Source organism: Amycolatopsis sp. M39 (genome assembly GCF_001651785.1).
GTDB lineage: Bacteria > Actinomycetota > Actinomycetes > Mycobacteriales > Pseudonocardiaceae > Amycolatopsis > Amycolatopsis rubida.
Window position 1 is genome coordinate 83002 of sequence record NZ_LWSF01000020.1, and the last position, 57671, is coordinate 140672.

Annotated in this window: 41 protein-coding genes and 5 pseudogenes (1 of these 46 running past the window's edge); 38 read left to right on the forward strand and 8 right to left on the reverse strand. The window is 71.2% G+C overall.

Features of this window, described 5'->3' with window-relative positions; all coding sequences use genetic code 11:
- Positions 1 to 369, forward strand: a pseudogene (locus A4R44_RS51045) (phosphoesterase); the annotation flags it as partial.
- 94 nt (positions 370 to 463) lie between these two features.
- The gene (locus A4R44_RS32270; RefSeq protein WP_095213772.1) at positions 464 to 1279 is read left to right on the forward strand and encodes a hypothetical protein; all 816 of its coding nucleotides are present in this window, start codon (positions 464 to 466) and stop codon (positions 1277 to 1279) included.
- 89 nt (positions 1280 to 1368) lie between these two features.
- On the opposite strand, the gene A4R44_RS32275 is transcribed toward A4R44_RS32270, so the two are convergent.
- The 3 genes from A4R44_RS32275 to A4R44_RS32285 form a co-directional block, all read right to left on the reverse strand.
- Positions 1369 to 2133, reverse strand: a complete 765-nt coding sequence (locus A4R44_RS32275) for a class I SAM-dependent methyltransferase (RefSeq protein ID WP_157905060.1) — start codon at positions 2131 to 2133, stop codon at positions 1369 to 1371.
- A 192-nt stretch (positions 2134 to 2325) separates the two neighbouring features.
- Complete coding sequence (locus A4R44_RS32280; RefSeq protein ID WP_067589056.1) at positions 2326 to 3147, reverse strand: serine protease; 822 nt, start codon at positions 3145 to 3147, stop codon at positions 2326 to 2328.
- Between the two features lie 1119 nt (positions 3148 to 4266).
- Entirely contained in the window at positions 4267 to 4728 is a 462-nt protein-coding gene (locus A4R44_RS32285; RefSeq protein ID WP_067589058.1) for a hypothetical protein, read from the reverse strand.
- Positions 4729 to 4908: 180 nt separating this feature from the next.
- Here A4R44_RS32285 and A4R44_RS32290 point away from each other — a divergent pair, with 180 nt between their 5' ends.
- The 3 genes from A4R44_RS32290 to A4R44_RS32300 all read left to right on the forward strand — a co-directional run bounded on the left by A4R44_RS32290 (position 4909) and on the right by A4R44_RS32300 (position 8161).
- Complete coding sequence (locus tag A4R44_RS32290) at positions 4909 to 5580, forward strand: GntR family transcriptional regulator (protein ID WP_067589060.1); 672 nt, start codon at positions 4909 to 4911, stop codon at positions 5578 to 5580.
- A gap of 62 nt (positions 5581 to 5642) precedes the next feature.
- The gene (locus A4R44_RS32295) at positions 5643 to 7055 is read left to right on the forward strand and encodes an aldehyde dehydrogenase family protein (protein WP_067589062.1); all 1413 of its coding nucleotides are present in this window, start codon (positions 5643 to 5645) and stop codon (positions 7053 to 7055) included.
- A gap of 23 nt (positions 7056 to 7078) precedes the next feature.
- The gene (locus A4R44_RS32300) at positions 7079 to 8161 is read left to right on the forward strand and encodes a Zn-dependent alcohol dehydrogenase (RefSeq protein ID WP_067589064.1); all 1083 of its coding nucleotides are present in this window, start codon (positions 7079 to 7081) and stop codon (positions 8159 to 8161) included.
- 24 nt (positions 8162 to 8185) lie between these two features.
- Here the strand turns inward: A4R44_RS32300 and A4R44_RS32305 are convergent, their stop codons facing one another.
- Positions 8186 to 10501, reverse strand: coding sequence for a pyruvate dehydrogenase (locus tag A4R44_RS32305; RefSeq protein WP_067589066.1), 2316 nt, complete (start codon positions 10499 to 10501; stop codon positions 8186 to 8188).
- Between the two features lie 133 nt (positions 10502 to 10634).
- On the opposite strand from A4R44_RS32305, the gene A4R44_RS32310 reads away from it, so the two are divergent.
- Positions 10635 to 11114, forward strand: coding sequence for an Lrp/AsnC family transcriptional regulator (locus A4R44_RS32310; protein ID WP_067589068.1), 480 nt, complete (start codon positions 10635 to 10637; stop codon positions 11112 to 11114).
- Between the two features lie 3 nt (positions 11115 to 11117).
- On the opposite strand, the gene A4R44_RS48445 is transcribed toward A4R44_RS32310, so the two are convergent.
- Positions 11118 to 11411 carry a DUF3040 domain-containing protein gene (locus A4R44_RS48445; RefSeq protein ID WP_067589070.1) on the reverse strand — a complete coding sequence of 98 codons (294 nt, stop codon included), beginning with the start codon at positions 11409 to 11411 and terminating at the stop codon, positions 11118 to 11120.
- A gap of 151 nt (positions 11412 to 11562) precedes the next feature.
- Between A4R44_RS48445 and A4R44_RS32320 the strand changes: the two genes are divergently transcribed.
- The 12 genes and pseudogenes from A4R44_RS32320 to A4R44_RS32375 all read left to right on the forward strand — a co-directional run bounded on the left by A4R44_RS32320 (position 11563) and on the right by A4R44_RS32375 (position 33816).
- Positions 11563 to 12417 carry an LLM class F420-dependent oxidoreductase gene (locus A4R44_RS32320; RefSeq protein WP_067589072.1) on the forward strand — a complete coding sequence of 285 codons (855 nt, stop codon included), beginning with the start codon at positions 11563 to 11565 and terminating at the stop codon, positions 12415 to 12417.
- A 264-nt stretch (positions 12418 to 12681) separates the two neighbouring features.
- Positions 12682 to 14622: a 4-alpha-glucanotransferase gene (gene malQ / locus A4R44_RS32325; RefSeq protein WP_067589075.1), complete on the forward strand. Its 1941-nt coding sequence runs from the start codon at positions 12682 to 12684 to the stop codon at positions 14620 to 14622.
- A 53-nt stretch (positions 14623 to 14675) separates the two neighbouring features.
- Complete coding sequence (gene glgX, locus A4R44_RS32330) at positions 14676 to 16802, forward strand: glycogen debranching protein GlgX (RefSeq protein ID WP_067589078.1); 2127 nt, start codon at positions 14676 to 14678, stop codon at positions 16800 to 16802.
- Positions 16799 to 19069: a malto-oligosyltrehalose synthase gene (treY, locus tag A4R44_RS32335; protein WP_067589080.1), complete on the forward strand. Its 2271-nt coding sequence runs from the start codon at positions 16799 to 16801 to the stop codon at positions 19067 to 19069. The genes glgX (A4R44_RS32330) and treY overlap by 4 nt, the downstream gene beginning before the upstream one ends.
- Positions 19066 to 20835: a malto-oligosyltrehalose trehalohydrolase gene (gene treZ, locus A4R44_RS32340; protein WP_067589083.1), complete on the forward strand. Its 1770-nt coding sequence runs from the start codon at positions 19066 to 19068 to the stop codon at positions 20833 to 20835. Before treY ends, treZ begins: the two co-directional genes overlap by 4 nt.
- Before the next feature lie 303 nt (positions 20836 to 21138).
- The gene (gene glgX, locus A4R44_RS32345; RefSeq protein WP_067589087.1) at positions 21139 to 23283 is read left to right on the forward strand and encodes a glycogen debranching protein GlgX; all 2145 of its coding nucleotides are present in this window, start codon (positions 21139 to 21141) and stop codon (positions 23281 to 23283) included.
- 302 nt (positions 23284 to 23585) lie between these two features.
- Positions 23586 to 25565, forward strand: a complete 1980-nt coding sequence (locus A4R44_RS32350; RefSeq protein ID WP_067589092.1) for an alpha-1,4-glucan--maltose-1-phosphate maltosyltransferase — start codon at positions 23586 to 23588, stop codon at positions 25563 to 25565.
- 90 nt (positions 25566 to 25655) lie between these two features.
- Complete coding sequence (treS, locus tag A4R44_RS32355) at positions 25656 to 27449, forward strand: maltose alpha-D-glucosyltransferase (protein WP_067589094.1); 1794 nt, start codon at positions 25656 to 25658, stop codon at positions 27447 to 27449.
- Position 27450: 1 nt separating this feature from the next.
- A complete protein-coding gene (locus A4R44_RS32360) occupies positions 27451 to 28845 on the forward strand; it encodes an aminoglycoside phosphotransferase (protein WP_369805970.1) in 1395 nt (464 codons plus the stop codon).
- Between the two features lie 5 nt (positions 28846 to 28850).
- A pseudogene (gene glgB / locus A4R44_RS32365) lies at positions 28851 to 31081 on the forward strand (1,4-alpha-glucan branching protein GlgB).
- Positions 31082 to 31341: 260 nt separating this feature from the next.
- Positions 31342 to 32166 (forward strand): annotated as a pseudogene (locus tag A4R44_RS32370) (family 16 glycosylhydrolase); the annotation flags it as partial.
- A gap of 207 nt (positions 32167 to 32373) precedes the next feature.
- On the forward strand, positions 32374 to 33816 hold the full coding sequence (locus A4R44_RS32375; protein WP_067589155.1) for a S1C family serine protease: 1443 nt from the start codon (positions 32374 to 32376) through the stop codon (positions 33814 to 33816).
- A 29-nt stretch (positions 33817 to 33845) separates the two neighbouring features.
- On the opposite strand, the gene A4R44_RS32380 is transcribed toward A4R44_RS32375, so the two are convergent.
- Entirely contained in the window at positions 33846 to 34667 is an 822-nt protein-coding gene (locus A4R44_RS32380) for an oxidoreductase (protein ID WP_067589097.1), read from the reverse strand.
- Between the two features lie 80 nt (positions 34668 to 34747).
- On the opposite strand from A4R44_RS32380, the gene A4R44_RS32385 reads away from it, so the two are divergent.
- From A4R44_RS32385 to A4R44_RS32400, 4 genes are all read left to right on the forward strand, one after another.
- A complete protein-coding gene (locus A4R44_RS32385) occupies positions 34748 to 35272 on the forward strand; it encodes a MarR family winged helix-turn-helix transcriptional regulator (protein ID WP_093576995.1) in 525 nt (174 codons plus the stop codon).
- Positions 35273 to 35330: 58 nt separating this feature from the next.
- Positions 35331 to 35891: an isochorismatase family protein gene (locus tag A4R44_RS32390; RefSeq protein ID WP_067589099.1), complete on the forward strand. Its 561-nt coding sequence runs from the start codon at positions 35331 to 35333 to the stop codon at positions 35889 to 35891.
- 1088 nt (positions 35892 to 36979) lie between these two features.
- A complete protein-coding gene (locus tag A4R44_RS32395; RefSeq protein WP_232791881.1) occupies positions 36980 to 38116 on the forward strand; it encodes an acyltransferase in 1137 nt (378 codons plus the stop codon).
- Positions 38117 to 38677: 561 nt separating this feature from the next.
- On the forward strand, positions 38678 to 38953 hold the full coding sequence (locus A4R44_RS32400; RefSeq protein ID WP_067589101.1) for a hypothetical protein: 276 nt from the start codon (positions 38678 to 38680) through the stop codon (positions 38951 to 38953).
- Positions 38954 to 39471: 518 nt separating this feature from the next.
- Here the strand turns inward: A4R44_RS32400 and A4R44_RS32405 are convergent.
- Positions 39472 to 39747, reverse strand: coding sequence for a YggT family protein (locus A4R44_RS32405; protein ID WP_067589103.1), 276 nt, complete (start codon positions 39745 to 39747; stop codon positions 39472 to 39474).
- Positions 39748 to 39884: 137 nt separating this feature from the next.
- On the opposite strand from A4R44_RS32405, the pseudogene A4R44_RS32410 reads away from it, so the two are divergent.
- The 16 genes and pseudogenes from A4R44_RS32410 to A4R44_RS32490 all read left to right on the forward strand — a co-directional run.
- Positions 39885 to 41591, forward strand: a pseudogene (locus tag A4R44_RS32410) (IlvD/Edd family dehydratase); the annotation flags it as partial.
- 622 nt (positions 41592 to 42213) lie between these two features.
- Positions 42214 to 43518: an alginate lyase family protein gene (locus A4R44_RS32420; protein WP_067589105.1), complete on the forward strand. Its 1305-nt coding sequence runs from the start codon at positions 42214 to 42216 to the stop codon at positions 43516 to 43518.
- A 104-nt stretch (positions 43519 to 43622) separates the two neighbouring features.
- On the forward strand, positions 43623 to 43907 hold the full coding sequence (locus tag A4R44_RS32425) for an isoamylase early set domain-containing protein (protein ID WP_067589163.1): 285 nt from the start codon (positions 43623 to 43625) through the stop codon (positions 43905 to 43907).
- Positions 43908 to 44108: 201 nt separating this feature from the next.
- A pseudogene (locus A4R44_RS32430) lies at positions 44109 to 44755 on the forward strand (TetR family transcriptional regulator).
- 1 nt (position 44756) lies between these two features.
- Complete coding sequence (locus A4R44_RS32435) at positions 44757 to 45419, forward strand: enoyl-CoA hydratase/isomerase family protein (protein ID WP_067589107.1); 663 nt, start codon at positions 44757 to 44759, stop codon at positions 45417 to 45419.
- Positions 45420 to 45661: 242 nt separating this feature from the next.
- A complete protein-coding gene (locus A4R44_RS32440; RefSeq protein ID WP_067589108.1) occupies positions 45662 to 46009 on the forward strand; it encodes a CrcB family protein in 348 nt (115 codons plus the stop codon).
- A complete protein-coding gene (gene crcB, locus A4R44_RS32445; RefSeq protein WP_067589110.1) occupies positions 46009 to 46377 on the forward strand; it encodes a fluoride efflux transporter CrcB in 369 nt (122 codons plus the stop codon). The genes A4R44_RS32440 and crcB overlap by 1 nt, the downstream gene beginning before the upstream one ends.
- Positions 46378 to 46489: 112 nt before the next feature.
- Positions 46490 to 47815: a cytosine permease gene (locus A4R44_RS32450; RefSeq protein ID WP_067589112.1), complete on the forward strand. Its 1326-nt coding sequence runs from the start codon at positions 46490 to 46492 to the stop codon at positions 47813 to 47815.
- Between the two features lie 23 nt (positions 47816 to 47838).
- Complete coding sequence (locus tag A4R44_RS32455) at positions 47839 to 49389, forward strand: hydantoinase/oxoprolinase N-terminal domain-containing protein (RefSeq protein WP_067589114.1); 1551 nt, start codon at positions 47839 to 47841, stop codon at positions 49387 to 49389.
- A 3-nt stretch (positions 49390 to 49392) separates the two neighbouring features.
- Positions 49393 to 50472, forward strand: a complete 1080-nt coding sequence (locus A4R44_RS32460; protein ID WP_067589116.1) for a DUF917 domain-containing protein — start codon at positions 49393 to 49395, stop codon at positions 50470 to 50472.
- 85 nt (positions 50473 to 50557) lie between these two features.
- Positions 50558 to 51652, forward strand: coding sequence for a DUF917 domain-containing protein (locus A4R44_RS32465; protein ID WP_067589118.1), 1095 nt, complete (start codon positions 50558 to 50560; stop codon positions 51650 to 51652).
- Positions 51649 to 52368, forward strand: a complete 720-nt coding sequence (locus A4R44_RS32470) for an SDR family oxidoreductase (protein ID WP_067589121.1) — start codon at positions 51649 to 51651, stop codon at positions 52366 to 52368. The genes A4R44_RS32465 and A4R44_RS32470 overlap by 4 nt, the downstream gene beginning before the upstream one ends.
- A gap of 14 nt (positions 52369 to 52382) precedes the next feature.
- Positions 52383 to 53453 (forward strand): DUF917 domain-containing protein, encoded by a 1071-nt coding sequence (locus A4R44_RS32475; RefSeq protein WP_067589123.1) that lies wholly within the window; start codon positions 52383 to 52385, stop codon positions 53451 to 53453.
- Complete coding sequence (locus A4R44_RS32480) at positions 53450 to 54946, forward strand: helix-turn-helix domain-containing protein (RefSeq protein ID WP_067589125.1); 1497 nt, start codon at positions 53450 to 53452, stop codon at positions 54944 to 54946. The genes A4R44_RS32475 and A4R44_RS32480 overlap by 4 nt, the downstream gene beginning before the upstream one ends.
- A gap of 58 nt (positions 54947 to 55004) precedes the next feature.
- Positions 55005 to 55862, forward strand: a complete 858-nt coding sequence (locus A4R44_RS32485) for a helix-turn-helix transcriptional regulator (RefSeq protein ID WP_067589127.1) — start codon at positions 55005 to 55007, stop codon at positions 55860 to 55862.
- Positions 55863 to 55939: 77 nt separating this feature from the next.
- Positions 55940 to 56791 carry an oxidoreductase gene (locus tag A4R44_RS32490; protein WP_067589129.1) on the forward strand — a complete coding sequence of 284 codons (852 nt, stop codon included), beginning with the start codon at positions 55940 to 55942 and terminating at the stop codon, positions 56789 to 56791.
- Between the two features lie 43 nt (positions 56792 to 56834).
- On the opposite strand, the gene A4R44_RS32495 is transcribed toward A4R44_RS32490, so the two are convergent.
- Positions 56835 to 57671, reverse strand: the 3' portion of a protein-coding gene (locus A4R44_RS32495; protein WP_067589131.1) for an alpha/beta fold hydrolase. It continues 393 nt past the right edge of the window; 837 of the gene's 1230 nt are visible here — the last part of the coding sequence; its start codon lies off the right edge, out of view — the gene reads right to left on this strand; the stop codon is at positions 56835 to 56837.

Consider the following 57671-nt stretch of genomic DNA (forward strand, 5'->3'; position numbering starts at 1 on the left):
AAGGCAGGCCGCTCGTGGCTCGCCGAGTCGAAGGACGTGCAGCTCGACTTCTCCGTCTCCGGCGCGGGCCGCACGGCAGGCATCGGCGGACGGCTCGTCGCGGGCATCGGCACGCCGATCGAGGTGCGCGCGGTCGTTCACGGAGTTCCAGGCACGACCGTGACGTTTCTCGACCAGCTCGGCCCGGAGCACAGCGAAACCGTCCCGGAATCCGGCACCGCGACCGTCACGTGGACGACGTACCCGCGCTACAGCCGCTGGGTCCGCGTCGAGGTGCGGCGTCCGTCGGGTGGCCCGAAGACGACGACGCCGAACGCGATGGTCGCCATGTCGAACCCGATCTTCCTGGGCGCCGCCGACGCCGGCTGACCCGACCCGAGCGTCCCGCGGCCGCGACGTCCGGGCAGACTGTTCACTCGAAGCGGGCAGTGGGGAAGGGCGGGCACGGGTGCGCGGGTGTGGCGTGCGAGCGGCGATCCTGGCGGTCGTCGTGGCGCTCGCGGCGGTGGTCGTCGTGGTGGTCATGTTTTCGAGCAGTGACGAGGTGAAGACCCCCGGCTGCACTGTCGCGCTGCCGAAGGGGCCGAACGACGCCTCCGCGCCGCAGTACACGCTCCAACCGGAACCCATGAACAACGCCGCGATCATCGCGGCCGTCGGGATCAAGCAGGGGCTGCCCTCGCACGCGGTCACGGTCGCCCTCGCGACCGCCTTGCAGGAATCGAAACTCCGCAACCTCAGCGGCGGCGACCGGGATTCGATCGGCCTGTTCCAGCAGCGTCCGAGCCAAGGCTGGGGCACTCCCGACCAGCTCCAGGACCCGGTCTACTCGGCGACGGAGTTCTACAAGAAACTCGCGAAACTCGACAACTGGCAGACGATTCCGATCACCGAAGCGGCACAGGCGGTGCAGCGTTCCGGCGCCCCCGACGCGTACGCGCAGTGGGAAGAAGAAGCCACCGCTCTGACCGGAGCGCTGACGGGCCAGCACCCCGCGGCGTTGACCTGCCGGAACCTGACCCTGAACCCGCCCGCGAACCTGGTGACAGTCGCGAACGCCGAACTCGGCACGGCGCGGCTGAGCGGAGCCCACCCGGCCGCGGAGGGCTGGCGGATCGCTAGCTGGCTGGTGGCGCGAGCGGCGAAGCTGGGGGTGGACCGGGTGAGTTTCGCCGGGCAAACGTGGACTGCGGAGGCCGGTGCGTGGGCTGCGGACGAGAAAGCGGGGCAGAATCTCTCGCTGCATCAGGCTCCGGCCGCGCCGCCTGGCTCCAGCTGACCGGCGGGCTGGGCATCCCGGCGCGGCGGCGGGGAAATTGTTGCTTGGCCAGCACGGGCTCCGTTCGGCGGGACCGCAGCCTGTGCGCGTCAGCCGGCCGCGGCTGCCGTGGCGAGGACTCTGCGCATCCCCTCGAAGGCAGGCAGCACCCGGAGAGCCTCGTCGTGCAGGGACTGGAGAGCGGGATCCTCGCCCGGGTCGAGCGCCGCAGCCTCCTCCCACATCGCACGCTCGGCAGCCCGCCACTGCGGACGTTCCCGGACGACCACGTTCGTGAAGCCCGCGCCGGCGAGCCCGCCTTCGGTGTCGACCGCCCGGATCCGTGCCGGGACGCGCTCGTCCGCGGGATCAGCGGCCTCCCACGTCGTGAGTGCGACGCGTCCGCCCGGACGGAGCACCCGGCGGATCTCCCCGAACGACGCGGCGGTCGGCTGGAACTGGATCGCGTCGACGCAGGCGACCGCGTCAACCGACCCGGACGCCAGGGTCGTGCCGGCCAGGTCGCCCAGGATGAACTCGGCGTCCACCGAATCGAAGTGCCGCGCCAGGGCCTGGGCCTGGCCGAGCGCCGCGCGGGCGAAGTCGACTCCGATCAGCTGTGCACCGGTCCGGGAAGCGATCTCAAGGCCGTACCCGCCGCGCCCGCAGGCCAGATCCAGCAGCCGGTTTCCCGGCTCGATCCGCAACGCCTCGACGACTTCCGCGATGCCGTCCCAGGTGAGCAGGCTGCTCGACAGCAGCCGCGGCGGCAGCCCCAGATGCCGCTGGTGGATGGCGTCTTGGGCGACGCTGTCCTGCATGTCCGAGTACCAGTTGTCGAAGTCCTCCGCCGACATCCCCGATCCGGAACTCACCACTGTCCTCCCCGCACCAGCCGACAGTTCCCGTCGTCGAGAGCCTACGCAGGAACTGCGGGCCGTCGAGGCGAGCGTGCGCTGTGGAGCCGGCCCGTTCGGCGGATCTCTGCGCGGCAGCAGCCCGTCCGGGCCGAGTTTGACCGGGCATGGGGAGAAAGGACCGTCGCCGCATCCGTGCACGGCTGGGGTTCAGCTGATGGCAGAGCTGTAAAGGCGGGCGATGTCGTCGTCGAAATAGGCGCTGTAGGAGACGTCCGGGGTGGCGCCGCCGGTCTGGTATCCGCCGATGGCGCCGATGACGGTGCCGGTTCCGGTGTTCGGGTCCTGGTTGACGACCCAGGGGCCGCCGCTGGTGCCGTCGGGGAAGCCGGGGCAGGCGACGCGTTGCTGGTAGGTGCCGGACTGGGTGGTGGTGCCCGTGCAGACGACGGGTTGTTCGGTGCCGTCGGGGTAGCCGGTGAGGGTGATCGTGTGCGAGAAGCCTTGGTTCGTGCCGAGCTGGTTGGCTCCGGTGCGGCTTTCGAGGCTCGCGGAACCGGGCTGGGCGACCTTCAGGAACGCGAAGTCGAGGTCCTGGTCGGACGAGGACTTCCACCCGTCGGCGGTGATCGCGGCGGTGACCTGCCAGGTGCCGTACGGGGCGATGCCGTCGTGGTAGCCGGGCTTGAAAGTGACGCCGGAGACGTCGCCGCCGATGCAGTGCGCGGCGGTCAGGAGCAGGTCGCCGGCCGGGCTGTGCACCACGCTGGCCGAGCAGAAGTGGTTGCCGCCGGAGAACAACGCGCCGACCGCCGGGCTGGCTGTCGCGGCCGCCGGGGTGCTGGACGAGGTGTTCGTTCCGGCGCTGCGGGAATCGCCGCCGGTCGAGACGGCCGGAGTGCCGGTGCCGCTCGGCTGGACGGCCGGAGCGGTGACGTCAGCGGTGCCGACGACGGCGTTGGCACCGCCGGTCGCGACGATCGCGGCCGCCGCGCAGACGATCAGCGCTGTCCGGGAAACGTTGACTCGCACACTTCAAGATGACCACGCCGACGCCCGGCAGGCATCCCGTGCGGGCGGATGCACAGCAACCTCACAGCGCTCGCACATCCGCTCACAGCAGGGGGATTCGGGTCGGGGCGGCCGAGATTTTCCGCTCTCGCGGGGAGGGTCTCGCGGGGAGGGTCCGCGGGTGGTCGGCGGGCGCGGCGGGGAGTGGCGTCCGGGCCATGAGTCATGGCGGCTGCGTCTGGGGTGGCCGGGGTGACGTGTGCTTCGCGATTTGTGGTGGCGGTGTCTGGGGTGGCCGGGGTGACGTGTGCTTTGCGACTTGTGGCGGCGGTGTCTGGGTGGTGGGGGTGACGTGTGCTTTGGGTCTGGTGGCGGCGGTGTCTGGGTGGTGGGGGTGGTGCGTGCTTTGGGTCTGGTGGCGGCGGTGTCCGGGTGGCCGGGGTGATGTGCGCTTCGCGATTTGTGGCGGCGGTGTCCGGGTGGCCGGGGTGATGTGCGCTTCGCGACTTACGGCAGCGGCGTCCGGGTCGCGGGAGGGGATGTGCGCGTCCTGCCATCCGGCAGTGGCATCGGGTGTCCGCTCCCGGCTCACGGCTGCCGCATCGGCGGCGGAGGCGTGACCGGCCAGCCTGGGGGACTGGCCGGTCACCCGCCTGCCGCGCAGGCAGCCTGCGCGACGGCCGCCTAGCCGAGCCCGCGACCGTCCGCGTCTGTGGTGCGACCGCGGTCAGCTCCGGAAAGCTTGCTCGGGCTGGTGCGCCGCCAGCCCGAGCAAGCTTTCCGGGCCAAGTCCCGGTCGTCCGCGTTGGTGGGCGGATTGCCGGGCCGACGAGGTCGCTTTCGGACGGAGGCGGGCACCTGATCGGCTCGGCCGGTGACGTCGCCGGGGCGAGTCGCCCATGGGCAGTGCTGAGCCGTGGCCGACTCGGTGGTGCCGTCTCCGGGCAGCGGTGATCTGCGTCGAGTCGGCGGCTGTCGCCGGTCCGGGCGTTGGCCACCGACCGAACCGGCAACAGCGCGCGCGCCGCTCCGCTCCGGCGAAGTCGAGCGCCTGCCTAGGCGACGCCACCTCCGAACCGAAGCCGGTCACCCCCACCTCCGGACCGAAGCCGGTCACCCGAGTGCCGCGGATCGTCATGGTCACTCACCCGCTGGCGGGGTGTGGGTCACCAGCAGGGTCACGCCTGCTTCTCCGCCGCAGTCGACCAGCACCGGGCCTACTCCGTCGCCGATCTTCGTGGTCAGTTTCGCGGTGGCCTTGAAGGCCTCCGGGTTCGCGTCGACGATCTTGAGGTCCTTGAGGATCTCGTGACCGGGGTAGCCGCCGATCACCTTCTTCAGGCCCGTTCCTCCGCCGCAGTCGCCGGTGATCGTGACTTCTCCGCCGGGGGCGGCGGGGTTCGGGTCGACCTTCACCGTCGCGCGGGCGCCCTCGGGGGGCTGTTCGGCGGCGGGCGGCTGGGCGGCGACGGCGGGTGCCGCCGGATGATCGCCGGTCGACGCGGCCGCGACGCCGATCGTGCCGCCTGCGATGACGGCCGCGGCTAGTGCCGTGCCTGCGGCAAGGCGGCCGTGGCGCAGGATCGAAGACTTCACTGACATTCGGTTTCCCTCCCTCGATGTGTCCATTGAGGACACTTGCGGTTCACCCGGGCACCGGGTTCGTCCAGGTAGTCGCCGCGACCCCCGCCGCGGGTTCTCCCCAGCGCGAAAAGTGACGGGAGTCACACTGGCTGAGAAAGGCTACGATAGCGGGAAACCCAACGCTGGCGGGGAGTTTTCGTGACAGTGGCCGGAGAAGCGCGCGAACGGCTGAGTCCGCGGGTCGCCAAACAGGTGCGCGACCTGATCCTGACCGGCGCGGTCCGCGGCGGCGAGCGGCTGCGCACCGAGCATCTGGCGGAGCGGCTCGGCGTCAGCGCGACCCCGGTCCGCGAGGCGTTGATGGCGCTCGCGGGCGAGGGCATGGTGGATTTCCGTCCAGGACGCGGATTCCGGGTGATCCCGGTGACGCGCCGGGACGTCGTCGACGTCTACGCGATGCAGGCCTACGTCTCCGGCGAGCTGGCCGCGCGGGCGGCGGAAGCGTTCGATCCGGCGGGGCTGGCGCGGCTGGACGACCTTCAGCGCGAGATCGGGAAAACCGTGCGCGAGGGCGACCTCGACGCGACCGAGCGGGCCGATTTCGCGTTGCACCGCATGGTCAATCACGCGGCCGCCGCGCCGAAGCTCACGTGGATGCTGTCGCTGACCCTCCGGTATGTGCCGTTCTCGGCGTACGCGGACATTCCCGGCTGGCCGCTGCTGGCGCGAGACGACCACGATCGGGTGCTTGCCGCGTTGAACGAGCGCAAGCCGGAGGCGGCGCGGGAAGCGATGGCGGCGCACATCCGCGAGGCGGGGGACCTGCTGGTCGACTTCCTCGCGGCGCAGGGCGTGCTCGCCGCGCACTAGACAGCCGGAGCGTTTTCTATAGAATCCGGCCGAGGGAGAGAACCTAGGTCGAAGGAGACTCGGTGGCTGAGCGCGACGTGCTGTACATCGGCGGCGAATGGGTCCGTTCGGAGGGCGAAGCCTCGATCCCGGTGGAGAATCCGGCCACCGAGCAGATCCAGGCGCACATTCCGGAGGGCACGGCCGCTGACGTGGACCGGGCGGTCCGGGCGGCGCGCGCGGCGTTTCCGGCGTGGGCGGCCACCAGCCGCGCCGATCGCCGCGAACTGCTGCGGAAGCTGCACGACGGTCTTGCCGGACGGGCGGAAGAGATCGGCGAGACGATCGCGAAGGACGTCGGGACGCCGTTGCGGATCGCGACCCGGATCCAGGCCGCGCTGCCGCAGACCGACGTGCGGACGTACGTCGATCTGCTCGGTCAGGACGAGCCGGAGGAGAAGGTCGGCAACTCGCTGGTCGTGCGCGAACCGGCGGGCGTGGTCGCGGCGATCACGCCGTGGAACTACCCGCTGCACCAGATCACCTGCAAGATCGCGCCCGCGCTGGCGGCGGGCTGCACGGTCGTGGTGAAGCCCAGCGAGGTCGCGCCGTTGAGCGCCTACCAGCTGTTCGACGTGATCCACGAGGCCGGTTTTCCGCCTGGCGTGGTCAATCTGGTGACCGGTTACGGGCCGGAGGCCGGCGAGGCGCTGGCGACGCATCCGGAGGTCGACGTCGTGTCGTTCACCGGTTCGGTGCGCGCCGGCACCCGGGTCGCGGAGCTGGCGGCGCGCACGGTCAAGCGCGTCACGCTGGAGCTGGGCGGCAAGTCCGCCAACGTGATCCTCGACGACGCGGACCTGGCGACGGCGGTCAAGGTCGGCGTCTCCAACGCTTTCCTCAACGGCGGCCAGACCTGCACGGCGTGGACGCGCATGCTCGTCCCGCGCGAGAAGCACGACGAAGCGGCGGCGCTCGCGAAGACGTTCGCCGAAGGGTTCGCGACGGGCGATCCGCTGGATCCCAAGACAAAGCTCGGCCCGCTGGTGAGCGCAGCGCAGCGCGACCGCGTGCGCGGTTACATCGAAAAGGGCATTGCCGAGGGCGCGACTCTGGTGACCGGCGGCAGCGAAGCTCCTGCGGACACAGGCTACTTCGTCGCACCGACAGTTTTCGCGGGCGTCGACCCGGATTCGACGATCGCGCAGGAGGAGATCTTCGGCCCGGTGCTGTCGATCATCCCGTTCGACGACGAGGACGACGCGCTCCGGATCGCCAACAACTCCCGCTACGGCCTGCACGGCGCGGTGTGGTCGGCCGACCAGGACCGGGCGCTGGCCTTCGCGCGCAAGGTCCGGACCGGGCAGATCGACGTGAACGGCGGGGCCTTCAACCCGCTGGCCCCGTTCGGCGGCTACAAGCAGTCCGGGCTCGGCCGCGAGATGGGCCGGGCCGCGCTCGACGAGTTCACCGAACTCAAGTCCATCCAGCTCTAGCACGATCCGAAGGAGAAGACACCGTGGTCAAAGCCGTGGTCGTGCGCGAGCACGGCGGGCGTCCGGAAGTCCGCGACATCGTGCTGCCGCCGGTCGGGCCCGCGGACGTGCGGGTGCGGGTCGCGGCCGCCGGGGTGTGCCATTCCGATCTGTCCATGGTGGACGGAACGCTGCGTCCGCAGTACCCGTTCGTGCCGGGACACGAGGCGTCCGGCGTCGTGGCGGAGGCCGGCAGCGAGGTCACGCATGTGCGGCCGGGCGACCGGGTGGTGCTGAACTGGGCCGCCGCGTGCCGGGAATGCTGGTTCTGCCGGGCCGGGGAACCGTGGTTGTGTTCGGCGATCGAGGGCGTCACCACGGTGCCGCGCGGGGAGCTGGACGGGCAGCCGCTCAACGTTCTGCTCGGTGTCGGCGGGTTCGCGGAGGAAACCGTGCTGCCGGGGCACTCCGTCGTGCCGCTGCCGGACGGCGTGCCGCTCGATCTGGCCGCGCTGATGGGCTGCGCGGTGCTCACCGGGGTCGGCGCGGTGCGCAACACCGCGAAGGTCCGAAAAGGACAGAGCGTGTTCGTGCTCGGCCTGGGCGGGATCGGGTTGTGCGTGGTGCTCGGGGCGAAGCTGGCGGGCGCCGGGCAGATCGTCGCGGCCGATCTGTCGCCGGAGAAGGAAGCGCTCGCCCGCGCGGCCGGTGCGACGGATTTCCTGGTGAGCGACGACAAACTCGCCAAGCAGGTGCGCGGGCTGACCGAGGGGCGCGGCGCGGACCACGCCTTCGAATGCGTCGGCGCGGCGGCCACGATCCGCGCCGCGTGGAGTTCGGTGCGCCGCGGCGGGCATTGCACGGTGGTCGGGGTCGGGCGGAAGGACCAGCAGGTCGTGCTGAACCCGCTGGAGATCTTCCACTTCGCCCGCACGCTCACCAGTACGGTCTACGGCGCTTCCGACCCGGATCGCGACATCCCGGTGCTCGCCGATGAGGTCCGGTCGGGCGCGCTGGACCTGGAAACCCTGGTGACGCACCGGATTTCGCTCGACGAGGTCGGCGAAGCGTTCGACCGGATGCGGCGCGGGGAAGGCGCCCGCTCGCTGGTCCGGATCGGCGGCTGACCGGCCGATCCGGACCAGCCGTGCTCAGTCGGCCACGTCCAGCGCGGCCTGGATGATGCTGTCCGTGTCGATGCCGTGGTGCCGGTACACGCTCTCCAGGTCGCCCGACTGCCCGAACCGCGTCACGCCGAGGTGTGCCGCCCGCACGCGGTGGACGTTCGCCAGGAACGCCAGCGTGTGCGGGTGCCCGTCGAGAACAGTCACCATCGGCGCGGACCGTTCGGACGGCAGTGCCGACTCCAGGATCCACGTGTCGGCCGTTTCCTGCCCGGCCCGCGCTTGCCCGGCGCGGAACAGGAGGCCAGGGCTCGTCACGCACACGACGTCGGCGTGCTTGCCCAGCGCGTCCAGCCGGTCGGCGGCTTCCAGCGCCTCGGTGACCATCGCGCCCATCGTCACCAGCGTGACGTCCGGGCGCGCCACCGCGGCGGTGCGGATCGGGTACGCGCCCGCGACGACCTGGCGGCGGCGGCGTTCCCGCGCGGCCGGATCGGACGGCACCGCGGCGAGGCTCTGGTCCACGGGGCGGGTCGACAGGCGCAGGTAAGCGGAAGTTCCGTCAGGGCGGCCGAGCCGCGAAAGCGAAGCCAGCAGGGTCCACTCGACGTCCAAAGCGAACGCGGGCTCGTACGTCACGCAACCCGGCTGTTCCAGCCCGACCGACGGCGTGGTCACCGACTGGTGCGCACCGCCCTCGGGCGCGAGCGTCACACCGGAGGGCGTACCGACCAAAATGGACTGCCCGCCGCCGTAGATGCCGAACGACCACGGTTCCAGCGCGCGCTCCACGAAGGGGTCGTAGAGCACCCCGATCGGGAGCAGCGGACGGCCCCAGCGCGACCACGTCGTACCCAGTTCGCCGAGCGCGCTCACCAGGTTCACCTCGGCGATGCCCAGTTCCAGATGCTGTCCGCTGGGCCGCTCGCGCCAGTGCAGGATCGTTTCCGGGTCGTCGGCGAACCAGTCGACGCGTTCCTGCGGCGACCAGACGCCGACCTTGTTGACCCAGCCGCCGAGGTTGGTGCTGGAGGAGACGTCCGGGCACAGCGTCACGACGAGTTCCGCGGCCTCGGGCGCCTCGCGGGTCAGATCGAGCAGCGCGCGGCCGAGCGCGGCCTGTGTGGTGGTGCGGCCCGACGGCGTGCGGCCGATGTCGGAAGGCAGGGCCGGAACCGGGTGCGGCTCAACGGGTTCCCGCTCCAGGCGGGCGGCGGTCGAAGCGCACAGCCGGGCGGCCGCGGAGCCCTCGGCGAACTTCTGCCACGGGTTCTCCGGCGAGATTCCGACGCGCTCGGCCAGCGAACCCAGCTGCTCGGCGGTCAGCAGCGACGAGTGGTTCTGCGGATGTCCTTCGCTGGCGAGGCCGAATCCCTTGACAGTGTAGGCGAAAACGACAGTCGGCCGGTGGTCGTCGATGGCGTCGAAGGTGTCCAGCAGCGCGGACAGGTCGTGGCCGCCGAGGTTGCGGATGGCGGCGTGCAGCGTTTCGTCGTCTAGGGTGTCGAGCAGCGGAGCCAGTTCCGGCGTCGTCAGGCGTTCGCGCAGCTGGGCCGGGGTGCAGCGGAGCAGCCGCTGGTACTCCGGGTTCGACATCTCGTCGATGCGCCGGCGCAGCGCCGCGCCGCCCGGCCGTTCGAACAGTTCCTGCAGCAGCCGCCCGTACTTCACGGTCAGCACCTGCCAGCCGGCCGCCTCGAACATGCCCTGCAGCCGGGTCGCGCCGATGTTCGGGACCACGCGGTCGAGCGACTGCCGGTTCAGGTCGACGATCCACACGACCTCGCCCAGCTCGGCCACATTCGGGTCGAGGACGGCTTCCCAGCACGCGCCCTCGTCCAGTTCCGCGTCGCCGACCAGCGAGTACTGCCGTCCGGTGCCCGCGCCGCCGCCGTGCGATTCGACGTAGCGGCGCGCCAGCGCACCCCAGATCGGGGCGGTCGCGCCGATGCCGACCGAACCGGTGGAGTAGTCGACCTGGTCCGGGTCCTTCGAGCGCGACGGGTAGCTCTGCAGGCCGCCGAACTCGCGCAGCGTCGTCAGGTACTTCTCGTCGAGATCGCCGAGCAGGTAGTTGATGGCGTGCAGCACGGGGGAGGCGTGCGGCTTGACCGAAACCCGGTCCCGCGCGCGCAGCCGGGCGAACCACAGCGCGGTCATGATCGACACCATCGAGGCGCTGGACGCCTGGTGGCCGCCGACCTTGAGCCCGGTCGGGTTGGGCCGCACCCGGTTGGCGTGGTCGATGATCGCGGTCGACAGCCACAGCACCCGGTCCTGCACCTCGCGCAGGACGGTCACCGTGTCGTTGTCCGGAAGGCGTTCGGGGGCGGCGCTGCTCACGACGGATCGGACCTTTCTTGGGCGGAAAGTTCAGGCCAGTCCAGCAGAGCTGGGTAGGGTGCACAACAAGCGCACTCGACATTGCGCAGAACGCCCAAGTCAGCACCGCACGGTGCGGAGAGGATTGCGCAGCATGCCCAGCTCTCAGCGGCTCGACGCCACCGACGCCCGGATCCTGCTCGCGCTCGGCCGCACCCCGCGCGCCACCGCGGTCGCGCTCGCCGACGAACTGGGCCTGTCCCGCAACACCGTGCAAAGCAGGCTCGCCCGGCTCGAACAGGGCGACGCGCTGCGCTCGGCCGAACACCGGATCGACCCGGCCGCGCTCGGCTACCCGCTCACCGCGTTCGTGACCGTGCAGGTGCGGCAGCGGTTGCTGGACGAGGTCGGCCGCGCGCTCGCCGCTGTCCCGGAAGTGCTGCAGGTGCGCGGGTTGACCGGCTCGCAGGACCTTCTGGTGCAGGTGGTGGCGACGGACGCGGACGATCTGTACCGGATCGCCGGGGAAATCCTGGAAATCCCCGGCGTCGAGCGCACCAACAACGCGCTCGTCATGCGCGAGATGGTGCCCTACCGGCTGACTCCGCTGCTCGAGCGCGCTGCGCGACGCTGAGCGTCACGTCCGGTCGTCGGCCACGCGCTCGCGGCGGCGCTGCAGCACGGTCCGATGCGCCCAGACCAGCGGCGGCGCGGCGAGCAGGCCCCACAGGAACCAGCCGGTTTCGCCGGCCATCAGGCCGAAGACCAGCATCATCGCGGCGGTGACCTCGGCGAGCACGAGGATCTTCTGCCATCGCCGGGTCTGCACCGGCGGCACGCCTTGGCTCAGCGTCGCGGCGAACACGGGGTCGCTCGCGGCGAGTTCCTCTTCGATCTTCCGCAGGGCGCTGCGGTCGCGATGGGGCAGCATGATCCCCTCCTCGGGCAGGACGGGCCGGTGATCGCTCAAGTACCAGTGGAGTACCCGGCCGGGGGCGCCGTCAAGCCCGGGTTTTCGCAGGAACGATCCGCGACCGGGCGGGCCGTTGCAAACTGAAACACGTTCTAATAACGTGCCGGGGGTGAGATACGGGATCGTGCTGTTCACCAGCGACCGGGGCATCGCCCCGGCGGCGGCCGCGCAGGCCGCGGAAGAGGCCGGGTTCGCGACGTTCTACGTGCCCGAGCACACCCACATCCCGATCCGGCGGGACGCCCCGCATCCCCGGACCGGAGACTCCTCGCTGCCCGACGACCGCTATCTGCGCACGCTCGACCCGTGGGTCGCCCTCGCCGGGGCGGTGCCGGTGACCTCGACGATCCGGCTGGCGACCGCGGTGGCGCTGCCGGTGGAGAGCGACCCGATCACGCTGGCCAAGACCGTCGCGACGCTGGACCACCTCTCCGGCGGCCGGGTCACGCTCGGCGTCGGGTTCGGCTGGAACACCGACGAGCTCGCCGACCACGGCGTGCCCGGGAAGCGGCGGCGCACCGCGTTGCGCGAGTACCTTGAGGCGATGCGCGCGCTGTGGACCGAGGAGGAGGCGAGCTACGCGGGCGAGTTCGTGGAGTTCGGGCCGAGCTGGGCGTGGCCGAAGCCGGTGCAGGCCAAGGTGCCGGTGGTCGTCGGCGCGGGCGGCACGGAGCGCACGTTCCGCTGGATCGCACGCCACAGCGACGGCTGGCTGACTACGCCGGGCGAAGGCGACATCACCGAGAAAGTCGCGCAGTTGCGCGAAATCTGGCGGGAGGAGGGCCGCGAGGGCGAGCCGGAGGTGATCGCACTCGGCCCGCGCCCGGATCCGGAACGGCTGGCCGGGCTCGAGGCGGCGGGCGTGACCGAGGTCGTGTTCGGGCTGCCGGACCGTTCGCCGGGCGAGGTCGAAGCCTGGCTGGACCGGCTCGCCGGGAAGCTCGGGCGGCTGACCGGAACCTGACCGCCTCCCTTTCGGACGCCAGTACCTCCATTGGTATGGACCTGCGCGGCGAAATCGCGAAAAGCGCCTGAACGGGTGAACTCGGCCGCCGCGCGTCATTCCCGGAGCGGCTTTCCCTCTCGTTTCGTGTGGCGGTGACCGGCCGGCACGCCCCCCGACCGGCCGGTCACCGCTTCGCCCGTCTGCGGCGGCGAGGCGAATGGCGCCGCGGGGCGCCGCCCGGGACACTGGTCCGGTGCGCATTCCCCTTCCCCGGACCGAAACGTGACCCCTGAACTGGCCGAGCTGGCCGCCGCCCACGGAGTCGCCACCCGCTACGAAAACGCCGACCAAGTCGAAGTACAGGTAGACCCCGACGTCGTGATCGCGGTATTGGCGCAGTTGGACGTCGACGCCGGTACTCCACAGGCAATTCAGCGAGAATTGGCCGCGGTGCGAGAAGCCGGCGCGTCGCACGTGCTGCCGCCGACCGTCGTGGTGCGCGCCGGGCAAGAACGCGAACTCGGCCAAACCGCGACCGTCGAACTCGAAGACGGCACAACGCGTGACGTCGGCGCCACACTTCCGGCTGACCTTCCGCTCGGCTGGCACCGGATCGTGACCGCGGAGCAACGGGTTTCGCTGGCCGTCGTCCCGGACCGGCTGCCCGCCGTGCCGCCCGCGTGGGGCTGGATGCTCCAGCTGTACGCACTGCATTCCGAGCGGTCGTGGGGGATGGGCGATTTCGGCGACCTCGCCGAGATGGCGTCCCGGTCGGCCGCCGAACTGGGCGCGGGCGTGCTGCTCGTCAACCCGGTACAGGCGCCCGCCCCGGCGCATCCGGTCGAACGGTCGCCGTATTCGCCCTCCAGCCGCCGGTTCGCGAACCCGCTGTACCTGCGGGTGACCGACACCGAAGCGTTCGCCCGCGCCGACGAGGACACCCGGCGGCGGGTGCGAGCGCTCGCGCCGGATCCGATCGGCGAACTGATCGACTACGACGCCGTGTGGACCGCGAAACGGGCCGCGCTGGAACTAGTGCGCCCGTACCATCCGCACCCGGTCGAACTGGACGACGACCTTCGCGATTTCGCCGCGTTCGGCGCGCTCGCCGAGGTGCACGGCGGCGATTGGCGCGAGTGGCCCGAGCCGTTGCGCGATCCCGGCAGTGCCGAGACGGCCGCCGCGCGCGAGGAACTGGCCGAGCGGATCGAGTTCCACGGCTGGCTTCAGCAGCTTTGCCACGAGCAGCTCGACGCCGTCCGCCGCGCCGCGCGCGCGGCGGGCATGCCGGTCGGCGTCGTGCACGATCTGCCGGTCGGCGTGCATCCCGGCGGCGCGGACACCTGGGCGCTGCGGGACGTCTTCGCCGCGCAGGTGCGGGTCGGCGCGCCGCCGGACGCGTTCAACCAGCAGGGCCAGGACTGGAATCTGCCGCCGTGGCGGCCGGACCGGCTCGCCGAAGCCGGGTACGCGCCGTTCCGCGACGTTGTGCGCGGCGTGTTGCGGCACGCCGACGGCATCCGCGTGGACCACGTCGCCGGGATGTGGCGGCTGTGGTGGATTCCGCCGGGCGAACCGGCCGGTCGCGGCACGTACGTGCACTACGACGCCGAAGCGATGCTCGGCGTGCTCGCGCTGGAAGCGCACCGCGCGGGCGCGGTCGTGGTGGGGGAGGATCTCGGCACCGTCGAGGACACCGTCACCGAAACCATGCACGAGCGCGGCCTGCTCAGCTCCGCGGTGCTGTGGTTCCAGCGCGACTGGGACGCGCCCGGCAAGCCGTTCGTCCGCCCGGACCGCTGGGATCCGGACGCGATGGCCAGTATTTCGACGCACGACCTGCCGACCGTGTCCGGCTGGTTCGCCGCCGAGCACGTCCGGGTCCGCGCCGAGCTCGGCCAGCTCGACCGTCCGGTGGAGCAGGAGTACGCCGAGGCGGCGGCCGAACGCCGCGCGTTGCTCGAAGTGGTTGCGAGCGAAGGAATTCCGGACGACGACTTGGTGGTCGCCGTGCACACTCTGCTCGCTTCGGCGGCGTCGCGGCTGGTGCTCACCGCGCCGGCGGACGTCGTCGGCGAACGGCGCCAGCCGAATCTGCCGGGCACTGTGGACGAGTACCCTAACTGGCGCATCCCCCTTCCCGTCACCGTCGACGGGTTCTTCGCCGACCCGCGGGTGCGGGCGGCGGTCGCCCCGCTGGCCGCGGCCCGCCCGCTGCGCTGAACACCCGAAAAGCCCGTCCGGACAACGAATACCGATGCCCAAGGAGAAGCCCTGTGCGGCCCTGGCCCGGAAAGCCCTACCCGCTCGGCGCGACCTACGACGGCGTGGGGACGAACTTCGCGCTGTTCTCCGAAGTCGCCGAGCACGTCGATCTCTGCCTGTTCGATGACGAGGGCAACGAAACCCGCTCGCGGCTGGAAGAGGTCGACGGCTTCGTCCACCACGGCTACCTGCTCGGCGTCGGCCCCGGGCAGCGGTACGGATTCCGCGTGCACGGGCCGTACGACCCGAGCCGCGGGCAGCGCTGCAACCCGAGCAAGCTGCTGATCGACCCGTACGCCAAGGCGCTGTCCCGCGGCGTGGACTGGTCCGAGGCGCTGTTCAGCTACCGCTTCGACGACCCGGAACAGCTCAACGAGGACGATTCGGCGGGGCACGTGCCGTATTCGCTCGTGGTGAGCCCGTTCTTCGACTGGGCCAACGACCGCGCGCCGCGCGTGCCCTACCACGAAACCGTCATTTACGAGACGCACGTGCGCGGCATGACGATGACGCACCCGTTCGTGCCCGAGCGGCTGCGCGGCACGTACGCCGGGCTGGCGCACCCGGCGGTGGTCGAGCACCTGCAGAAGCTCGGCGTGACCACGGTGGAGCTGATGCCGGTGCACCAGTTCGTCACCGACCACGGCCTCGACGAGAAAGGCCTGCGCAACTACTGGGGTTACAACACGATCGGGTACTTCGCGCCGCATGACGGGTACGCCGCGATGCCGGGCCGCGGCGAGCAGGTGCAGGAGTTCAAGGGCATGGTCCGCGCCCTGCACGAGGCCGGCATCGAGGTGATCCTCGACGTCGTCTACAACCACACCGCCGAAGGCAACCACCTCGGCCCGACGCTGTCCATGCGCGGCATCGACAACGAGGCGTACTACCGCCTGGTCGAGGACGATCCGCAGTACTACATGGACTACACCGGCACCGGGAATTCGCTCAACGTGCGCAGCCCGCACACGCTGCAGCTGATCATGGATTCGCTGCGGTACTGGGTGACCGAGATGCACGTGGACGGCTTCCGGTTCGACCTCGCCTCCGCGCTGGCCCGCGAGTTCTACGACGTCGACCGGCTGTCGACGTTCTTCGACCTCGTGCAGCAGGACCCGATCGTGAGCCAGGTGAAGCTGATCGCCGAACCGTGGGACGTCGGGCCGGGCGGCTACCAGGTCGGCAACTTCCCGCCGCTGTGGACGGAATGGAACGGGCAGTACCGCGACACCGTGCGCGATTTCTGGCGCGGCGAACCGTCCACCCTCGGCGAGTTCGCTTCGCGGATCACCGGTTCGTCGGATCTGTACCAGGACGACGGCCGCCGCCCGTTCGCGTCGATCAACTTCGTCACCGCGCACGACGGCTTCACGCTCGCCGACCTGGTGTCCTACAACGAAAAGCACAACGAGGCCAACGGCGAGGACAACCGCGACGGCGCGGACGACAACCGGTCGTGGAACTGCGGCGTCGAGGGCCCGACGGACGACGAAGACGTCCTCGCGCTGCGCGCCCGGCAGCGGCGGAACCTGCTCGCCACGCTGCTGCTGTCGCAGGGCGTGCCGATGCTGCTGCACGGCGACGAACTCGGCCGCACCCAGCAGGGCAACAACAACGCCTACTGCCAGGACACCGAACTGTCCTGGATGGACTGGGAACTCGCCGCGGAGAACGCCGATCTGGTCGGGTTCACCGCCGCGCTCGCCGAGTTCCGCAAGGCGCATCCGGTGTTCCGCCGCCGCCGGTTCTTCCAGGGCAAGCCGGTGCGCAAGGGCGAGGAACTGGGCGACATCGCCTGGTTCACCCCGGCGGGCGAGGAGATGACCGAGCAGAACTGGGACGACGCGTTCGGCAAGTCCGTGGTGATTTTCCTGAACGGGGAAGGGATCCCGGACCTCGACCCGCGCGGGATGCCGGTGTCCGACGATTCGTTCCTGCTCGCGTTCAACGCGCACTGGGAGGACATCGCGATGACCCTGCCGGGCAACGGCTACGGTCGCGAATGGACAGTCGTGGTGGACACCGAGACCGGGGCGGTCGGGCACAGCGACGTCGAACCGGTCGAAGGCGGCGGCAAGTTCACGCTCGCCGCGCGTTCGCTGGTGGTTCTGCAGCGCACGGCGAAGGAAAGCGAATGAGCACGCCGTCCTCGACCTACCGGGTGCAGTTGCGGCCGGAGTTCGGCTTCGCCGACGCCGCCGCGATCGTGGAGTACTTGCGCGAGCTGGGCGTCGGCGCGTTGTACGGCTCGCCGATGCTCGACGCGACGCCTGGGTCCACGCACGGTTACGACGTCACCGATCCGACGCGCGCCCGGGGCGAACTGGGCGGCGAAGAAGCGCGAAAGGCGTTGGCGGCGCGGCTGAGGGACGCCGGGCTCGGGTTCGTGGTGGACATCGTGCCGAACCACATGTCGGTCGAGGTCGCGAAAGCGAACCAGTGGTGGTGGGACGTTCTCCGGAACGGCCGGGATTCGCCGTACGCGCCGTTTTTCGACATCGACTGGAGCCGCGGCCGGCTGCTGCTTCCGGTGCTCGGGAACGACAACGACGAGCTGGCCATCGAAGGTGACGAGCTCGTCTACTACGACCACCGGTTCCCGATCGCACCCGGCACCGGCGGCGGCGCACCGGCCGACGTGCACGCGCGCCAGCATTACGAGCTGGTCGGCTGGCGGCGCGGCAACCGGGAGCTGAACTACCGGCGGTTCTTCGACATCACCACCCTGGCCGCGGTCACCGTCGAGCGGCCGGAGGTGTTCGCCGACACGCACGGCGAGGTGCTGCGCTGGGTGTCCGACGGCGACGTCACCGGCCTGCGCGTGGACCATCCGGACGGCCTCGCCGACCCCGGCGGCTACTTCCGGCGGCTCCGCGAGGGCGCGCCCGGGGCGTGGCTGGTGGCGGAGAAGATCCTGCACCCGGGCGAGGCGCTGCCGCAGAGCTGGCCGGTGGACGGGACCACCGGATACGACGCGCTGCGCGAGATCACCGGTGTGTTCGTGGATCCGGCGGCGGGGTCGGTGTTCACCCGGCTCGCCGCCGGGCAAGGCGTGCGCACCGACTATCACGCGGTCGAGGAAAACGCGCGGAGGCTGGTGACCGACGGCATCCTGGTCGCCGAGGTGCACCGGATCGCGGCGCTGCTCCCAGGCGTGGACGCCGAGGCGGCCCGCGCCGCCGTCGCCGAGGTGATGATCGCGTTCCCGGTCTACCGCTCCTACCTTCCCGAGGGAGCCGGCCACTGGGCGACCGCCGTCGCGCGGGCACGCAAGCGGCGGCCGGAGCTGGCCCCGGCGCTCGAAGCGCTCGACAGCCAGGTGCGCGGCGCGCCGGAGGGCGAGCTGGCGACGCGGATCCAGCAGACGTCGGGCATGGTCGTCGCGAAGGGCACCGAGGACACGACCTTCTACCGGTTCACCCGGTTCGCCGCGCTGAACGAGGTCGGCGGCAACCCGGACCGATTCGGGCTGAGCACCGGGGAATTCCACCCGCTGGCCGCGGGCCGGGCGGCCGCGGCCCCGGCGACGATGACCACGCTGACCACTCACGACACGAAGCGGTCGGAGGACACTCGCGCCCGGATGGCCGCGCTGTCGGAGGTCGCGGACGAGTTCGCCGTCGCGGTCCGCCGCTGGACGGCCGCGCGCGGGATCGACGAGCCAGCGCTGAATCTCCTGGCCTGGCAGACGCTTGTGGGCGCGTGGCCGATCTCGCCGGAGCGGCTGCGCGACTACCTCGACAAGGCCGCCAAGGAAGCGAAACTCCGCACCTCCTGGACCGAGCACGACGAGGACTTCGAACGCGCGGTCGCCGAGTGGCCGTCCGCGGTGCTCGGCGACGCCGACTTGGCGGCGGATGTCGAGCGTTTCGTCAAGCGGGTGCGCGGCGCGGGCTGGGCGAATTCGCTGGGGCAGAAGCTGCTGCAGCTGGCCGGGCCCGGTGTGCCGGACGTCTACCAGGGCACCGAGCTGTGGGACTACTCGCTCGTCGATCCGGACAACCGCCGCGCGGTCGACTACACCGTCCGTCGCTCGTTGCTCGACCGGATCCGGGCTGGTGAACAGCCGGAGGTCGACGAGACCGGCGCGGCGAAACTGCTGGTGGTGCACCACGCGCTGACCCTGCGCCGGGACCGGCCGGAGCTCTTCACCGGATACCGGCCGTTGCAGGCTGAAGGCGTTGCCGCGGAACACCTTCTGGCCTTCGAACGCGGCGAGGGCCTGACCGCGGCGGTCACGCGGCTGCCGCTGGGACTGGAACGGGCGGGCGGCTGGCGCGACACCGTCCTGCCGCTCCGCACTGGTGAATGGACCGACGTGCTGACCGGCCGCGGAGTCGGCGACACCCCGCGGGCGGCCGAACTTTTCCGGAGGTACCCGGTGGCTTTGCTGGTGCGCTCGTGAGGGGCGATGCCGGTTCTCACCGGGACAACCACGCACGAGCTTTTACTGTCTGGGCCCCCGCCGCCGACCGCGTCCGCATCCAGGTCGACGGCGTCGTCCACGACATGACCCCCACCGCCGGCGGCTGGTGGCGGTCAGACGCGACCGGCACCGACTACGCCTTCCTGCTCGACGACGACGCGCGCCCGCTGCCGGACCCGCGCTCGCTGCGCCAGCCGAACGGCGTCCACGAAGCATCACGCGTCTACGACCATTCCGCCTTCGCGTGGACCGACCAGGCGTGGACCGGACGGCAGCTGCCCGGCGGCGTGGTCTACGAACTGCACGTCGGCACCTTCACCGAGGCAGGCACGTTCGACGCGGTCGCCGACCGGCTCGGGCACCTGGTCGACCTCGGCGTCACGCACGTCGAACTGCTGCCGGTGAACTCCTTCGACGGCACCGCGGGCTGGGGCTACGACGGCGTCCTGTGGGGCGCGGCGCACGAACCGTACGGCGGTCCCGACGGGCTGAAGCGCCTGGTCGACGCGTGTCATGCCCGCGGGCTCGCGGTCCTGCTCGACGTCGTCTACAACCACCTCGGCCCGTCCGGCGCCTACCTCGACCGGTTCGGCCCGTACTTCGCCGGCCGCACCGACTGGGGCGCCGGGCTGAACCTCGACGGCCCGGGTTCGGACGAGGTCCGCCGCTACGTCATCGACAACGCGCTGGGCTGGCTGCGCGACTTCCACTTCGACGGCCTCCGCCTGGACGCCGTGCACGCGCTGGTCGACAACCGCGCCGTGCACCTGCTGGAGGACCTCTCCGCCGAGGTCGACGCGCTGTCGGCGGCTCTGAACCGTCCGCTGACGCTGATCGCCGAGTCCGACCAGAACGACCCCAAGCTCGTCACCACGCGTGACGCCGGCGGCTACGGCCTGCACGCGCAGTGGTCCGACGACCTGCACCACGCGCTGCACGTCCGGCTCACCGGCGAAACCACCGGCTACTACACCGATTTCGCCGAGCCCGGCGCGCTGGCCAAGACCCTGCGGGAGGCGTTCTTCCACGCCGGGACCTGGTCGTCGTTCCGCTCCCGCGGCCACGGCCGCCCGCTGGACCGGCGCGTCGCCCCCGGCCACCGGTTCCTGGCCTACGTGCAGGACCACGACCAGATCGGCAACCGCGCGACCGGCGACCGGCTGTCCGCGACCGTTTCGCCCGGCCTGCTCGCCTGCGGCGCGGCGGTGGTGTTCTGCTCGCCGTTCACGCCGATGCTGTTCATGGGGGAGGAGTGGGCCGCGGAGACGCCGTGGCAGTTCTTCGCGTCGTTCCCGGACCCCGAACTGGCCGAGGCCGTCCGGACCGGCAGGCGCCGCGAGTTCGCCCGGCACGGCTGGGGCGAGACGGACGTACCGGACCCGATGGACCCGGCCACCGTCGCCCGCTCCCGGCTCGACTGGACCGAACCGGGCAAACCGGGCCACCGCGAGATCCTCGGCCTGTACCGGACGCTGATCCGCCTTCGCCGGGAACACCCGGACCTGACCGACCCCCGGCTGGACCGCGTCGTCGTGGAGACCGCGGCGGACGACGCGTGGCTGGTCCTGCACCGGGGCGGACTGCGGCTGGCGTGCAACTTCGGGGCGAAGCCGGTCGAGGTTCCGGTGGCGGGGGAGGTGCTGGCGTCGTGGGGAAATCCCGCGGTCGGCGAGGGTGCGACGGCGCTGCCCGCGGAGTCGTTCGTTCTGGTCGCGACCCGGTGCGGCGCGGCGGCGGCGTCGTGAGCGCCTCGGCGACCAGGTACCGGTGACGGGCCTGGAGCACCACACCGTGCGGCTCGACGGTCCGGGCGGCTTCGCGCGGCCCGGCTTCTTGCCTGGTGAGGCCGGTAAGCCGGGTGCGGTACCCGCCGACCAGCATGCCGTGGTTCCACTGACAAAACCTGTCCGGAATCCCGAGGTCGAGGGGCACGCCCGGCCCGCGACCCCTGCTGGCGCTGCCATCGGCCCAGGTCACCACCCCTGCTCCGGGCAAGTTCAGCCAAGCGCCGGAGCCCGCCGCGGCCCCGGGTTTGAAAAGATCGGCGCATGGCACAGCGACCCGCATCCGACAACCAGGTCCTCGCCGGACGTCCGTTTCCGCTCGGCGCCCACCCGGAGGCGGGCGGCGTCCGGTTCGCGGTGACGTCCGCCGTCGCCGAGGCGGTCGAGGTGTGTCTCATCGGCGACGACGGTTCCGAACGACGGATCGAGCTGACGGAACGCACGTTCGGCGTCTGGCACGGGCTCGTCCCGGGTGTCACGGTCGGTCAGCGCTACGGCTACCGCGTGCACGGTCCGTACGACCCGGCGCACGGCTACCGCTGCAACCCGGCCAAGCTCCTCGTCGACCCGTACGCACGCCGGATCGACGGCAAGCTCGCCAGCCTGCACGCCGCGCAGGGCTTCACCGGCGACCCCGAGCGCGGCCCGATGTCCACTGTGGACTCCCTGGGCGCGGTGCCGCTGTCGGTGGTCACCTCGCCGGGCGGGCAGGACACCGGCAGCAAGCCCGAGGTGCCGTTCGAGGAATCGGTGATCTGCGAACTGCACGTGAAGGGGTTCACCCAGCAGCATCCGTTCATCCCGGAAGCGCTGCGCGGCACGTACCTCGGCCTCGCGCACCCGGTCGTGATCGAGCACCTGACCCGGCTCGGCGTGACGACCGTCGAACTGCTGCCGGTGCACGCGTTCGCCGACGAGCCCGCGCTGATCCGCTCGGGGCGGCACAACTACTGGGGCTACTCGCCGCTGGGCTACTTCGCGCCGCACGCCGGGTACGCGAGCGAGCCGGGTCGCGAGGTCGAGGAGTTCCGCACGATGGTGGCGGCCCTGCACGCGGCCGGCATCGAGGTGCTGCTCGACGTCGTGTTCAACCACACCTGCGAAGGCGGCCCGGACGGCCCGACGCTCTCGCTGCGCGGCCTCGACGCCCCGGCGTACTACCTGCACACCCGCCGCGGCCATCTGGCCGACCTCACCGGCTGCGGCAACACCCTCGACGCTGGTTCGCCGACGGTCGTCCGGCTGGTCACCGACTCGCTGCGGTACTGGACGCAGGAGATGGGCGTCGACGGGTTCCGTTTCGACCTGGCGAGCACGCTCGGCCGCCCGCGCGGCGAGATGTTCGACCGCGAGTCCACGATGCTCACCGCGATCACCGCCGACCCGGTGCTGTCGCGCTGCAAGCTGATCGCCGAACCGTGGGACGCGACCGGCGAGGGCTACCGCGTCGGCGACTTCGGCGCGCAGTGGGCCGAGTGGAACGGCCGCTACCGCGACACCGTCCGCGACTTCTGGCGCGGCGCGACCGGCGTGCGCGACCTCGCGTACCGGCTGTCCGGCTCGTCGGATCTGTACGACCACAACCTGCGCCGGCCGTGGCAGTCGATCAACTTCGTCACCGCCCACGACGGCTTCACGCTGCGGGACCTGGTGTCCTACAACGAAAAGCACAACGAGGCCAATGGCGAGGACAACCGCGACGGCACGAACGACAACCGCTCGTGGAACCACGGCGCGGAGGGCGAGACCGACGACGCGGCGATCGTCGCGCTGCGCACCCGCCAGGCGCGCAACCTGTTCGCGACGCTGCTGCTGTCCACCGGCACCCCGATGTTCACCGCGGGCGACGAGATGTGGCGGACCCAGCACGGCAACAACAACGCCTACTGCCTCGACGACGAAACGTCGTGGATCGACTGGACCCCGACCGAGGCGTCCGAGCCGATGCTCGACTTCGCCCGCCGCGTGGTCCGGCTGCGCGCGCACAGCCCGGCGCTGCGGCAGCCGGAGTTCTTCGAGGGCCGCACCACGGTCACCGGCAAGCCCGACCTCGTCTGGTTCCGCCCGGACGGCGAGGAATTCGACGAGATCGACTGGTTCGACGAGGACCGCCGCACGCTCTGCATGTGGATCGACGGCTCGAACAGCCAGGCGCGCAATCGCGAGGGCGCGCTCGTCACCGACCACTCGTGGCTGCTCGTGCTGCACGCGGGGGCCGAACCGGCGGAGATCGTGCTGCCCGGCCCGGAGTACGGAGAGACCTTCAAGCCCACTTTGGACACCAGCACCGCCGACGGCACCCCGGCCGGCCCCGGCGTGCTGGAGCCGAAGGCTCGGATCACGGTCGAGGCGCGGTCGCTGCTTTTGCTGCGCGCGCCGCGGGACACGGTGGAGATCCCGCAGCTGTAACCCGCCTCGCGGAGATCCTTCACCGACGGCGACGCACGCTTCGGACATCCGCGCCGATACTCGCGGGTAATCACCGGAACGCGCCGTCGATTGTTAACGCGATTCGGCGTGCGTGTTGCGGGCGGGAGACGGGAATGCGTCCGGGAGTTCCGCCGAATGGGCGCGTTTCGCCCGGCCGGGTGGCGGGAAAATCAGAAAAAGGCCCCGCTGTCAACGGCTTTGGAGGAATCAGGCACACTGACCGTACTCGCGGAAGCACCTTCCGGCCACTCTCCCACCCACCGTGAAAAAGGGGCATCGCCATGACCGGCAGGCTCGGGATCGACGACGTCGCACCCATGGTCAGCTGCGGCCGGTATCCGGCCAAAGCCGTTGCGGGCGAACATTTCCCCGTCACCGCCACGGTCTGGCGGGAGGGCCACGACGCGGTCGCCGCGACGGTCGCCTGGCGCGGTCCGGGCGACCGCGCCGCGCGCCAGACGCGGATGGCCGGGCAGGGCCGCGGGCTCGACCGGTTCGGCGCGGTGATCGTGCCCGACGCCGAGGGCATGTGGACCTACCGGGTGGACGCGTGGAGCGATCCGTGGGCCACCTGGGAACACGCGGTCGAGGTGAAGATCGCCGCCGGGCAGGGGCCGGGGGAGCTGGCGAACGACCTGGAAAGCGGGGCGCTGCTGCTCGACCGCGTCTCCCGCCGCCCGGAGCGCCGGGCGCAGCGCCCGCTGCTCGCCGCGGCCGCGGCCGCGCTGCGCGAGGGCGGACGCGATCTCGCCGAGCGCGTCGGACCGGCGCTCTCGCCCGAGGTCCGCCAGCTCATGCACGATTTCCCGGTGCGCGAGCTGATCACCAAGGGCCGCGTGCTGAAGCTGTGGGTCGACCGCAAACGCGCCGCTTTCGGTTCCTGGTACGAATTCTTCCCCCGGTCCACCGGCGGGGTCGACGCGCAGGGCCGCGCGGTGCACGGCACCTTCGCCACCGCCGAGCGCGAGCTGGACCGCGTCGCGGGCATGGGTTTCGACGTCGTCTACCTGCCGCCGGTGCACCCCATCGGCCGGGTGAACCGCAAGGGCCCCAACAACACTCTCGCCGCGACGCCCGGCGACGTCGGCTCGCCGTGGGCGATCGGCGCGGACGAGGGCGGGCACGACGCGATCCACCCGGAGCTGGGCACGATCGAGGACTTCGACTCGTTCGTGGCGCGCGCGGAGGATCTCGGCCTGGAGGTCGCGCTCGACCTCGCGCTGCAGGCCGCGCCGGACCACCCGTGGGTGGTCAAGTACCCGGAGTTCTTCACCACCCGTCCCGACGGCACCATCGCGTACGCGGAGAACCCGCCGAAGAAGTACCAGGACATCTATCCGGTCAACTTCGACAACGACCCGCGCGGCATCTACGACGAGGTGCTGCGCGTCGTGCTGCACTGGGTGTCGCACGGGGTGCGGATCTTCCGGGTCGACAACCCGCACACCAAGCCGCCGGACTTCTGGGCGTGGCTGATCCAGTCGGTGAAGGACGCGCATCCGGACGTGCTGTTCCTCGCCGAGGCGTTCACCCGCCCGGCCCGGCTGTGGGGACTGGCGAAGCTCGGTTTCACCCAGAGCTACACGTATTTCACCTGGCGCACCACGAAACAGGAGCTGACCGAGTTCGGCACGGACCTCGTCGAGCACTGGGACCACGGCCGGCCGAACCTGTTCGTGAACACTCCGGACATCCTGCACGAATCGCTGCAGCACGGCGGTCCGGGCATGTTCGCGCTGCGCGCCGCGCTCGCCGCGACGATGTCGCCCACCTGGGGCGTGTACTCCGGCTACGAGCTGTTCGAATCCGAGGCGGTGCGGCCGGGCAGCGAGGAGTACCTCGATTCCGAGAAGTACCAGCTCCGCCCGCGAGACTACGCTCGCGCGCTGGCCGAGGGCCGTTCGCTGGAACCGTGGCTGGCCCGGCTCAACGCCGTCCGCCGCGCGCATCCGGCGCTGCAGGGCATGCGATCGCTGCGCTTTCACCACATCGACAACGACTCCCTGCTCGCTTACTCCAAACAGGACCCGGCGACCGGCGACACAGTCGTCGCCGTGGTGAACCTCGACCCGCACAACGCGCGGGAGGGCACGCTCTGGCTCGACCTGCCCGCGCTCGGCTTCGACTGGTCCGAGCGGCTCATCGCGCACGACGAGGTCACCGGCGAGACGTGGGACTGGGGCCAGGCGAACTTCGTCCGGCTCGAACCGTGGCGGGCGGTGGCGCACATCGTGGCGCTGCGCCGCAGGCTCGCGGCCTGACGCCGCGGTTTCTCCGGCCCGGGCGGTTATCCCGGCGCCGATCGGGATAACCACTGTTCAGCACACGCGACTCAGGACAAGGTGGAACGGATGGACGAGGAGAGCCGGCCCGGCGCCGCGGCGGGACTGGCGGGCGTGCCGCACACCGGGGAGGCGGTGACCGCCGACGGCATGCTGGTCGAGCCGCAGGCGGACGACTTCGCGCACGCGCACGCGGCGCCGAAGGACCCGGAATGGTTCAAGAGCGCGGTGTTCTACGAGGTGCTGGTGCGCGCGTTCGCCGATTCGAACGGCGACGGCACCGGCGACCTGCGCGGGCTGGCGGGCAGGCTGGACTACCTCGAATGGCTCGGGGTGGACTGCCTGTGGCTGCCGCCGTTCTACGCCTCGCCGCTGCGCGACGGCGGCTACGACATCAGCGATTTCCGGGCCGTGCTGCCGGAATTCGGCAGCGTCGAGGACTTCGTCTACCTGCTCGACGAGGCCCACCGGCGCGGCATCCGGGTGATCACCGACCTGGTGCTCAACCACACCTCCGACGCGCATCCGTGGTTCCATCAGTCGCGCTCGGACCCGGACGGCCCGTACGGCGACTACTACGTGTGGAGCGACGACGATTCCCGCTATGCCGACGCGCGGATCATCTTCGTCGACACCGAAACGTCGAACTGGACCTACGATCCGGTGCGCGGCCAGTTCTACTGGCACCGGTTCTTCGCCCACCAGCCGGACCTCAACTACGAGAACCCGGCCGTGCAGGACGCGATGATCGACGTGCTGCGGTTCTGGCTCGACATCGGCATCGACGGCTTCCGCCTCGACGCCGTGCCGTACCTGTTCGAACAGGAAGGCACGAACTGCGAGAACCTGCCGCGCACGCACGATTTCCTCAAGCGCTGCCGCAAAGTCGTCGACGACGAGTACCCCGGCCGGATCCTGCTGGCCGAGGCGAACCAGTGGCCCAGCGACGTGGTGGAGTACTTCGGCGACGCGGAGTCCGGCGGCGACGAATGCCACATGGCGTTCCACTTCCCGCTGATGCCGCGGATCTTCATGGCGGTGCGCCGGGAATCGCGGTTCCCGATCTCGGAGATCCTGCTGCAGACGCCGCAGATCCCGTCCGGCACGCAGTGGGGCATCTTCCTGCGCAACCACGACGAGCTGACGCTGGAGATGGTCAGCGACGAAGAGCGCGACTACATGTACTCCGAGTACGCCAAGGACCCGCGGATGAAGGCCAACATCGGCATCCGCCGCAGGCTGGCCCCGCTGCTGGACAACGACCGCAACCAGCAGGAGCTGTTCACCGCGCTGCTGCTGTCGCTGCCCGGGTCGCCGGTGCTGTACTACGGCGACGAGATCGGCATGGGCGACAACATCTGGCTCGGCGACCGTGACGCCGTCCGCACCCCGATGCAGTGGACGCCCGACCGCAACGCCGGGTTCTCCACCTGCGATCCCGGCCGCATCTACCTGCCGGTGATCATGGACCCGGTGTACGGGCACCAGGCGCTGAACGTCGAGGCGCAGGGCGACAACGCGGCGTCGCTGCTGAACTGGACGCGCCGGATGATCGAGGTCCGCAAGCAGCACCACGCGTTCGGCCAGGGCGATTTCACCGACCTCGGCGGCTCGAACCCGAGCGTGCTGGCCTACCAGCGCCGGTGGCTGCGCCCGGACGGCCGCGAGGACGTCGTGCTGTGCGTCAACAACCTGTCCCGGTTCCCGCAGCCGGTGGAGCTGGACCTGTCCGCGCACCGGGGCGCGACGCCGGTCGAGCTGACCGGCGGGGTGCGCTTCCCGGACATCGGCGAGCTGCCGTACCTTCTCACCCTGCCCGGGCACGGGTTCTACTGGTTCCAGCTGCTCGAGCCGGAAGAATGAGGTGAGTCCGCTGCCGCACCACGGTTCCCCGCCCGTCCTGTCCGAGCTGTCCGGCGCGCTGAGCGCCCTGCTGCCGGACTGGCTGCCCGCGCAGCGCTGGTTCGCGGGCAAGGACCGCCCGATCGACGCGGTGCGCCCGGCCGGCCTCACCGTTTTGGCCGGTCCGGATCCGCTGCTGGTGCACGCGGTCGTCGACGTGGTGCAGGGCGACCGCGTCGAGCCGTACCAGCTGCTGGTGGGCCGCCGGTCCGGGATTCCCGAGGTCGCGTCGGCCGCGGTGCTCGGCGAGCGGTTCTACGAGGCGAGCGGCGACGCGGACCTCACCGGCGGGCTGCTGGACCGGATGGCGGCGGGCGGCTCGGCCGGGCCGCTGCGGTTCGCGGCGGAGCCGGACGCGACGCTCGAACCCGGGCTGCGCTCGCGGCCGATCACCTCCGAGCAGAGCAACACGTCGCTGGTGTACGGCGGTCAGTACATCCTCAAGCTGTTCCGCAAGCTCAGCCCGGGCCTGAACAAGGACCTGCTGCTGCACCGCGCGCTGCAGGAGGCGGGCTGCGAGCACGTGGCGCGCGTGGTCGGGTCGATCTCCGGCGAACTGCACGGCGAACCGGCGACGATGGGCATGCTGCAGGAGTTCCTGCCGGACGCGGTCGACGGCTGGGCGATGGCGACCACGAGCGTGCGGGACCTGCTGGCCGACCCGGACCGGGCCGCGGACGAGGCGGGCGGCGATTTCGCCGGCGAGGCCGAGCGGCTCGGCGTCGCGGTGGCCGAGGTGCACGCGGACCTGGCGACCGCGCTCGGCACGGAGTCCGCGGACCGCGGCGAGCTGGACCGCACGGTGCGCGCGATGACCGACCGCCTCGACCAGGTGTCCGCGATGGTCCCGGAGCTGGCCGTGCACGCGCCGGCGCTGCGCGGAGCCTTCGAGGCGGTGCGCGCGCACGAATCGCCGATCTCGATGCAGTACATCCATGGCGATCTGCACTTGGGCCAGGTGCTGCGTACCGTCAACGGATGGCTGTTGCTGGACTTCGAAGGCGAACCGGCCGCCCCGGTCGCGGAACGGCACGCGCTGCGCTCGCCGCTGCGCGACGTCGCGGGCATGCTCCGGTCGTTCGACTACGCGGCGCACCAGCGGCTCGTCGGGCAGCCCGAGAACGCGGACGTGACCCGGCACGCGATGGAATGGGCCCGGCGCAACCGCGCCGCGTTCTGCGCCGGGTACGCCCGCGCCGACGGCCCGGTCGGCGACCCGCGGGAGCACGCGTACCTGCTCCGTGCCTTTGAACTGGACAAAGCGGTGTACGAGGTCGCCTACGAGCACGCGAACCGGCCGGACTGGCTGAGCGTGCCCCTGGCGGCGATCGCCCGCAGCACCGACGGAAGCGAGTGACCCCCGTGAACGCTGTCCCCGCGGATCTGCCCTCGGCGGCGCCGTCTCCGCTCGACATCGACCGGCTGCTGGCGGGCGAGCACCACGACCCGCATTCGGTGCTCGGCGTGCACACCGTCGGCGGCGACATCGTCGTGCGCGCGCTGCGCCCGGGCGCGACGTCGGTGTCGGTCGTCGCCGGCGAGCGCCGCGTCCCGCTGGACCGCGTGGCGGACGCGCTGTTCGCCGCGACGCTGCCGGAACACCCGGGCGACTACCGGATCGAAGTCGGCTACGACAACCACACTGTCGTCACCGACGATCCGTACCGCTGGCTGCCGACAGTGGGGGAGCTGGACCAGCATCTGATCGGCGAGGGACGGCACGAGCGGCTGTGGGACGTGCTCGGCGCGCACGTGCGCCGCTACGACACCCCGAACGGCGTCGTCGAAGGCGTGTCCTTCGCGGTGTGGGCGCCGACCGCGCGCGGCGTGCGGGTGATCGGCGACTTCAACGCCTGGGAAGGCCGCGGCCACCCGATGCGCTCGCTCGGGTCCTCGGGCGTGTGGGAGCTGTTCGTCCCCGGCGTTTCGGCGGGCAGCTGCTACAAATTCCGCATCCTCGGCGCGGACGGCCATTGGCACGAGAAGGCCGACCCGATGGCGTTCGCCACCGAGGTGCCGCCCGCGACCGCGTCGAAGGTGACCGAATCGTCGTATGCCTGGGGCGACGAGGACTGGGTCGCCCGGCGCGAGGCGACCGACTGGGCGGACGCGCCGATGAGCGTGTACGAGGTGCACCTCGGCTCGTGGCGGCCCGGGCTCGGCTACCGCGAACTGGCCGACCAGCTGGCCGGCTACGTCGAGGAAACCGGCTTCACCCACGTGGAGTTCCTCCCGGTGGCCGAGCATCCGTTCGGCGGCTCGTGGGGCTACCAGGTCACGTCGTACTACGCGCCGACGTCGCGCTTCGGTTCGCCGGACGACTTCCGGTACCTGGTCGACCACCTGCACCAGCGCGGCATCGGCGTGCTCGTGGACTGGGTGCCCGCGCATTTCCCGCGCGACATCTGGGCACTGGCGCGGTTCGACGGCAGCCCGCTGTACGAGCACGAGGACCCGCGCCGCGGCGAGCAGCCGGACTGGGGCACGCTCGTGTTCAACTTCGGCCGCAACGAGGTGCGCAACTTCCTCGTCGCGAACGCGCTGTTCTGGCTGGAGGAGTACCACCTCGACGGCCTGCGCGTCGACGCGGTCGCCTCGATGCTGTACCTCGACTACTCGCGCAAGGACGGCGAGTGGCTGCCGAACCAGTACGGCGGCCGGGAAAACCTCGACGCCGTACGGTTTTTGCAGGAGCTCAACGCGACTGTCTACAAGCGACACCCGGGCGTGGTGATGGTCGCCGAGGAATCCACCGCCTGGCCCGGCGTCACCCGCCCGGCGCATCTGGGCGGCCTGGGCTTCGGTTTCAAGTGGAACATGGGGTGGATGCACGACACGCTCCGCTACCTGTCGCACGAGCCNCCCGCTCCCTGCCGCGGGAGCCGATCCACCGGGCGTACCACCACAACGAGATGACCTTCTCGCTCGTGTACGCGTGGAGCGAGAATTTCGTGCTGCCGCTGTCGCACGACGAAGTAGTGCACGGCAAGGGCTCGCTGTGGGAACGGATGCCGGGCGACGACTGGAACAAGGCCGCCGGGCTGCGCGCGCTGCTGGCCTTCATGTGGGCGCATCCGGGCAAGCAGCTGCTGTTCATGGGCGGCGAATTCGGCCAGCCGCGCGAATGGTCGGAGTCGCGGTCGCTGGACTGGCATCTGCTGGAAACCCCGCTGCACCGCGGCGTGCGCGACCTGATCCGGCAGCTGAACGCGATCTACCGGGACACCGCCGCGCTGTTCAGCGGCGACGTCCGGCCCGAGGGCTTCCGCTGGATCGACGCGAACGACTCGGCCGGGAACGTGCTGAGCTTCCTGCGCCTTGGCGCGGACGGCTCGCGGCTGGCCTGCATCGCGAACTTCGCCGGAGTGCCGCACCACGACTACCGGGTCGGCCTTCCGTCCGCGGGCCGGTGGACCGAGGCGCTGAACACCGACGCGGAGTCCTTCGGCGGTTCCGGGGTCGGGAACCTGGGCGCGGTGGAGGCGACCGAGGAGCCTTGGCACGGGCAGCCCGCGTCGGCGGTGCTGCAGCTGCCGCCGAGCGGGGTGTTGTGGCTGCTGGAGGAACGCCCCTCCGCCGACCTCGAGTCGTGATCCCCGCGCTCCGCCGCGGCAGCGGGTCGTGAGGGGTGGCCCTCACGCACCTCGGCACAGCAGTCGGCGGGGCGGTTGCCCGTCCGGCCAGCCTGAGCTGCCCGTAATCCCCTCCGTGAGCGCCGTTGCCTGCCTCCGGTCGGAAAATGACCCACGCGGCGTCTTGCCGGTGAAGGCACTGGTGGGCATACTTTGTTGCCATCCACAACAAACCCGGGGTGGCGCCGCCAGGCCGCCCCTCGAGTGATTGAGGGATGACGATGACGTCCACGCACACCTCCGCCCGCTGGCGGCGGCTCGCGATCCCCGCGGCGCTCGCCCTCGCCGGTGCGGTCGCGCTGACACCCGCGGGGCACGCGGCCCCCGCCGCCGCTCCGGCCGCCGGGTTCTCCGATGATTTCGACGGCCCGGCGGGCTCTCCCGCTGACGGGAGCAAGTGGAACTACGAAACCGGCGACAACAACGGCAACAACCACGAACGGCAGTGGTACACCGCGGGCGCGGCGAACGGCGCGCTCGACGGCCAGGGCCACCTGGTGATCACCGCGAAGAAAGAGAACTCCGGCAACAACTGCTGGTACGGCGCGTGCCAGTACACCTCGGCGCGGCTCAACACCGCCGGCAAGTTCAGCCAGGCGTACGGGCACCTGGAAGTGCGGATGAAACTGCCGCGCGGGCAAGGGATGTGGCCCGCGTTCTGGATGCTCGGCGGCGGGCAATGGCCGGACGACGGCGAGATCGACATCATGGAGAACATCGGCAAGGAGCCGAACACCGTGCACGGCACGATCCACGGCCCCGGCTACTCGGGAGCGGGCGGCATCGGCGCGGCGTTCAACGGCCCGAACTTCTCCGACGACTTCCACACCTACGCGGTCGACTGGTCGCCGGACAAGATCGTCTGGCTGGTCGACGGGCAGGCCTACCAGACCCGCACCCCGGCGGACCTGAACGGCAAGAAATGGGTGTACGACCACCCGTTCTACCTGATCCTCAACCTCGCGGTGGGCGGCGACTGGCCGGGCGACCCGGACGGCAGCACGCAGTTCCCGCAACAGCTGGTGGTCGACTACGTGCACGTGAGCTGACCACCCTCGCCGCCGGAACCCCGGCGGCGCGGAGAAGGCGCGGTCTCCGCGGGGCCCCGTCCGGCCCAGCCCATTCTGGGCCGGACGGGGCTTTTCCGTGCCGCCGCTCGGGTACACAGCTTCCGCACGGATCACGGCAAGGAAAATCTCAGGTAGCGGGTGTTTGCTGAGCTGGCGGAGGGTGACGAGACGCGGGAGCGGACCATGAACGAGCAGGAGCGCGGCGGGCACGACCAGGGACAGCCCGGCTACGGCGGGCAGGCGCATCCCTACTCGCCGGGAGCGGGGCAGCCGTACCAGCAGGGCTGGGGACAGCAGCAGGCTTGGGGCGCCCCGCCGCCCGGCGGGTACGGCCCGCAGCCGGGCGGCCAGTACGCCGGTCAGCCCTACCCGGCACAGCAGGTTCCCCAGCCGCGTTCGCATCACCCGTTGCGGACAGCGGCGATCACGGTCGGCGCGATCGCGCTGTCGGTCGCCGTCGGGCTCGGGGTCGGGCACTTCGTGTGGACGCCGTCCGCGCCGACCGGCGTCTCCGGGAACCAGAACTTCGGCTCGATCGGCAACCAGACCAACCCGTCGAACACGGCGATCGACCCGCAGGCGATCGCGAAGAAGGTCAGCGCGGGCATCGTCAACATCAACACCGAGCTGGGCTACCAGGGCGCGGCCGCGGCGGGCACCGGCATCGTGCTCACCGCCGACGGCGAGGTGCTCACGAACAACCACGTCGTCGAGGGCGCGACGAGCATCAAGGTCACCGACATCGGCAACGGCCAGACATACCCCGCCTCCGTGCTCGGCTACGACCGCAGCCACGACGTCGCGGTGCTCAAGCTGGCCGGCGCGTCCGGATTGGCGACGGAGACGCTCGGCGATTCGTCGTCGGTGAAGGTCGGCGACGCGGTCGTCGGGCTCGGCAACGCCGGCGGCGCCGGGGGAGCGCCCATCCCGGCCGGCGGGCGGGTGACCGCGCTGAACCAGTCGATCACCGCGTCCGACGAATCGAACAGCTCGTCCGAGCAGCTGAAGGACCTGATCCAGGTCGACGCGAACATCCAGTCCGGAGATTCCGGCGGCCCGCTCGTGAACGCGCAGGGCCAGGTCGTCGGCATGGACACCGCGGCCTCGGCCGGATACCAGTTCAACGGCGGCGGACGGCGCGGCCACGGCGGGCTCGGCAACGGCTTCCCCGGCGACAACTCGCAGGGCGACGGTTCGCAGGGCGACTCGCAGGGCGACGGTTCCCAGGGTTCCAGCGGGAACGAGGGCTACGCGATCCCGGTCAACCAGGCCGTCTCCATCGCCCACCAGATCGTCGGCGGCACCGGCTCCGACACCGTCCACATCGGAAAGAGCGCCTTCCTCGGCGTGACCGTCAGCGATGCCGGTCAGCAGCAACAGCAGGGCGGAACCGGCTCGGGCGCGGCGATCCAGCAGGTCGTGCCCGACGGCGCGGCCGCGAAGGCCGGCTTGGCCGCCGGCGACGTGATCACCGCGGTGGACGGCAAAACAGTCGACTCGCCCACCACGCTGACCACCCTGATGGACCAGCATCACCCCGGCGACAAGCTGACGGTGACCGTCGTCGACCAGACCGGTCAGCAGCAGAACGTCACCGTCGTGCCCGCCGAAGGCCCCGTGGGCTGACTCGTCGGTTATCCGGACGGCCGCTGTGTTCAGTCGTCCGGATAACGCGTGTCCAGCGAAACCTCCTCCCATGCCGCGAGATCGGCGAGCTGCTGCTCAAGCTTCGCCCGGATCCGGGTCACCGCCTCGGGTCCGAGCGGAAGCCGCAGCGGCGCGTCCGGAGAGTCGACCAGCTTGAGAATCGCCCCGGCCGCCTTCGCCGGATCATTCGGCTGCACGCCGTCCTGTGCGGAAAACCGTTGGCGCAGCACGCCTGCCGGGGTTTCGCGGTAGTCGTCGACGGGCTCGGAGAACGTCATCGACCGCCCGGCGAAGTCCGTCCGGAACGGCCCCGGCTCCACCAGGCTCACCCGGATCCCCAGCGGTGCGACCTCCCCGGCAAGCGCCTCGGACATCCCTTCCAGCGCGAATTTCGACGTCGCGTACAGCGCGTGCCCCGGGTTCCCGACCACCCCGCCGACCGACGACAACTGCACGATGTGCCCGCTGCGCTGCGCCCGCAGGTGCGGCAGCACCGCGCGCGTGACGTTCAGGACGCCGAACACGTTGGTTTCCAGCACCTGCCGCGCCTGCTCGTCGGTCAGTTCTTCGAGCGCCCCGACCAGTCCGTGCCCGGCGTTGTTGACCAGCACGTCGATCCGCCCGAACTCGCTGATCGCCGCGTTCACCGCCGCCTCGACCGACGCCGGATCCGTGACGTCCAGCCGGGCGGTGAACGTCTTCAGGTCTTCGAGCACACTCGTGTCGCGAGCCGTGGCCACGACCTTTTCCCCGCGCGCCAGCACAGTTTCCGCGAGCACGCGGCCGAACCCGCTGCTCGCTCCCGTGATGAACCAGACGCGTCCGGACATTGCGGACCTCCCCAGGACCATTTACCTTGATAGTCAAATCAAACTACCTTGAGTTTCGAGGGAGTGTCCAGTTGGACTCAGTGGGGGCGGGCCTGCCCGAATGGCTGGCCGTGATGCCCGACGGCGTGGACGAGCAGGTCGAAGCGGCCCGGCAGCGGATCGGACGGCTGTCGCGGCAGTTCGAGCAGGTGCTGCGCGGCGTCGCGGAGGAATACGGCTTCAGCACGGGGGATTGGCAGGCATTGTCGGCTTTGCACCGCTCCGGCCGTGCCGCGGTGCTCACCCCGAAGGAACTGGGCGACCGCCTCGGCGTCACCTCCGGGACCGTCACCGTCCGGATCGACCGCCTGGAACGAGCCGGCCTGGCAGAACGCGTCGCCGCGTCCTCGGACGGCCGGAGCCGCCCGATCCGCCTGACCCGCAAAGGCCGCGCCCGCTGGGCCGCCGCCACCCGGAAACGCACCGAACGGGAACAGGCTCTGTTCAGCGCCGCCCTGGGCGAGGACGACCTCTCCGGCCTGAACGCTCTCCTCTCCCGTCTGCTGACCCGCTTCGAAACCGAGTTCGGCGAGTCCTCCCCGCACGATGCTCTCCGCCCGGAGTGACGGTTTTTGTCGGTGGGCGGGGCTAGCGTGAGCGGTACCTGACTGGAGGGAAGAACCGATGACCACTCTCAACGACCGCCCGAACACCGCATTGCTGGTAGTCGACGTGCAGAACGGCGTCGTCGCGGGCTCGCACGAGCGGGACAACGTGGTGGCGAACGTGGCCGTGCTGGTGGGCAAAGCCCGCGAAGCCGAGGTTCCCGTCGTCTGGGTCCGGCACAACGACGAAGGCCTGGCGAAGGGCAGCCCGGAATGGAACCTGGTCCCGGAACTCACGCCCTCGCCGTCCGAACCTTTGGTGGAGAAGTCCTACGGCGACTCCTTCGAAGACACCGCCCTGGAGTCCGTCCTCGCCGACCTGGGAGTCGGGCACCTGGTGGTGAGCGGAGCCCAAACGGATGCCTGCATCCGCTCCACCCTGCACGGCGCCCTCGCCCGAGGCTACGACGCAACCTTGGTGAGCGACGCCCACACGACCGACGACCTCACCAAGTGGGGCGCGCCGCCGCCCGCGCAGGTCATCGCGCACACGAACCTGTACTGGACCCACCAGACCGCCCCCGGCCGGACCGCGGGCACTGTCGCCACGAAGGAGGTCGCTTTCAAACCTGGCGCCTGAGACCTCGCCGGGAGCGAGACACCGGAAGGCCGCGCGGCAGACAAGGCTGGCCGCTCGTCAGCGTTGGTGCCGGTTAGAACCGGCACAAACACTCACGAGCCAGAACTCGAAGCCGCCCGGACCGGCCGAGTCGCGCCCGTCGGCGTGCGCCGGAAGCTGAGGAGTCTGGGCCACAGTTCGTCCGTGCCCGGCGGCAGGCTGCACCTGGCCGAGGCGATCGTGGGCCGGAACCGGACGGCGCGTCCGAAGCGGGCCGGGGCGGAAGCGAGGCTGGCGTGGCTGAACCGGCGTGGCTGAGCTGGCGTGGCTGAACCGGCCTGGCTGAGCTGGCCTGGCTGACCCGGCCCGGCTGACCCGACCTGGCTGAGCTGGCCTGGCTGACCCGGCCCGGCTGACCCGGCGTGGCTGAACCGGCCTGGCTGACCCGGCCCGGCTGACCCGGCGTGGCTGAACCGGCCCGGCTGACCCGGCCCGGCCGTCCCGGTTCAGCCGGACAGCGGAACGGGTCGGGACCGGACGCCGGAACGAGTCGGGGCCGGAGAGTCCGGCTGGCCCAGGCAGTCGGCCGCGGTCCGGGCCAGAGCCGGTGCCCGCGTCGGATCCCGCCGGCGAGGTCCAGCCCCGCGCTCGACTCTTCACCGCTTCCGCACGGCGAGGTCGGCAACTCGCGAGCGACCCGAGCGCTTGACTCCGCGGTGAGCTGAACCGTGATGCGGGCCCGACGACCCGGCCATACCCGGTCGCCATGGACCGTCCGCAAGACCGATTCAGCCGCGCCGCGGATCCTTCCCGCATCCGGCAACCGGCCGCCGGAACCAAGCAAGCGTTTGTCAGTTGCATCCAACGGGTGAATCCAGCCGCCCGCACTCGAAAGCCGCTCGCTCGCCGGAACTCCGCGATCGCGAGCGACACCCGCACCACACTGGGCCCGCGAGCCGGACCAGGCGGAAATCCGTCTGCCACCACGGCTTTCCCCGAACGCTCCCCGTCCGAAGACGGCGAACCCGCGCCCCGTACCGGAAATGTCCCGCCCGCCGCGCCCAGGGTCCCTCCCCGCCGCGCGAACCCCACCAGTTACGGTGGCGCGCGTGTCCTCGTTCCGTCCGGTGAGCGCGTCTTCGGGGAACCGGCGGATCAGCTGGGACCTCGTGCGCGGTGGGTGCGTCGTGCTGGTGCTGCTGTACCACGCGACCTTCATGAGCGTCGTCGTGCATCCTGAACTGGGGCCGCGGCGGTTCGTGTTCCCGCATCAGATCGGGGCGAGCCTGCTGCTCGTGATTTCCGCGTACTTCGCCGCCGTGACGATCGGGCGCGGGTCGCTCGGCCGGTACTGGTGGGGGCGGATCGCGCGGTTGCTGCCGGCGTTTCTCGCCGCCGTCGTGGTGATCTACTTCGCGCTGCGGTACCTGTCGCCGCCCGGCTGGTTCAGCCCGCGGTTCGGCGACCTCGTCGGCAACCTCCTCATGCTCTGGAACTGGAAACCCGCCGACTACCCCTTCCTCGACGGTTCCCACTGGACGATTCCCCTCCAGCTCATGGCGTTCACCGTCGCCGCGCTGCTCTACCGCGGCAGCTGGGGGCACGGCCGCAAGTTCCGCGTCCTGATGTGGACCGTCCTGCTCGTCCCGCTCGCGCAGTGGCCGCTGCGCGTCGCCGGGCCGCCCGAGTGGTACCGCGTCATCGTCGACGGCTTCGGATTCCACCGCTGGCACCTGTTCGTCGCCGGCATCGCGGTCTGGCTCTGGACGAACAAACGCGTGCGCACGATCGAATTCGTGCTGCTGGAAGTCCTCTGCGTCACCGCGCACGCCCTGCACGGCGCGGCCGTCACCCCGGCCGGGATCGACGTCGAATGGGGCTCGACGCTCGGCATCGCGACCGGGATCGCGGTGCTCTCGCTGGCCGCGGCCGGTCCGGACTGGAACCGGTTCCTCCCGTCGTTCGCCCAGCGCGCGATCACCTGGTTCGCCGGCGTGTCCTACGGGGTCTTCCTGATCCACCAGGCCATCGGCTACCTCGTGCTGCACTGGCTGTCCGGCCTCGGCGTCGACCCGCTGCTGCAGACCGCGGGCATGATCGCCACCGGCATCGTCCTCGGCTGGGCCCTCACCCGCCTGGTCGAACGCCCCGCCCACCGCTTCCTCATGCGCGGCTACGACGCCTGGACCGCCCGCGGCCGCCCCGACGACGAACCGGCCCCGGTCTCGGCGGGCAAGCCCGGCTGACCCGGACGCTCTCAAGGAAGCCCGGTATCGCGCCGCTGTGGGCGCCAGCACACCTCGAGGTCCGGTGCCGGAAAGCCGCGCGCGGCCATAGCGTGGCAGTCCGGCTTGCGGAGACGAGCGGCGAGCCAAGTGCGAATGGGTCGATTGGTCGCGGTCGGTGCTGTGGCGGCGAGCGTCTCCGCATGCCAGCTGCCACTGATTGGGGACGGCGGGAATCGCCCGACAGCGCCTCCGCCGCGGGCTGGCCGGGCACCGCCAAGGACACCTCGACGATCGCCGGTTCGGCTAAGACCGTCAAGATCGACAGATCCGCAGGCTGCGTGCGGTGGCGTTCCGGCGGCGCGCCCGGCTCGATCGCCATCGAGCGCGAGATCCGCTACCAGGGGCGAAGCCGGAGGGGGCCTGGCACCAGCTGGCCGGATCGACGCTGGAACTCAACGGGACGTGCGGAAACCAGTGCATAGTCTCCTACACGGTCACCGTGCCGGAGCGGACGGACGTGACCGGGAAGATGGGGCAGGCGAGTCCGAGGCCGACAAGATCAGTTCGCTGGACCTGACGATGTCCGCGGGCGGGGTCGCCGTCCAAGACTGCGCCGGGCCGGTCAAAGCCGTGACGTCCGTCGGCGAAGTCGACGTCACCATGAGCGCGCCGGCCGACGCCACCGTCAAGACCCAAGTGGGCACCGTTTCCCTCAACGTCCCCGGCGCGGATTACTCGCTGTCGGCGCACACCTCGATCGGCGACCGGAGCGGCACGCGGCCGGACCGGCCGAGCGGCGCCCACCGCATCGACGTCCGTTCCCAGACCGGGGAAATCCGGCGCGGCTCCCCTTGATCCGCTAGGACCGCGGGACGCCGCGCGTGTTCCGCTTCGCTCCACTGTGGACACTCCGGCGGGCCCGGGGGTGCGCAGGGCATTCGTGCCCGCTCGGCAGGAAGGCCCGGCAAACGCGGATCGGACTGGCCCGGTTGCGTTGCCTGCGAAGGGGTGAGCCCGGCCGCCTGCCCGCGCGATCTTTCCCGGATGCCAGCGGCCCGCTCAGGTGCACCCCGCACAAGAGGCCACTCGCTGTCGAGTCGTCGTTGGCGGGAGGTCGCTTGCCGCTGCCGAGTCGTCGCTCACGAAAGGTCGTTCGTGGTCGCCGAGTCGTCGTTCGTCGCTGTCGAGCCGCCCGCCGTTCACGGGAGGTCGCTTGCCGCTGCCGAGCCGCCGCTCACGGGAGGTCGCTCGCCGCCGCCGAGCCGCCGCTCGCGAGAGTCCGTTCACGGTCGCCGAGTCGTGGTTCGCGGGAGGTCGCTCGCCGCCGAGCCGCCGCTCGTGACAAGGCTGTTCATCACCCGCCGAGCCGTGCCTCACAACGCGAACGCGACACCTCGCACCACCAACGCCGCGAAGAACACCACCGTGAACGCCAGGTCGAACCCGACCCCGCCGGCCCGGATCGGCGGCAGCACCCGCCGCACCGGGGCGATCACCGGCTCGGTGGCCCGGTGGCTGATCCGGCGCGCCTGGCCGAGCCACGCGGGCCCGGTCGCGACCAGGCGCGTCCAGTCCAGGACCATCCGCACCACCAGCACCACGATGAACACGGTCAGGACGTACCCGACCAGGGTCCCGATCAGGCTCATCGCACACCTCGCGTCTCCGGCAACGTTCTCCCCCTCCAACGTCCGGAAGTCCCGCGAAGTGTCCGGTTCACCGGAATTCTCTTCCCGATTGCCAGGATTCGCCCGATCGGGTATCGAGGAGGCTCCGGAGAAGGGAGCGGCGGGTGCGCAGTGCGGCGTGGTTCGGGGCGTCCGGCCGGGCGGGGATGATCCACCGGTCGTGGATGCGGTCCCAGGGCTTCGGCCCGGAGATGTTCGACGGCCGACCGGTGATCGGGATCGCGGTCAGCGCTTCCGAGCTGGCCCCGTGCAACGTCCACCTCGACCGGGTCGCCGAGGCGGTCAAGCGCGGGGTCTGGCAGGCGGGCGGCTTCCCGCTCGCGTTTCCCACGACGGCGACCGGCGAGACGCTCATGCGCCCCACCGCGATGCTCTACCGCAACCTGATGGCGATGGAGGTCGAGGAGCTGATCCGCGCCAACCCGCTCGACGGCGTCGTCCTCCTTTCCGGCTGCGACAAGACGACCCCGGCGATGCTGATGGGCGCGGCGAGCGTCGACCTTCCCGCGGTGATGGTCACCGGCGGCCCGATGCTCAACGGCAAGTTCCGCGGCGGCGACGTCGGTTCGGGCACGCACGTCTGGAAGTTCGAGGAAGAGCGCAAAGCCGGCCGGATGAGCGAGGAGGAGTGCTTCTTCGCCGAAGGCTGCATGGCCCGCTCGAACGGCCACTGCATGACGATGGGCACCGCCTCGACGATGGCCTGTCTCGCCGAAGCGCTCGGCATGCAGCTGCCCGGTTCGGCGACCTGGCCCGCGGTCGACGCGCGACGCTTCGAGACCGCGCAGGCAGCCGGTCAGCGGATTGTCGCGATGGTGAAGGAAGACCTGCGCCCGTCTGAGATCCTGACCCGCGCGGCGTTCGAGAACGCGATCCGCGTCAACGCGGCGATCGGCGGGTCCACCAACGCGATCGTGCACCTTCTCGCGCTGGCCGGGCGCGTCGGCGTCCCGCTCGCCATGGGCGACTTCGACGAGTTGGGCCGAGCCGTCCCCACGCTGGTGAACCTGATGCCCTCAGGCCGGTTCCTGATGGAGGATTTCTGCTACGCCGGAGGAATTCCCGTGGTGCTGACGAGGCTCGCCGAAGCCGGGCTCCTGCACGCCGGGGTCCGCACGGTCGCCGGCAGCGCAAGGGAACCCGCGGAGTGCTGGAACGACGAGGTGATCACGACCGTCGACGCGCCGTTCCAGCCGCCCGGCACCGGAACCGCTGTGCTCACCGGGAATCTCGCCCCGGAAGGCGCGGTGCTGAAGCAGTCGGCCGCGTCGCCGGAGCTGCTCGCGCACACCGGCCCGGCGCTGGCCTTCGACACCGCGGAGGACTACCACCGCGTCGCCGACGATCCGGACCTGCCCGTCGCCCCCGACACGATCCTCGTGATCCGCGGCGCGGGTCCGAAGGGCTACCCGGGCATGCCGGAGGTGGCGAACGTCCCGGTGCCGAAGAAGCTGATCGAGCAGGGGATCACCGACGTGGTGCGGATCTGCGACGGCCGGATGTCCGGCACCGGCTACGGCACGGTCGTGCTGCACGTGAGCCCGGAATCGGCGGTCGGCGGCCCGCTCGCGCTCGTCCGCACCGGCGACCGGATCACGCTCGACACCCCTGCGCGCCGGCTGACCCTGCACGTGCCCGACGACGAACTCGCCGCCCGCCGTGCGGAGTGGACGCCGCCGGAAAGCCCGTACCGCAGCGGCTACACCTGGCTCTATCGCGAGCATGTCACCCAGGCCCACCTCGGCGCGGACTTCGATTTCCTGCACGGCACCCGGGGTTCCGCCGTGCCGAGGGATTCGCACTGACGCGCCGCCTCGTGAAGACCGCCGCGGCCCGGCAGGTCGCCGGCGGCGCGCTCCCGCCCGGAACCACGCGGCTCCCTGCTGGCTCTGTCCGACGACGACGCGCGGGTCTGCGAAGCGGAACGTCCGGAGCTGTTCTTCAAGAGCGTCGGGCACCGCGTGCGGGCCGGGGGAGCCGATCGGCGTGCGCGGAGATTCCGTTTGGAACGTTCCGGAACGCGAATTGGCCTTGGTGTGCAACGCGAACGCGGAAATCGTCGGCTGCCCGATCGTCAACGACGTGAGTTCGCGCAGTATCGAAGGCGAGAACCCGCTGTACCTGCCGCAGGCGAAGCTGTACCTCAGCTCGCGCACGGCTGCACCGCAGGTTCGCGTGGCTCTATCGCGGCGACGTTTTCCCGCGCGGCGCCGTCCTGGCCACCGGTACATCCGCCGTTCCCCGCCCGGACGTCACTCTTGAGGAAGACGACGAGGTCACCATCGTGATCGAGGCATCGGCATCCTCCGGAAACCGGTCCGGCGCGGCCGTTCCGCCTGACCTCCTCTTGACGCGGTCACGAGCATTCGGCTATTCAATCTCAGTTCACATATCTGTGGAGTATTCATATACTTGAACGGAGTTGCGGTGCTGCCTCCTTCCCGCTCTTCCCGTCCGCGTCGTCTCGCGGCGGTACTCGCGACGGTCGCGGGGCTGCTCGCGTCCACTGCCGGAGCGGCGACCGCCGCGCCCGCGCCGAGGTCGTGTTCGTTCGCCTGCGTGCCGGACACTGTGGTGCTTGACGGCCTGCACCTGGCAGGCAACAAGATCGGCCTGATGGCCGGGAACCCGGCACTGCGCACGTCGCTGTCCAACCTGCTGAAGCAGGCGGACGACGCGCTGACCAAGGGCCCGTGGACGGTCGTCGACAAGGAACGCGTCCCGCCGAGCGGCGACAAGCACGACTACCTCAGCCTCGCCCCGTACTACTGGCCCAGTCAGCCGAAAACGCCGGAAAACCCGCAGGGCTGCCCGTACGTCGACCGCGACGGCCAGGTCAACCCCGAGATGAAGAACGTGCCGGACAAGGCCGACCGGCTCGTCGCGTTCACCTCGATCTACCAGCTTTCGCTCGCCTGGTACTACACCGGCAAGGCCGAGTACGCCCAGCGCGCCGCGCTCGACCTGCGCACCTGGTTCCTCGACGCGGCAACGAAAATGAACCCGAACCTGAACTTCGCGCAGGGCATCCCGTGCAAGACCGACGGGCGGGGGATCGGGATCATCGAGTTCTCCTACACCTTCACCCAGGTCCTCGACGCCGCGCGGATCCTCGAAGCGGGCGCGCCCGGCTGGACGAAGGCCGAGGGCAAGGCGTTCCGCGGCTGGTCGGCGGACTTCCTGACCTGGTTGCGCACCAGCAAAAACGGCACCGACGAGGCGAAGGCGACCAACAACCACGGCACTTTCTACGACCTGCTCACCGCGGCGACCGCGAGCTATGTCGGCCAGCGCGACCTGGCGCGCACGATCGTCCGCGACTCCGGCAAGACCAGGATCGACCACCAGATCGCCGCGGACGGCGGCCAGCCCGAGGAATCCACTCGCACGCGGACGTACCACTACCACACGTTCAACCTGGTCGCCCTGACTCGCCTCGCGCAGCTGGGCAAGCACCTGGGCGTCGACCTGTGGTCGTACCGGAACCCGCAGGGCGGCAGCATTTTCGCCGCCGTCGACCATCTGCTCCCTGCGGCCACTGGTGCTGCGCCGTGGCCGTTGCCGGACATCCATTTCATCCAGTACGCCGCCCTCGACAGCGTGCACGCCGCCGCCGACGCGGGGGACTGGAAGGCCTGGGCCGCGGCCGGCCGCATCCCGGCCCCGCCCGGCGGCGACCTGTTCCCGGTACGCCCGGCGGCCGAGCAGCTGGACGACGTTTCCACCACCTGAGCCCGTTTTCACCCGGACGCGGCACCCGCCGCGTCCGGGTGTCCGGCACCGGCCGTGAAACGATTCAGAAAGACCGATGCGCCGGAACGGGAAAGGGAAACGCCGTGATCAAGACCAGCCGGAGCAACGGCTCCGGGGCCCGGCGGGTGACGTTCGTCCTGCCGCTCGACACCCCGCCCGGCCCGGTGAGCGTGGTCGGCGACTTCAACGACTGGCAGCCCGGACGCCACGAACTCCGCAAACGCTCGAACGGCACGCGCTCGGCCGCGGTGGAAGTCCCGCCGGGCGCCCGGCTGCGCTTCCGCTACCTGGCCGACGGCGGCCGCTGGCTGGACGACCCGGACGCCACCGCTCGCGACGGGCGGGACTGCCTGTACATCGCGGACTGACCCCGCCCCGCCCGGCGAGCGCGGGCGGTGGCGGCGGAGGCGGCTCGGTTCGTGCGGGCGGCAGCTCCGGCGAGGCGGGTCCTGCGGCACCGGTGGCGGAAGTGCGGCGATCCTGGCTGGCGTCTCGTGCGCGGTCATGCCGGTTAGAACCGGCACCAGTGCGCACGAGTCCTGAGCCGCACCCCGCCCTAGTTTTGGAGCATGCGCTCCACTACTCTCCCATCCGTGCCCCGTCCCCGGATCCACGACCCCGAGCTGATCCTCGACACAGCCGAGCGCCTCATCGCCGACTCCGGCCCCGAGGCGCTCACCGTCCGGCGGCTCGCGCGGGAGGCGGGCGTCCCGAACAGCACGATCTACCACGNTACCACGCCTTCGCCAGCCTCCCCGCCCTGATCGGCCAAACCTGGCTGCGCGCCGCCACCTTCTTCCTCGACGAACAAGAGCGGCTGGTCGACGAAGCCGCCGACCCGGTCGAAGCGGTGGTCGCCGCCGCCGACACCCCGGCGGTGGTAGCCGACGCCCGCCCCGACGCGGCGCGGATGATGATCGCCGTCCCGGCGAAGCGCGTACTGGGTCCGCAGCTCCCCGACGACGTAGCAGAAGCCTTGCACGCCTTGGACAAACGCCTCGTCCGCCTCCTGGTCCGCCTCGCCCGTCAGCTCTGGAACCGCGGCGACGGGCAGGCCGTCGAGGTCGTCACCGCCTGCGTCGTGGACCTCCCGACCGCCCTGCTCCGCCGCGAACTGGCCACCGGACCCGCCAGCGCGGAAAGCCGGGAACGGCTGGCGGCGGCGGTCCGCGCGATCCTCGCCCTGGAACCCCCGGAAAAGTCCAGAAAGGACTGAAATGCCCACCCTCGCCACCACCGGCGCCGTCCACGTACTCGACTTCGGCGCCGACGAAAACCGTTTCGCCCCAACGTGGCTGGAGGAAGTCCACGCACACCTCGACACGGTCACCGCGGGCAAGGAACCCGCCGCGCTCGTCACGATCGGCGGCGGCAAGTACTACTCCACCGGCCTCGACCTCGACTGGCTCACCAGTCACCCCGGCGACGCGAGCGAATACGTCAGCAGCGTCCACGACCTCCTCGCCCGCGTGCTGGCGCTCCCGGTCCCGACCGTCGCCGCGGTCAACGGGCACGCTTTCGGCGGCGGCGCGATGCTCGCGATGGCCCACGATTTCCGCGTCATGCGCGAGGACCGCGGCTATTTCTGCTTCCCCGAGGCCGACCTCGACCTCCCGTTCACCCCGGGCATGGCCGCGCTCGTCCAGGCGAAGCTCGCCCCGGCCGCCGCGATCGCGTCGATGACCACCGGGAGCCGGTTCGGCGGTCCGCAAGCGAAAGCGCTCGGCCTGGTCGACGCGACCGCCGCGCTGGAAGACCTGCGGACGGCGGCGATCGACCGCGTCGCGCCGCTGGCGGGGAAGGACCGTGGCACGCTCGGCGCGATCAAGTCCACTATGTTCGGTCCGGCGCTGACCGCGTTGCGGGAGGCAGGGAACTGATCAGGTAAGCTCGCGTACGCGCGGCGGTGGGGCTCGCCGCTCCGGGAATCGCCCGGACAACCGCGGCCGAGGCCGCCAACAGTCCCTGCTCGAACGGTGACGCGGATCCGTGGAGTGGGAGAAGACTGTGCCTGAAGAACCTCTCGACCCGGACGTCGACCTCCGGGATCCCGTGCAGCAGCGCGAACTCGTCCGGCACCGCGTGTCGGTGCTCGGGGTGATCGCGCTCNGGGCTCGGCGCACTGGCCCGCTACGGTCTCGCGCAGGCCTTTCCCACCGAGAACGGCGGCTTCCCGTGGGCGACGTTCTGGACGAATGTCGCCGGCTGCTTCCTCATCGGCGTGCTGATGGTGCTGGTCACCGAGGCGTGGTCGGCGCACCGGCTGGTGCGGCCGTTCCTCGGGGTCGGCGTCCTCGGCGGCTTCACCACTTTCTCCACCTACGCGGTCGAAGCGCGCAACCTGCTCCAGCCGGACACCGTGCCGCTCGCCTTCGGCTACCTCGGCGGAACGCTCGCCGCCGCGCTGCTCGCCGTCCTGCTGGGACACGCGATCACCCGCAAGCTGGTCCCGGTGGAGGCGGCCGTCTGATGACCGTTCTCCTCGTCTTCCTCGGCGCCGCGGTCGGTGCACCGATGCGGTACCTCACTGACCGGGCCGTCCAGTCCCGGCACCAGAGCCTGTTCCCGTGGGGCACCTTCACCGTCAATCTGATCGGCTGTGTCCTGCTCGGCGGGCTCGCCGGTGCGGGGACGGCGCTGCCCGCGGCGGTCTATTCGCTGCTCGGCACCGGATTCTGCGGCGCGCTGACGACCTACAGCACGTTCAGCTACGAAACCATCCGGCTGGTCGAGCGCCAGTCGTACTTCGCCGCGGCGGCGAACGTGGTCGTCAGCGTCGCGGCGGGCGTCGGCGCGGCGGCGTTCGCGTACGAGGCTGCCCACGCCTTGGTCGGGTAAGGGTGCGATTCGCACAGCCCGGCTCTTCTGGCTGTGCGGATCGCACGGTGACCTCGCCGGAGCCGCTGTTTACCGTGCGGGGAACCGTTCCCCTCCCGGATGAGGAGCCGCCATGGCCTCGGCTGCCGGTGTCGACGACTACGCGCTGACCAGGGTGCCCGGCTCCGCCCGTTACTCGTGGTGGTCGGTCGCTGTGCAGCGGTTCGGCCAGGTTTCCGCGTTGTCGCAGTTCCTGCTCGGCGCGACGATCGGGTTCGGGATGAGCTTCGGGAACGCCGTGCTGGCGTTCACGCTCGGCTCGGTCATCCTCGAACTGATCACCGTGCTCGTCGGCGTGATCGGCGTCCGCGAGGGCCTCACCACCTCGATGATCGCGCGCTGGACCGGCTTCGGCCGCGGCGGCTCCGCGCTGATCGGGCTGGCCATCGGGATCAGCCTGATCGGGTGGTTCGGCATCCAGTCCGCGGTGTCCGCCCAAGGCCTCGCCGCGCTGGTCGGCGGCCTGCCGGAATGGGGCTGGGCGCTCGTGTTCGGCCTGGTGGTGACCGCGATCGTGGTGCGCGGCTTCCACTCGATGGCGTGGACGGCCTACCTGATGGTGCCCGCGTTCCTGATCCTGGTCGGCTGGTCGGTGGTGTCCGAACTGACCCGGCACGACCTCGGCGCGCTCGTGGCCTCCGCGCCGCCGGGCCCGCCGTTGTCCCTGCTGCAGGGCACGACGCTGGTCGCGGGCGGATTCATCGTCGGCGCGGTGATCACGCCGGCCATGACCCGGTTCAACCGCACCACCGGCGACGTCGTCAAGCAGACGCTCGTCGGCGTCACCCTCGGCGAGTACGTGATCGGCCTGGCCGGCGTGCTGCTCGCGCACGCGGTCGGCACGGCGCAGATCACCACGATCGTCACGTCGTCGGTCGGCTGGGTCGGGCTGCTGATCGTCATCGCGGGCACGATGAAGATCAATGACTGGAACCTGTACTCGTCCGGGCTCGGCGTCGTGAACTTCATCGGCACCGTGTCCGGGAAGCGGGCGCACCGCGGCCTGGTCACCGCCGTGCTCGGCGTGGTGGGCAGCGTGCTCGCCGCGGCCGGGATCCTCTCGAAGTTCACCGATTTCCTGACCGTGCTCGGGGTCGCGTTCCCGCCCGTGGCCGGGATCATGGTCGCGGAGTACTTCGTGGTCAAGCAGTGGCGCGGCGACCTGGCGGAGGCCAGGGCGCGGGGCGCGGTGCCCGCCGACGCCCCGCTGTGGGTGCCCGCGACGATCGTCGCCTGGCTCGCCGCCGCGCTGTTCGGCGAGTTCGTGGACTGGGGCCTGCCCAGCATCAACTCGCTCGTCGTCGCTTTCGTCCTGTACGTGGCCGCCGGGAAGCTCGGGCTGGTCCGCGGGGTCGGCAAGAGCCGCACCGCGGACGCCGAACCGGCTCCGGCCCCCTGATTCCCTCCCCGAAAGGAGCTTTCGTGCGCATCGGCATCGACGTCGGCGGCACCAACACCGACGCGGCCCTGCTGGACGGCCGCGTGGTGCTCGCCTCGATCAAGACCAGCACCACCGAGGACGTCACCTCGGGCATCGTCGCCGCGATCGACGGGCTGCAGCGGCAGCGGGCGTTCGACCCGGCCGCGGTGCGGGCGGTCATGATCGGCACCACGCACTTCATCAACGCGCTGGTCGAGGCGCACCGGCTGGCCCCGACCGCGGCGGTGCGGCTCAGCCTGCCCGCCGGCGCGTCGCTGCCGCCGATGGTGGACTGGCCGCAGCGGCTGGTCGACGCGGTGTCCGGGCGCAGCTACCTGGTGCACGGCGGCCACGAGTTCGACGGACGGCACATCTCCGAACTGGACGAGAGCGAACTGCGCAAGGCCGCTGACGACATGGGCGAGGCCGGGGTCCGCAGCGTCGCCATCACGTCGGTGTTCTCGCCGGTGAATGCGGAGTTCGAGGCGCGCGCGGCGGAGATCATCGCCGCGCAGCTTCCGGGCGTGGCGATCTCGCTGTCGCACGAAATCGGCCGGATCGGCTTGCTGGAGCGGGAAAACGCGACTGTCGTCAACGCCGCGCTGCGCGAGCTGGCGGCGCACATTGTGGACGGTCTGGCCGCCTCGGTGACCGGTGCGGGCATCACTGCGCCGCTGTATCTGAGCCAGAACGACGGCACGCTGATGGACGTCGGCTTCGCCCGCCGCTACCCGGTGGCGACCTTCGCGTCCGGCCCGACCAACTCGATGCGCGGCGCGGCGGTGCTGTCCGGTTTGGACACGTGCGCGGTGGTCGACGTCGGCGGCACCACGAGCGACGTCGGCGTGCTGCGCCAAGGCTTCCCGCGTGAGGCGACCACGGACGTGAGCGTGGCCGGGATCCGCACGAACTTCCGGATGCCGGACGTCCTTTCGATCGGCATCGGCGGCGGCAGCCGGGTGCGCGGCGACGCGTCCGGCGTGACCGTCGGACCGGATTCCGTCGGCTACGAGCTGACCTCGAAGGCGCTCGTGTTCGGCGGGGACACCTTGACCGCGACGGACCTCGCGGTCGCCGCCGGGCGGGCTGAGATCGGCGACCCGGCGCTGGTCGCGCACCTCGGCCGGGACTTCGTGCGAGCGGCGCTGGACCGGGTCGCGGCGGACGTCTCCGACGTCGTGGACCGGATGCGCACGTCGTCCGAGCCGCTTCCGGTGGTCGCCGTCGGCGGAGGTTCGGTGCTGCTGCCGGACGAACTCGCCGGGTCCGGCGAGGTGCGCCGGCCGGAGCACTACGCGGTGGCCAACGCGATCGGCGCGGCGATCGCGCAGATCGGCGGCGAGGTCGACCGGGTGTACGTGATCGAGCCCGGCCGTCGCGAGGCCGTGGTGGACGAGGCGAAGCAGGAAGCGGTCGACCGCGCGGTGGCCGCGGGCGCGAGTCCGGCGTCGGTCGGCATCGTCGACTTCGACGAGGTGCCGATCCCGTACCTGCCCGGCAACGCCACCCGGATCCGGGTCAAGGCGGTCGGCGACCTGCAGCTGGGGGCGTGAACGATGGCTGAGATCACCGAGCACGATCTGGACGACATCGCGCGCGGCGCGGCCATCCTCGGCACCGGCGGCGGGGGAGACCCCTACATCGGCCGGTTGCTGGCGCATTCCGCGGTCCGCGAGCACGGTCCGGTGCCGTTGGCGCCGCTGTCGGAACTGGACGACGACGCGGTGGTGCTGCCGGTCGCGATGATGGGCGCGCCGACGGTGATGGTGGAGAAACTGCCGTCCGCCGAGCAGGTCGGGCTCGCGGCCCGGACGCTGGCCACCTACCTGGGCAAGGAACTCACCCACATCGCCTGCGCCGAAGCGGGCGGCGTGAACTCGCTGATCCCGGTCGTCGCGGCGGCGCAGCTGGGTCTGCCCTTGGTGGACGCGGACGGCATGGGCCGCGCGTTCCCGGAACTGCAGATGGTTTTGCCGACCCTGTACGGAATCCGCGCGACGCCGATGTCCATCGCGGACGAGAAGGGCAACCGCGGCGTACTGGACACAGTGGACAATCACTGGGCGGAGCGGCTGGCCCGGTCGGCGACCATCGACATGGGTTGCTCGGCGATGATCAGCAACTACGCGATGTCCGGCGCGCAGGCCCGCGAGTCGATGGTGCCCGGCACGCTGACCCTGTGCGCGGAACTCGGCGCCCTCGTGCGGCAGGCCCGCGAGGAGCACGAGAACCCGGTGGATCGCGTGGTGGAGCGGCTGCGNCGGCTGCGCGGGCGGACGCTGTTCAGCGGCAAGGTCGTCGACGTCGCCCGTCGCACCGTCACCGGGTTCGCCCGCGGCGAGGCCCGGCTGTCCGGAATGGACGGTGACACCGGCACGGAAATGCTGCTGCGGTTCCAGAACGAGCACCTGGTGGCCGAGGCGGACGGCGAGGCGTGCGCTTCGGTGCCGGACCTGATCTGCACGCTCGACCGCGAATCCGGCGAGGCCGTCACCACCGAGGGCCTGCGCTACGGCCAGCGGCTCACGGTGATCGCGGCCCCGGCGGACCCGCGCTGGCACACCCCGGAGGGCGTCGCGCTGGCCGGGCCGCGGTACTTCGGTTACGACCTGGACCCGATCGGGGTCGCTGGATGAGCGACGCTTGCGAGCGAATCATGGACACCGATGGCCGCCCCGCCGCGAATGTCGTCGGCGTAGCTCGTTTTTCGGCGGTGCGGACATGAGCTGGACCCTGACCGAGGACCACCTCGAAGACCTCGCCCGCGGCGCGGCCGTCCTCGGCACCGGCGGCGGTGGCGACCCGTACGTAGGGCGGCTGCTGGTGCGGGAGGCGATCCGCGAGCACGGACCGGTCACCGTGCTCGATCCGGACGACCTGGACGACGACGCGCTCGTCGTCCCGACCGCGCAGATGGGCGCGCCGACCGTCGTGCACGAGAAGCTCCCGAACGGCTCCGAACCCGAGCTTGCCTTGCGGGCGCTGGAAAAACACCTCGGCGCGAAGGCCGACGCGACGATGCCGATCGAATGCGGCGGGATCAACTCGATGATCCCGCTGGTCGTCGGCGCGCGGCTGCGCCTTCCGGTGGTCGACGCCGACGGCATGGGGCGGGCGTTCCCGGAGCTGCAAATGGAGACGTTCGGCGTGTACGGCGTCCCCGGTTCGCCGATGGGCATCGCCGGGGAACGCGGCGAAACCACGCTGATCGACACCGGCGCCGACAACCGGCGGATGGAATGGCTCGCGCGCGGGGTCACCATCCGGCTCGGCGGCGTCGCGCACATCGCCGAGTACTCGATGCGCGGCGCGGACGTAAAACGCACCGCCGTGCCGCGGACGCTCTCGCTCGCGTTGAGCGTCGGCCGGGCGATTCGCCTTGCCCGCGAAGAGAATGCCGACCCCGTGGCCGCGCTGGCGACCGCGCTCGGCGACACGTTGTACTCGCATCTGCGCGTGTTGTTCCGCGGCAAAGTGTCCGATGTGGAACGCCGGACCGAGGAAGGGTTCGCCAGGGGACGCGCCGCGGCGGTGTCCTTCGACGGCGAGCACAAGCTGGAAATCCTTTTCCAGAACGAAAACCTGGTCGCGCTCGTCGACGGCGACGTGCGTTGCCTGGTGCCCGACCTGATCTGCGTGCTGGAGGCGGATTCCGCCGAGCCGATCACCACCGAGACGCTGCGCTACGGCCAGCGGGTCATTGTGGTGGGCATCTCGACGCCGCCGCTCATGCGCACCCCGGAAGCACTGGCCACGTTCGGCCCGGCGGCGTTCGGGCTGGCGCACGATTTCGTCCCCGTGGAGGTGGTTTCGTGAGTTCGCTCGACGGCCGGGCGGTCGTGGTGCTCGGCGGCGGTTCCGGGATCGGGCTGGAGGTCGCCCGGCGCGCGACGGCGGCGGGCGCGCTCGTCCACCTCGGCGGCCGGACCGGCGACAAACTCCGGGCCGCCGCGGCGGAGCTGGGCCCGACCGCGACCTGGCAGGCCGTGGACACCACCGGCCAGGCGTCGCTGGCCGAGTTCTTCGGCGCGCTGGACCGGGTCGACCACCTGTTCACGCCCGCCGCGTCCTACACCGTCGGCCCGATGCGGGACCTGAGCGACGAGGAGGCGGAAAGCCCGTTCGTCACAAAGTTCTGGGGCCAGTACCACGCGGTGAAACACGCCGCGCCGAAGCTGTCGGACGACGCTTCGGTGGTGCTGATGTCCGGCGTCGCGAGCGTGCGCCCGCCCGCCGCGGCTCCGGCCTACATCGCGTGCAACGCGGCGATCGAGGGGCTCGGCCGCGGACTCGCGGTGGAGCTGGCCCCGGTACGGGTGAACGTCGTGTCGCCGGGCACGATCGACGGGAACCTGTGGGCCGGGCGTCCGGCGGGCGCGCGGGAGGCGAGTTTCGCGCAGTACCGCGCGGACACCCTGCTGCACCGCGTCGGCCGGGAGTCCGAAGTGGCCGATGCCGTGCTGTACCTGTTCACCAGCACTTACACCACTGGTTCGACGCTGTATCCGGACGGCGGTTACAGCTTCCGCTGATACGCTGACCAGCCATGCGCATCACCGCCGCGGACGTGCCGGCACTCGAACGCGGCGTCGCGCTGCTCGGGTCCGGCGGGGGCGGGGACACCGTCACCGCGGCGGTGCTGCTGCGGCGGCTGACCGAATCCGGCCGCGAACCCGTCGTGCACCCGATCGCGGACGTGGCGCCGGACACCCTCGTGGTTCCGGCCGGGATCGTCGGCGCGACCGCCGCCTTCGCCGAGAAACTGCCGAGCGGCGACGAATTCGTCTCGGCGATCGCGGCGATCGAACGCTGGACCGGGCAGCGCGCGCAGGCGTTGATGACCATCGAGATCGGCGGTCTCAACGGCCTGCTTCCGCTGGTGATCGCCCAGGAACTGGGTCTGCCCTGCGTGGACGCGGACCTGTCCGGACGCGGCCTGCCGCGGCTCGACCAGCTCTCGGTCGCCGCGACCGGCCGAGGCGTCGCTCCGGCCGCGATGGCCGAGCCCGGCGGCCGGGTGGTGGTGCTCGCCGCCGCGCCGGCCGCGGTGGTCGAGAGCGGGATCCGCGCGTTCCTGGCCAGCTCCGGCGGCTGGGCGGCGATCGCGCTGGCCCCGATCCCGGCCGGCGAACTGGCCGAACACACCGTGCCCGGCACGACGAGCGCGGCGCTCGCCCTCGGCGCCCGCGTGCTCGCGGCGGGGGAGAGCGCGGACCTCGCCGCGCTGGAAACGGCCCTCGACGGCCAGGTTCTCGCCCGCGGCCGGGTGCTGGAGGTGTCCCGGCACATCGGCCCGGGCCAGCACGGGCACCCAGGCTTCGGCCGCGGCTCGGCGACGCTGACCGATCACCGCGACGGCGCGCTGCTGCGGCTGGAAATGGAGAACGAGTACCTGCTGGCGCTGCGGGACGGGCGGCCGGTGGCCTCCACTCCGGACGTTCTGTCGGTGCTCGACCGCCGCACCGGCGTCCCGCTGCAATGCGACGCGATCCGCGCCGGGGTGGAGGTGGACGTCGTGTGCCTGGCCGCGTCGCCGTTCTGGACCGACCCGCGACACCGTCCGCTGCTGGAACCGCGTGCCTACGGAATCGACTGCGATCCGGTGGCGGCCCAGTGATTCTCCGTCAGCTGCTCGCACTGCCTTCGTGGGCGGGCCCGGTCCGGGTGTGCGCCGGCGAGTCCGGTTTGGACCGTCCGCTCAAGACAGTCAGGGCCGCGCTCGACGCGTCCGGCGCGCCCGCTTCCGGCGAACTGGTGGCGGTCGTCCGCCCGCTGGGTTCCGATTGGCAGATCGACGCTCTCCTGCGCCGGTGCGCCGACGCCCGGGCCGCCGGAGTCCTGCTGCCCGGAGCCGAACCGCTTGCCGCGTCGCGACTTCTGGCCGAACGGCTGTCGGTGCCGTTGCTGGTCGCGTCCGCCGATCCGCTCGATCTGCTCGTGGCCGCCCGCCTCGCGCTGGCCGCTCCGGACATCGACCGCGCCGACGCGGTGCTCGCCGCGCACCGGGCGCTGGGGGAGCGGCTGCGACCGCCGGAAGAAATCGTGACCGTGCTGCGGCGGCTGCTGGACGCTCCGGTCGCCGTCCTCGACGACCGCGGCGAGGTGCTCGCCGGGGAACTCGCCGAGGCCGCCCGCGTGCGGGTGCACGAGCCAGTCCCGCAACGCGTCGCCCTCGCGGACGGTGTTCTGCTGGCGCATCCTGCGGTGCTGCCGCAGCCGTCGGTCTGGCTGGCCGCTGAGCTGACCGGCGCGAAGGCACCACGCGCGGACGTCGTCGCCGCGACGCTGGCCGTCGCCGCCGGTGCCGTGCAGCGCTGGCTGCTGGCCCACCGCCTGGAACTGGAACGCGATGCCCGCTCCCGGTCCGCACTGCTGGGCGACCTGCTGCGCCAAGACACCGAACCCGGTGCCGACCTGCGCCGACGCGCGGCAGACGCGGGCTGGCGACTCGGCGGCTGGCACGTCGGCCTGCGGATCGGCGTGCCCGCAGACGTCGACACGGTTTCGCGCACGCAGGAGGTCGTGCGTGCGCTCCGGGCCGAGTCGATCGATGCGGTAACCGTCGAACACGGTGAGGGCTGGACCGGCTGGGTCACCTTCGACCAAGAACCGACCGCGGAACGGGTGCGGGCGCTGTCCGCGCGGCTGCGCGCCGTGCACCACAGCCTGCGCCGCACCCTCGACGCGCACCTGGGCGTCGGCCGCCCGCACGCCGACGGTCTCACCGCGACAGTCGCCGAAGCCACCGACGCCGCCCGCCTCGCCGCGACCCGTCCGGAGACCGGGCATTTCCTGCACGTAGACCAGCTCGGCATGGCGCAGCTGCTGCTGGAGTGGACCCGCACGGACACCTTCGAGCCTGCCGCGCGTGCGTTGCTCGCTCCGCTGGTCCCGGTGCCCGGCGACCTGATCCGCACCCTCGCGGCTTACCTCGACGTCGAGTCTTCCCTCGCCGAAACCGCGACGATGCTGGGGATCCACCGGAATACGGTCGCCGCGCGGGTCAGCCGGATCGAGCAGCTGCTGCACGTCGACCTGTCGCGTCCGGACGAACGGCTCGCCCTGCACCTGGCCGCCCGCGCGGTGATCCTGGCCCGGTCCGGTGAGTAGTACTGGCAGGGCCAGTCACAGCCTTGGGGATCGGCTGCGCGGAAGGCAGACTCGGGGCATGGGCAAGAACGACCTTGGCGATTTCCTGCGGGCCCGCCGCGGCGGGCTGAAGCCGGACGAGATCGGTCTTCCGGACGGATTCGACGGCGGACGGCGGGTTTCCGGCCTGCGCCGCAGCGAGGTGGCGCAGCTGGCCGGGGTGAGCACCGAGTACTACACCCGGCTGGAACAAGGCCGTGCCCGGCAGCCGTCCGAGCAGGTGCTGCACGCCCTCTGCGACGCGCTGCGGTTCGACGACATCGAGCGGCGGCATCTGTTCGCGCTCGCGGGAGCCACGGCCGAACGCCTGGACCAGGCCGAGCCTTCGTCCCGGCTGCGTCCGGCGCTGCGGCAGGTGCTGGACTCGATGGAGCTGGCGTCGGCTTTCGTCAGCGACCGGAACCTGACCGTCGTCGGCGGGAACGCGTTGTGGGCCTTGCTGTTTCCCGGCGTGGCCGAGCTGCCGCGGCGGGAACGCAGCATGGCGCGCTGGACGCTGCTGGATCCGCGGGCCCGCCTGGTGTGGCGGGACTGGGCACGCGTCGCCCGCGACTACGTGCACGGGTTGCGGCTGGCCGCGGCCGCGCAGCCGCGGAATCAGCACATCGCCAGCCTGATCGGCGAGCTGATGATGCGGTCGCCCGAGTTCCCGGCGTGGTGGTCGGAACACCGCGTCCGGGAACGCAGCACCGGTCTCAAACGGCTGCGCCATCCGGTCGCCGGCGATCTGGAACTGCAGTACGAGATCTTCGCCTCGGTCGCCGACCCTGGCCAGTCGATGGTCGTCTACAGCGCGCCGGCCGGTTCGCCTTCGCAGGAACGGCTGCGGCTGCTGGCCAGCTGGGGCCGCGAACCGGCCGCTCCTGCCGAATCCTGACCTTCGCCCACCATCAGACCCTGCTGTACCCGCGGGGTCCATACCGTCATGCCCTCTTCACGAAAGGATATCTCGCAGTGCGCAAAACCTTCCTGATCACCGGCGTCAGCACCGGCCTCGGACGGGCCGTCGCCCGGCGCGCCCTCGCCGCCGGGCACCAGGTCGCGGGCACCGTGCGCACCGAAGCGCACGCGGCCGATTTCCGGGCCCTGGACCCCGAACGCGCCCGCGCCTTCGTCCTCGACCTGACCGACGCGGACCGGATCGAACCCACGGTGCGCGCCGCCGAAGCGGAACTGGGCCCGGTCGACGTGCTCGTGGCCAACGCCGGATACGGGCTCGAAGGCACCTTCGAGGAATCGTCGATGGCGGATCTGCGCCGCCAGTTCGAGGTCAACGTCTTCGGCACGGTCGCGACGATCAAGGCGGTCCTGCCCGGCATGCGCGAACGGCGCGACGGCCAGATCTTCGTCATCACCTCGATGGGCGGGCACACCACCTTCCCCGGCCTGGCGTTCTACGAGGGCAGCAAACACGCGCTGGAAGGCATCACCGGCACTCTCGCCCAGGAGGTCGCGCAGTTCGGCGTGCGGGTCACCGCGGTGGCCCCCGGCGCGTTCAAGACCGACTGGGCGGGCCGGTCGCTGGTCCGCGCCCCGCGCGGCATCGCCGACTACGACGCCCTGTTCGACCCGATCCGGACCCGCCGCCAGGCCCTCGCCGGGCAGGGGATCGGCGATCCCGATCGCGCGGGCGACGCGATTCTGCGGCTGCTGGACGCGGAAAACCCGCCGGTGCACCTGCTGCTGGGCTCGGACGCGCTGCGCCTGGTCGCGGCCGGACGTCAGCGCGTGCAGGAGGAATTCGACGCCTGGCAGGACCTGACCCTCTCGACCGACTCTGCCGAAGGCGGCGTGACGGTCGCCTGACCTCATCGGTGCGGGGACCCGGACCGGGTCCCCGCACGGCAGGTCAAACGCGTCCGCGCACGAGGTCGATCAACCGTCCGAGCACGTGATCGCCCGACGCGCGGAGGCCGTTGTGCTCGTACTCGTTGGTGATCCACGGCCGCAGCGCCGGGATCAGCCGCGCGGTCTCCTCGGAGAACACCCGCTCGACGTACATGTCGTCGGCGTAGATCGCGGCCGCCGCCGGGACCGTGCACTCGCGCAGCACGTCGGCGTCGTACAGCCGCGGCCACTCGTGCGCGGCGAGCAACTCGGCGGTCTCCTTCATCGGCCGGAGGCTGTGGAAGTCGTCGAAGAGCCAGGGGAACACGTGCTCGCCGGTGAACAGCGTCCGGTCGGTGCGGAACTCGTCCGGCAGCACGCGCTCGGCGGACCAGCGGGTGGCGAACCCGTCGGCGTAGGACGACTCGTGGATGACCGAATACAGCGGATTGCGCGCGGTGAACGGCAGCGAGCTGGCGACGTCGTGGGCGAAGGCGGGGGACTTCGGGTCGCGTTCGAGCAGGTAATGCAGCGTCTCCTCGCCGCCGCTGGCGCCGAAGAGGTAACCGAGCTGCTGGAACAACCGCGCGGTGAGCGGACTGCCGTCGGGCAGGACCACGGCCCCGTCGTCGAGCAACGGCAGCAGCGCCTCGACGCGCTCGCGATCGCCGGGGTAGCGGAGGTAGTACTGGCGGTTGCGCTCGACGAGGTTCGCGAACGTCGCGGTGTAGACGTCGTCCGGATGCCGCGCGATCGGCGGCAGTCCGCCGGTGAAGAAGGCCTCGGCCAGCCCCTCGGGGTACTGGGAAAGGTAAGCGAGCGTGCAGAACCCGCCGAACGACTGCCCCAGCACGCTCCA

Excerpts from the sequence above, each read along its gene's own strand:
- A4R44_RS32375 (WP_067589155.1), top strand. The coding sequence starts at position 32,374 with ATGAACGAGCAGGAGCGCGGCGGGCACGACCAGGGACAGCCCGGCTAC.
- A4R44_RS32285 (WP_067589058.1), bottom strand. The coding sequence starts at position 4,728 with ATGTCAGTGAAGTCTTCGATCCTGCGCCACGGCCGCCTTGCCGCAGGC.
- A4R44_RS48445 (WP_067589070.1), bottom strand. The coding sequence starts at position 11,411 with ATGCTGCCCCATCGCGACCGCAGCGCCCTGCGGAAGATCGAAGAGGAA.
- A4R44_RS32350 (WP_067589092.1), top strand. The coding sequence starts at position 23,586 with ATGACCGGCAGGCTCGGGATCGACGACGTCGCACCCATGGTCAGCTGC.
- A4R44_RS32400 (WP_067589101.1), top strand. The coding sequence starts at position 38,678 with ATGTCCGCGGGCGGGGTCGCCGTCCAAGACTGCGCCGGGCCGGTCAAA.
- treY (WP_067589080.1), top strand. The coding sequence starts at position 16,799 with ATGAGCACGCCGTCCTCGACCTACCGGGTGCAGTTGCGGCCGGAGTTC.
- A4R44_RS32465 (WP_067589118.1), top strand. The coding sequence starts at position 50,558 with ATGAGCTGGACCCTGACCGAGGACCACCTCGAAGACCTCGCCCGCGGC.
- A4R44_RS32475 (WP_067589123.1), top strand. The coding sequence starts at position 52,383 with ATGCGCATCACCGCCGCGGACGTGCCGGCACTCGAACGCGGCGTCGCG.
- crcB (WP_067589110.1), top strand. The coding sequence starts at position 46,009 with ATGACCGTTCTCCTCGTCTTCCTCGGCGCCGCGGTCGGTGCACCGATG.
- treS (WP_067589094.1), top strand. The coding sequence starts at position 25,656 with ATGGACGAGGAGAGCCGGCCCGGCGCCGCGGCGGGACTGGCGGGCGTG.
- glgX (WP_067589087.1), top strand. The coding sequence starts at position 21,139 with ATGGCACAGCGACCCGCATCCGACAACCAGGTCCTCGCCGGACGTCCG.
- A4R44_RS32390 (WP_067589099.1), top strand. The coding sequence starts at position 35,331 with ATGACCACTCTCAACGACCGCCCGAACACCGCATTGCTGGTAGTCGAC.
- A4R44_RS32405 (WP_067589103.1), bottom strand. The coding sequence starts at position 39,747 with ATGAGCCTGATCGGGACCCTGGTCGGGTACGTCCTGACCGTGTTCATC.
- A4R44_RS32310 (WP_067589068.1), top strand. The coding sequence starts at position 10,635 with ATGCCCAGCTCTCAGCGGCTCGACGCCACCGACGCCCGGATCCTGCTC.
- A4R44_RS32435 (WP_067589107.1), top strand. The coding sequence starts at position 44,757 with ATGCCCACCCTCGCCACCACCGGCGCCGTCCACGTACTCGACTTCGGC.
- A4R44_RS32380 (WP_067589097.1), bottom strand. The coding sequence starts at position 34,667 with ATGTCCGGACGCGTCTGGTTCATCACGGGAGCGAGCAGCGGGTTCGGC.
- A4R44_RS32485 (WP_067589127.1), top strand. The coding sequence starts at position 55,005 with ATGGGCAAGAACGACCTTGGCGATTTCCTGCGGGCCCGCCGCGGCGGG.
- A4R44_RS32450 (WP_067589112.1), top strand. The coding sequence starts at position 46,490 with ATGGCCTCGGCTGCCGGTGTCGACGACTACGCGCTGACCAGGGTGCCC.